This window comes from Kitasatospora sp. NPDC057738 (genome assembly GCF_042798815.1).
GTDB lineage: Bacteria > Actinomycetota > Actinomycetes > Streptomycetales > Streptomycetaceae > Kitasatospora > Kitasatospora lactacystinica.
In genome coordinates, this window is record NZ_JBHVJT010000038.1 from 1 (window position 1) to 57,671 (window position 57,671).

Consider the following 57,671-nt stretch of genomic DNA (forward strand, 5'->3'; position numbering starts at 1 on the left):
GTTCCCCGGAATCCCGGGGAACGGCAGGGCCTCACGGCGTTCCGGCCCGGTGCCCGGGCCGGCGGGGTCGTCAGCCCAGCGCGAGGTTGCGCAGCACCAGCCCGGTGGCCGGCTTCGGCCCGAAGGAGGTGGACTTGCGCGGCATGGTGACGCCCTGTTCGGCCAGCCGTCTCACCACCGACTCCCGGACCGGGTGCAGCAGGACGGCGGTGCCGCCGGTGCGCGCGGCCTCCTGCTCGGCGGCCACCGCGGTGTGCAGGTAGCCGATGTCGTCCGGGCCGTCGGGGACGTGCCAGGTGTGGTCCAGCAGGGTGGCGTGCAGGACGGTGGCGTCCAGGTGGCGCCACTCCTCGGGCCGGCCCTGCGGCACGGTGGCGTCGAGCAGGGACTCCTCGGGCTCGCCGAGCAGCCAGTAGACGCCGTCGCCGCCGGTGAGGACGAAGCCGTTGCCGCCGTGCCGCTTCTGCTCGGCGAGGGCCTGGAGCGCGGCGGACAGCGGCCCGGGGACCTCCTTGACCTTCCACTGGTCGCCGAGCCGCTCCAGTGCCTCGGCCACCGGCAGCCGGTACAGCACGCGGTGGATGGCGCGAACGCGCAGCGGGTAGCGGGCGGTGTCCACCAGGAGCACCAGGCCGCGGTCCCAGGGGCTGCGCGGCAGGTGGCGGTGCTCGCGCTGGAGGCGCAGGTACATCTCCCAGCGGTGGTGGCCGTCGGCGATCAGCGCCCGGCAGGTGGCGAGGTCGCGGCTGATCCCGGCGATCTCGGCGGGGTCGGTGACCGCCCACAGCCGGTGATGGGTGCCGTCGCTGGTGGCGGTGGAGAGCAGCGGCTCGCGCTCGACCGTCCGTTCGATCACGCCGGAGGCGCCGCCGTTGCCCCGGTAGGTGAGCAGCAGCGGTTCCAGGTTGGCCCGGGTGGTGCGCATCAGGCCGACCCGGTCGGCGACGGGCCGCGGCATCACGTCCTCGTGCGGGAGCACCACGCCGCCCTCGCGGCCGCTCACCGCGAGGGCGCCGATCAGGCCGCGCTGGAGCAGTTCGGGGGAGTCGTCGGTGGCCGGCACCCGTTGCTCGTAGACGTAGAGCGCGGGCTCGGGGTCGGCGGCCAGGACGCCCTCGCGCTGCCAGGCGGCCAGGAGCCGGGCGGCGTGCCGGTAGCGGGTGTCGCGGTCGGGGCGGTCGCCGGCGTCCTCGGGCTCGGGCCTGGGAAGGATCAGCCGGACCACGTTGTGCGGGTCGGCGGTCTCCAGGTCGAGCCGGCGGCCCGGATCCACGACGTCGTACGGCGGGGACATCACCGCGGCCAGGGCGCCGACCCGGTCGGGGACGTAGCGCAGGCCGCGGAAGGGGGACAGGGACAGGCCGGCGGTGGCGACGTGCCCGGGATCACCGGGGCCGCCCTCGGGAGTCTCGACTCCGTCTTCTGCACTGGGTGTGCTCATTCTGGGCATCGTAACCGGGTACGCGTTGTTGAGAGATCGGAATGCCCGTGCCGAGTCGTGGGCCGGGTGTGCGACCGAGGGCGAGGTACGGCATGGACGACGGGCAGGAACGGGTGGACGGCGGCGGCCCGGTCGAGTCGGGCGGACCGGTCGGGCCGGTCGGTGCCACCCGCGGGGATGCTCCGGCCGGCGGCGTGCCGGGCCGTGCACCGGGCGACGAAGCACCGGGCGGTGACGCAGGGGTCGGCGGCGCCGGGGGCGGCGGCACCGGAGCCGGAGGGGTGCCGCGGCAGAGCCGTTCCGGGGAGCCCGCCGGGGACGTGTACGACTGGTTCCGCCGGGGTGCCCAGCTGCTCGCCCAGGGGCATCCGGCGGCCGCCGAGCAGCTGCTCGCCCGGGCGGTGGCGGCCGAGCCGCACTCGCGCAGCATCCGGGAGGCGTTGGCGCGCGCCCAGTTCGACGCGGGCTCGTACGCGGCGGCCCTGGGGAACTTCCGCGCCGTGGCGCTCGCCGACCCGGCGGACGACTACGCTCAGTTCGGGTGGGGCGTCGCGGCGGCCCGGCTGGGCGATTTCGAGACCTCCGCCGAGCACCTGGCGCTGGCCGTGGCGATGCGGCCGGAGAGCGACCACTACCGGCAGGCGCTGCGGCAGACCCGCGCGACCCTGGCGGCCCGGGCCGGGGCGTACGGCCCGCTGCTGCCGGGAGCACCCGGGTACGCGGCGCCCCCGGCGGGTGCCGAGGGCCCGGCCGGAGGGTCGGCGGACGACGCAGGCGCGGGCAACGGTGCCGACAGCGGCGCCTGACCGGTCGGTGCGAGGACCGGCCGCACGCCGTGACGGAAGCCGTGGCGGACTCCGTGACGGACGAGTGACGGAAACCGTGGCGGACCAGTGACGGACGCCGTGACAGGCTCCGCCACGCACGAGTGACGGAAGCCGCGCCGCACGAGGACGTGCGGCGTGGACGACGCAGTGAACGACGACGCAGTGAATGAGGTAGCGCAGCCATGACCGAGACGGCCACCCCCGTGCGACGGACCGCCCCCGGCGGCAGCGAGCGGCCGCTGACCGACGCGTACGACACCGCGCTGCTGGACCTGGACGGCGTGGTCTACGCGGGCGCGCACGCGATCGAGCACGCGGTGGACGCGCTGGACGCCGCCCGCACGGCCGGGATGCGGCTCGCCTACGTGACCAACAACGCCTCCCGCCCGCCGCGGGTGGTGGCCGAGCACCTGACCGAGCTGGGCGTCCCGGCCGCGCCGGCCGACGTGATCAACTCGGCCCAGGCCGCCGCCCGGCTGGTCGCCGAGAAGGTGCCGGCCGGCTCGAAGGTGCTGGTCGTGGGTGGGCTCGGACTGGAGGAGGCGCTGGCCGAGCTGGGGCTGGTCGCGGTCCGCTCGTTGGCCGACGGCCCGCTCGCGGTGGTCCAGGGCTTCGACCCCTCGGTGGGGTGGACGGACCTGGCGGAGGCCTCGTACGCCGTGCAGAGCGGTCTGCCGTGGGTGGCGTCCAACCTGGACCTGACGGTGCCGAGGGCCCGTGGCATCGCGCCCGGCAACGGCACCCTGGTGGCGGCGGTGCGGGCGGCGACCGGGGTGGAGCCGGAGGTGGCTGGCAAGCCGCTGCCGCCGATGCACCGGGAGACCGTGCTGCGTACCGGTGCGGAGCGTCCGCTGGTGGTCGGGGACCGGCTGGACACCGACATCGAGGGCGCGTTCAACGGCGGGGTGGACAGCCTGCTGGTGTTCACCGGGGTGACCACGCCGGAGCTGCTGCTGGCGGCCCCGGTCGAGCACCGGCCGACCTACCTGGCCGCAGACCTGCGCGGACTGCTCGTCCCCCACCCCGCGGTGGCGGCCGTGGACGGCGGCTTCGGGTGCGGCGGCTGGGTCGCGGGCGTCGAGGCCGGTGTGCTGCGGCTGTCCGGGGCGGGGGACCGCTGGGACGGCCTGCGGGCGCTGTGCGCGGCGGCGTGGACGGTGCTGGACGCGGGCGGCGCGCCGGTGGACGGCCGCAAGGCGCTGGCCGATCTGGGGTTCTGAGAACAGGTCGGCGGTCGACCCGGGGCCGCCCTCGGCAGCGCCGGGTCCGACGGCCGGGTCCGAGGGCCGGGTCCGAGGGCCGAATCCGGGCCGAATCCGGGACGGGCCCGGCGGCCGAACCCGGGACCGGTTCGGCGGCCCGGCTCAGAGCAGGGTGCGCAGTCGCAGCAGGTCGCGGAAGCCCGCCTCCAGCCTGACCCGGCCGCTCGCCCAGGCGGAGGCGAAGCCGAGCCGCCCGCCGACCAGTGCGACCAGGTCGTCGCTGGTCATGGTGAGCCGGATCTCCGCCTTCCCGGCCGGGGCGCCGGGGGAGACCACCACGTCCTGGATCCGGCCGTCGCGCAGTCGCCCGGTGAAGGTCAGGTCGAGGTCGGTGATCCGGCAGCTGAGCGAACGGTCGAGGGCCGCGGCCTTGCGGACGTCGCCGGTGGACTTCGCCATGTTCCGGCTGAGCTGCTCCAGTGCCTCCCGGCACTCCTCGGCGTTCGCCACGGGCGGCTCCCTCCCCCGGTCGCTACGGTGCTGACTGCGGGCCACGGTACCTCAGGCGGGTTTTGGCGGTAGCGTCGTCCGTGGGGTGCCCGGACGTCGTCCGTGGGGTGCCCGGAACGGCCCGGGTAGTGAGGGCGACGGAGCGACGCACGTACGCGATTGGGAGGCACCCGGATGCTGCCGAGGACGGTTCGGGGAGTGGTGGAGACCGCCGCCGGAGTGGTCGAGGAGGTCGGCAAGCTGGTCGTCGGGACGGCGACCTCGATCCTGGAGAAGGCCGGGGTGGACGTCGCGGGGGTCGAGCGCCGGCTGGGCGGCCAGTTCCCGCCGTCGGTGGAGACCTTGCAGACCCTGGCCGGGGAGGCGGTCACCGCCGGGCGCGCCGGGGTGGACCTGGCGGTCGGTGTGGCGCGCAACGAGGCGGAGAAGGTCTTCGAGAAGGTCGGCGACCAGGTGACCAAGGTCGGCGTGGTGCTGGCGTACCTGGAGACCAAGCTGCGCGAGGTCGAGGAGGAGGCCCCGGCGGCCGGGTCCGGGCCGGGGTCGTACGAGGCCGAGGAGCCGGTGCCGGCGCCGCGGGCCGGTGACCTGTTCGGGCGCGGCTGGGAGTTCGAGGAGGAGCGCTCGGCGGTCCCGGCGACGGGGGAGCCGATAGTCGCCGAGCGGGTGGAGGTGGACGAGCCGGTCGAGGTCGATCCACCGGTTCCGCCCGTGTCCCGGGCCGCCCCGGTCCCGCCGGAGGCGCCCGCGGCCGGGGTGAGTTCCGCCGGGGAGGGCCCGGCGAAGAAGGGCCCGGCCGAGGGGAGCACGGCCGGGGAGAGCGCCGCCGGGGAGAGTCCGGCGAAGAAGAGCGCCGCCAAGAAGAGCACGCCGAGGAAGAGCACGGCCGAGAAGCCGGCGACGAAGGGGACGGCCGGGAAGGGGACGGCCGGGAAGGGGACGGCCGGGAAGGGGACGGCCGGGAAGGGGACGGCCGGGAAGGCCACCGCGAAGAAGAGGACGACGACCGTCAAGAAGACCGCCACCGCCAAGCAGACCGAGGCCCGGTCCGAGGCCGCCACCCGGTCCGGGACGCCCGCGAAGCGTGCCGCGACCAGGAAGACCACCGTCCGCAAGGCCACCAGCACGAAGAAGCCCGATGCCCGGGACGAGTGAACCGCCCGAGTCCGTCCGGGACGCCGGGGCGTCGGACATGATCGCCCCCGTGGAGCCGCTGGGCGTCGAGCCGGTCCTCACCAGCCACCCCGGAGTGGACGCCGGCCTGGCCCGGCTGGAGGCTCTGGACGGGGTCCCGGCCGAGGCACACGTCGCGGTGTACGAAGATGTTCACCAGCGGCTGGTCGACACACTGGCCGCGCTCGATCAGGAATGACCCGCAGGATCCGTAGGAGCTGAACACCAGTGGCAGTGGCACGACGCCGACTCGACGCGGAACTGGTCCGCCGCAAGCTGGCCCGATCGCGTGAGCACGCGTCCGAGCTGATCGCGGCCGGCCGGGTGACCGTCGGCGGCACCACCGCGACCAAGCCGGCCACCCAGGTGGAGACCTCGGCGGCGGTCGTGGTGGCCAAGGACGACAACGACCCCGACTACGTCTCGCGCGGCGGCCACAAGCTCGCCGGCGCGTTCGCGGCCTTCGTGCCGCAGGGCCTGGTGGTCGAGGGCCGCCGGGCGCTGGATGCGGGCGCCTCCACCGGCGGCTTCACCGACGTGCTGCTGCGGGCCGGGGCCGCGCGGGTGCTGGCGGTGGACGTCGGGTACGGGCAACTGGCCTGGTCGCTGCAGAGCGACGACCGGGTCACCGTGATGGACCGCACCAATGTGCGCGAGCTGACTCCGGACCTGATCGGCGGCACCCCGGTGGACCTGGTGGTGGGCGACCTGTCGTTCATCTCGCTGGGCCTGGTGCTCCCGGCCCTCGCCTCCTGCGCGGCCGGGGACGCCGACCTGGTGCTGATGGTCAAGCCCCAGTTCGAGATCGGCAAGGAGCGTCTGGGCAGCGGTGGTGTGGTGCGCAGCCCGCAGCTGCGCGCCGAGATGGTGCGCCAGGTCGCGGGGCAGGCGTGGGAGCTCGGGCTGGGCGTGCGCGCGGTCACCGCGAGCCCCCTGCCGGGGCCGTCCGGCAACGTCGAGTACTTCCTCTGGCTGCGCCGGGACGCCCCGCAGCTGGACCCCGCGGAGGCGGACCGGGCCGTGGCGGAGGGGCCCCGGTAGGGTGCCTTGCGAGCGTCCGGCCCGTCATGCCGTATGGCGCGGCCGCACCGGGGCCAAGGGCGACCCGACAGGCGTTAGGGAGAGGGCAGCGGCATGAGCGATGAAGAACGTACGGTCTTCCTGATCGCGCACACCGGCCGGGAGGCGGCGCTGCGCAGCGTCGAGGCCCTGGTGCACGGGCTGCTGAAGGCGGGTCTTCGGATCAGACTGCTGGAGGCCGAGGCGGTCGACCTGGACCTGCCGGAGGGCGTCGAGAAGGTGGCGGAGGGCCCCGGGGCGGCGGACGGCTGCGAGCTGATCCTGGTGGCCGGCGGGGACGGGACGCTGCTGCGCGGGGCGGAGCTGGCGCGCTCGCACGGGCTGCCGATGCTCGGGATCAACCTGGGCCGGGTGGGCTTCCTCGCCGAGGCCGAGCGGGACGACCTGGCCGTGGTGGTGGAGCGGGTGGTGGACGCCGACTACGAGGTCGAGGAGCGGATGACGATCGATGTCATCGTCCGCACCAACGGCGATGTGGTCCACGAGGACTGGGCGCTGAACGAGGCCTCGATCGAGAAGGCGGCGCGGGAGCGGATGCTGGAGGTGGTGACCGAGGTGGACGGCCGTCCGGTCTCCAACTTCGGCTGTGACGGCGTGGTGTGCGCGACGCCGACCGGCTCCACCGCGTACGCGTTCTCCGGCGGCGGGCCGGTGGTGTGGCCGGAGGTGGAGGCGCTGCTGATGGTGCCGATCTCCGCGCACGCGCTGTTCGCCCGCCCGCTGGTGACCTCGCCGGAGTCGGTGCTGGCGGTCGAGGTGCAGCCCAAGACCCCGCACGGTGTGCTCTGGTGCGACGGGCGGCGTTCGGTCGAACTGCCCGCCGGGGCGCGGGTGGAGGTCCGCCGGGGCCGGACTCCGGTGCGGCTGGCGAGGCTGCACCGGGCGCCGTTCACCGACCGGCTGGTGGCCAAGTTCGCGCTGCCGGTGACGGGTTGGCGCGGCCGGGCCGACCACTGCTAGCACCTCCCGGCAGGAGGCCGGCGGACGGGCAGGCCGGCGGGCGGCCGGCCGGCCGCGGCTCGTCCGGATGTGCCGAGGCCGGTGCGCGCCAGGGGCTTTCGCCTGTCCCGGGGCCGCGCACCGGCCGATCGCAGGCCGCTGGCGGACCGTCAGACCGCCAGCGGCTGGGCCTCGTCGGCCGGTTCGAGCCGCCCGTCGGCCGCCGCCTGGGCGGCCAGGGCGGCGAGGCGTTCGACGGCGGCGGGGACGGTCGCGGCGGGCACGGTGACCGGGAGGCGGATGTGGTGCTCGAAGGCGCCGTTCGAGCCGAAGCGATTGCCCGAGGCGATCCGGACCCCGCCGCGCTCCCCGGCCCGGGCCAGCGCGGCGCCGGACAGGCCGCCGGTGGAGACCCACAGCGAGAGACCGCCGGTCGGCACGGTGAAGCTCCAGTCGGGCAGCCGTTCGGGCAGGGCGGCGGCGAAGGCCCGCGCGGTGGCCCGCAGCCGGGTCAGCTGGTGCTCCCGGACGTCGGGCAGCAGTTCGCCCAGCAGTTCGGCGGCGATCAGCTGGTCCAGCACCGGGGTGCCGACGTCGCTGTAGACCCGCTCGGTGGCCAGGCGGCGCACCAGCGCCGGCGCGGCCCGGACCCAGCCGATCCGCAGACCGCCCCAGAGCAGCTTTCCGGCCGAGCCGACGGTGACCACCTGGGCGGAGCGGTCCAGTGCGGCCATGGGTCGCGGCAGCGGGGCGGAGGGCGGGACGCCCCAGCCGAGTTCGGCGGTGGTCTCGTCCGCCAGCACGATGCTTCCGGCGGCCCGGGCGGCGGCCAGCAGTTCGCGGCGCTGCTCCTCGTCGATCAGGGTGCCGGTCGGGTTGTGGAAGTCCGGGATCAGGTAGGCGACCTTGGGGCCGGCGCCGCGCAGCACCCGCCGCCACTCGTCGAGGTCCCAGGCGGGCCGCGGAGTCCAGGCGTACGGCACCGGGACCAGGCGCGCGCCGGCCAGCCGCAGCGCCTGCAGGGTGTTCGCGTAGCTGGGCGCCTCGACGGCGACCCGGTCGCCGCGGCCGATCAGGGCCCGCTGGAGCAGGTGCAGGGCGCCCATGGCGCCGGTGGTGATCAGGATCTGGTCGGGGGTGGTGGGCAGTCCGCGCTCGGTGAAGCGGCGGGCGACGGCCTCGCGCAGCACCGGGACGCCGGTGGGGTAGTGGCCGTGCCCGGCGGCGTAGTGCGGCAGCTGTTCGACGGCCCGGGCGGCGGCCTGGCCGACCCAGGGCTGGGGGGCGGGCGGGGCGGCGACGCCGAGGTCCAGCATGCGGCTCTGCTCGTCCGGCGGGACGGGGTGCAGGGCCTCGCTGGGTGGCGGGGCGCCCTCGGGCAGGGCGGTCCAGCTGCCCGCGCCGCGCCGGCTGCGCAGGTAGCCGTCGCCGCGCAGGGTCTCGTACGCGGTGGCGACGGTGGTGCGGCTCATCGCGAGGGCGGTGGCCAGCTCGCGTTCGGCGGGCAGCCGGGCGCCGACCGGCAGCCGGCCCTCGGTGACCAGCAGCCGGATCTGCCCGGCCAGGGTGCGGTAGGCGGGGCGGCGGGCGGCGGCCGGCTCGGGGAGCCGGGCGGTGGCGAGCAGTCGCGCCAGGGCGGGCGGGGTGACGGTGGTGTGCCAGTCGACCATGGCTGAATAAGTCCACTTGCTAGAGATTGGCCCTGGAGAAGGCCGCTTTGGACTGGCCATCATGGCAGGGCGGCCGTGCCGGCCGCCACCACCGGGTGCCCCGGTGGTGCAGCACCACCGCAGGAGCACGCCTTGGCCACCACGACCACACCGGCATCGGCCGCCACCACCACCCCCGCACCGGCCGCCGGGCGGAGCCTCGCCGTCCGGGTGTTCGGCGACACCCACGCCCTCGGCCGCCGGATACCGCAGCTGTTCGCCGGCCTCGTCCTGTACGGCGTGAGCATGGCGCTGATGCTCCGCTCCGGCCTCGGCCTCGACCCCTGGGACGTCCTGCACCAGGGCCTGCAGCGCACCGTCGGGCTGTCGGTCGGCGCCTGGGTGACGATCTGCGGGGCCCTCGTCCTGCTGCTGTGGATCCCGCTGCGCCAGCGCCCCGGCCTGGGCACCGTCGCCAACGTGCTGCTGATCGGCGCGGCCATGGACCTCACCCTGCGGGTCGTCGGCGGCCCCGGCGCCCTGCCCGTCCGGATCGCGCTGTCGGCCGGGGCGATCGTCCTCAACGGCCTGGCCACCGGCCTCTACATCGGCGCCCGGCTCGGCCCCGGCCCGCGCGACGGCCTGATGACCGGCCTGCACCGGCGCACCGGCCGTTCGCTGCGACTTCTCCGGACCGGCATCGAGGTGACGGTCCTCACCGCCGGTGTGCTGCTCGGCGGCACCGCCGGGGTCGGCACCGTCGCGTACGCGCTGGCCATCGGCCCGATGGCGCAGCTCTTCCTGCGCTGGTGCACCGTGCCGGTGGCCGCCGAGGACTCCCGGAAGGGATGAACTTCCGGGCACGGAGTTGCCGCGCGCCGTTGTCGTTCGTCGCGCGCCGGGGGCGGAACCTCGTAAGGTCGTCTCCGTGTTGGACGAGATGCGGATACGGGATCTTGGGGTCATCGACGACGCGGTGGTCGAACTCGCCCCCGGCTTCACCGCCGTGACCGGTGAGACCGGCGCCGGAAAGACCATGGTCGTGACGAGCCTGGGCCTGCTGCTCGGCGGCCGCGCCGACCCGGGCCTGGTGCGCAACGGCACCGGACGCGCCGTCGTGGAGGGCCGGCTGGAGCTGCCCGCCGACTCCCCGGCGGCGGCCCGCGCGATCGAGGCGGGGGCCGAACTGGACGACGGCGCGCTGCTGATCAGCCGGACCGTCTCCGCCGAGGGCCGCTCCCGGGCGCACGTCGGCGGCCGGTCCGTCCCGGTCGGGCTGCTCGCCGAGCTCGGCGAGGACCTGATCGCCGTGCACGGCCAGACCGACCAGCAGCGCCTGCTGCGCCCGGCCCGCCAGCGCGGCGCGCTGGACCGGTACGCGGGCGCCTCGGTGGCCGGGCCGCTGGCCCGCTACCGGGAGACCTACCGCGTCCTGCGCGAGGTCTCCGCGACCCTGGAGGAGCTGACCACCCGGGCCCGCGAGCGCGCCCAGGAGGCCGATCTGCTGCGCTTCGGCCTGGACGAGATCGCCGCCGCCGAACCGGTGGCCGGCGAGGACGCGGAGCTGGCCGCCGAGGCCGAGCGGCTCGGCCACGCCGACGCGCTGTCCTCCGCCGCGACCCTCGCCCACGCCGCCCTGGCCGGCGACCCGGTCGACCCGGAGGCGCTGGACGCGGGCACCCTGCTCGCCCAGTCCCGCCGGGCCCTGGACGCCGTGCGCCACCACGACGAGCGGCTGGCCGCCCTGGCCGACCGCCTCAACGAGGTCGGCTACCTGCTCGCCGACGTGGCCGGCGACCTGGCCGGCTACGCGGACGACCTGGACGCCGACCCGGTGCGCCTGTCCGCCGTCGAGGACCGCCGGGCCGTACTGGCCCAGCTGCTGCGCAAGTACGGCGGCGAGGAGAACTCGCTCGCCGAGGTGATCGCCTGGGCCGAGGCCGGGGCGGTGCGGCTCGCCGAACTCGACGGCGACGACGACCGGATCGACGAGCTGGGCGCCCGGGAGACCGAGCTGCGGGCCGAGCTGGCCGAGCTGGCCGCCGAGGTCTCGCGGGCCCGGCACGCCGCGGCCGGACGGTTCGCCGACGCGGTCTCCGCGGAACTCGCCGAACTGGCCATGCCGCACGCCCGGGTGACCTTCTCGATCGGCCAGGTCGACGACCTGGCCGGGATCGAGGTCGGCGGGCGCACCGTCGCCTACGGTCCGCACGGCGTGGACGAGGTGGAGGTGCTGCTGGCCCCGCACCCGGGCGCCCAGCCGCGCCCGATCGCCAAGGGCGCCTCCGGCGGTGAGCTGTCCCGCGTGATGCTCGCCGTCGAGGTGGTCTTCGCGGGCGCCGACCCCGTCCCCACCTACCTGTTCGACGAGGTGGACGCGGGCGTCGGCGGCAAGGCCGCGGTCGAGATCGGCCGCCGGCTGGCCAAGCTGGCCGAGTCCGCCCAGGTCGTGGTGGTCACCCACCTCCCGCAGGTCGCCGCGTTCGCCGACCGGCACCTGGTGGTGGTGAAGACCAACGACGGCACCGTGACCCGCAGCGGCGTCAAGGTGCTGAACGACGAGGAGCGGGTGCGCGAACTCTCCCGGATGCTGGCCGGCCTGGAGGACTCGGAGCTGGGCCGCGCCCACGCCGAGGAGCTGTTGGCCGCCGCGCGGGCCCCGCGCCGCCGGTAGCCGGCGCCGGCGGCCCCCTCGGACACCGGCGACGCGCCCCGGTGGCGCCGACTGTCCAAGAGGGCCGCCGACCTGGCATGGTGGCGCCTGGACAACTGGCTTTCCAGCCCCGAGCGCCGCCGGGCGGGCAATCCTCGCGAGGCGGCGCGCGAACCTGATCGAGTCGGATGCGAGACGACGTGGACCATTCCGCCGCCCGGGCCACCGCGGCCGTCCCCGAACCGGGGCAGCTGCACGTGGTACTCGTCCTGGCCGCCAGCACCGGCGGCATCGGTGCGCACGTGCGCTCCCTGGCCCAGGGCCTGGTCGCGCACGGAGTGAACGTCACGGTCTGCGCGCCGGCCGGCGCGGACGCGCTGTTCGGCTTCTCCCGCACGGGTGCCCGGTTCCACACCGTCGACATCACCCCCACCGCGGGTGCCCGCAGCGACGCCACCGCGATCGGCGAGCTGCGCCGGGCCTTCACCGGCGCCGACGTGGTGCACGCCCACGGGCTGCGCGCCGGGCTGCTGTCCGACCTGGCGCTGCGCACCGCCGGCCGCTTCCCGGGCCTGCGCCCGGAGACCCCGCTGGTGGTCACCTCGCACCACGCGCTGCTGGCCACCGGGATGGAGCGCCGGCTGCAGCGGCTGATGGAGCGCCGGGTGGCGCGCGCCGCCGACCTGGTTCTCGGCGCCTCCTCCGACCTGGTCGCCCGGGCCCGCGAACTGGGCGCCACCGACGCCCGGCTGGGCCCGGTGGCGGCCCCGCCGATGCCCGACGGGCAGCTCGCCCGCACCGAGGCCCGTACCGCGCTGCTCGGTGCGGACCCGGACCGCCCGCTGGTGCTGGCGGTCGGCCGGCTCGTCCCGCAGAAGGCCTTCGGAGTGCTGCTGGACGCCACCCGGGAGCTGTCCGCGCTGGACCCGGAGCCGCTGGTGCTGCTCGCCGGGGACGGCCCGGAGGCGGGCGTGCTGCGCGAGCGGACGGCCGCGGAGAAGCTGCCGGTGCGGTTGCTCGGCTACCGCACCGACGTGCCCGACCTGCTGGCCGCCGCCGACGTGGTGGTGATCTCCAGCCGCTGGGAGGCCCGCTCGCTGGTGGTGCAGGAGGCGATGCGGGCCGGCGTGCCGGTGGTCGCCACCGCCGTCGGCGGCATCCCCGAACTGGTCGGCGACGCCGCCGTACTGGTGCCCCCCGGCGACCCGGAGGCGCTCGGTCGCGCGGTGCGCGCCCTGCTGGCCGACCCGGCCCGCCGCGAGCAGCTGGTGGCGGCGGGCCGGCAGCAGGCCGAGACCTGGCCGGACGAGGCCGCCACCGTCGCCCAGGTGCTCAGCACCTACGACGAGCTGGTGCAGCGCGGCTAGACCGCTTCCGGACGGAGGCCCGCTGGACGGTGGCCCGCTAGACGGTGGCCCGCTCGACCCGGTCGGCGGCCGGGCCGTCCGGCTGGGCGGACAGGTACGCGGCGCCGCAGGCGGTCAGCCGCAGCGCGGTGTCGATCAGCGGGACGTGGCTGAAGGCCTGGGGGAAGTTGCCGACCTGGCGCTTGAGCCGGGGGTCCCACTCCTCGGCGAGCAGGCCCAGGTCGTTGCGCAGCGCCAGCAGCCGGTCGAACAGTTCGCGGGCCTCCTGCACCCGGCCGATCATGGCGAGGTCGTCGGCCAGCCAGAACGAGCAGGCCAGGAAGGCGCCCTCGTGGCCGGAGAGGCCGTCGACGTTGTTGCCGCTCTCGTCGTGGGTCGGGTAGCGCAGGACGAAGCCGTCCTCGGTGGACAGTTCGCGCTGGATCGCCTCGATGGTGCCGATGACGCGCTTGTCGTCCGGGGGCAGGAAGCCGACCTGGGGGATCAGCAGCAGCGAGGCGTCCAGCTCCTTGCCGCCGTAGTACTGGGTGAAGGTGTTGCGCTCCGGGTCGTAGCCCTTCTCGCAGACGTCCGCGTGGATCAGCGCGCGCAGCGCGCGCCAGCGCTCCAGATGGCCAGGGGTGGGCTCGTCCTCGGGGGTCTGCTCCAGCAGCTTGATGGTCCGGTCGACGGCGACCCAGGCCATCACCTTGGAGTGGACGAAGTGCCGGCGCGGGCCGCGGACCTCCCAGATGCCCTCGTCCGGCTCCTGCCAGTGCTCCTCCAGGTAGTCGATCAGGCGCAGCTGGAGGTGGTGGGCGTGGTCGTTGCGGACCAGGCCGGTCATGTGGGCCAGGTGCAGGGCCTCGACGACCTCGCCGTAGACGTCGAGCTGGAGCTGTCCGGCGGCGCCGTTGCCGACCCGGACGGGCTGGGAGCCCTCGTAGCCGGGCAGCCAGTCCAGCGAGGACTCGGTGAGCTCGCGCTCGCCGGCGATGCCGTACATGATCTGGAGGTTCTCCGGGTCGCCGGCCACCGCGCGCAGCAGCCACTCGCGCCAGGCGCGGGCCTCCTCGCGGTAGCCGGTGCGCAGCAGGGAGGAGAGGGTGATGGCGGCGTCGCGCAGCCAGGTGTAGCGGTAGTCCCAGTTGCGTTCGCCGCCGATGTCCTCGGGCAGGGAGGTGGTGGGGGCGGCGACGATGCCGCCGGTGGGGGCGTAGGTGAGGCCCTTGAGGGTGATCAGGGAGCGGATCACGGCCTCGCGGTAGGGGCCCTGGTAGGTGCACTGGTCGGCCCACTCGTGCCAGAAGTCGGCGGTGGCGTCGAGCATCCCCTCGGCGTCCGGGGGCCTGGGCGGGTCGAGGTGGGAGGCCTGCCAGGTGAGGGCGAAGGCGATCCGCTCGCCGGCGGTGACGGTGAAGTCGGCGTAGGTGGTGAGGTCGCGGCCGTAGGTCTCGGCCTCGCCGTCCAGCCAGACCGAGTCGGGGCCGGCGACGGCGACGGTGCGGTGGCCGCCGTCGGCCTGTTCGACGCGGTGCACCCAGGGCACGATGCGGCCGTAGGAGAAACGCATCCGCACGGCCGAGCGCATCCGCACGGTGCCGGTGACGCCCTCGACGATCCGGATCACCTGGGGGACGGCGTCCTTGCCGGCCAGCGGGCGCGGCGGCATGAAGTCGATCACCCGGACGGTGCCGCCTTCGGTGTCCCACTCCTGCTCCAGGACCAGCGAGTCGCCCCGGTAGCGGCGGCGGTCGGCGGGCACGGCGGGGGCGGCGGCGGTGGGCGGGGGCACCCGCAGGTCGGCGGTGTCGGCGACGCGGGCCCGGCCCGTGTCGGCGGGGGGCGTGGCGGCGGCCGGCGCGGGGACCTCGGTCAGGACGGCCTCGGCCGGGCCGATCCGCCAGAAGCCGTGTTCATCGGTGCCGAGCAGGCCGGCGAACACGGCCGGCGAGTCGAAGCGGGGAAGGCAGAGCCAGTCCACCGCCCCGTCCCTGCTGACCAGGGCAGCGGTCTGCATGTCCCCGATGAGTGCGTAGTCCTCGATACGGCCGGCCACGTGGATCTCCAGTTCGCAATGTGGTCAGGGCATCGGCGAGCGGAGGGAGCGAGCGGTCTGCGGGGCCGGAGGTCCACCCCGGGACGTCCGGCCTGCCGGGGGTGGTGGCAGGCCTTGCTGGAGTGTCCGCGGGGCTCGGTCGAGCCCCTGGAGTGGGTGGGGATGGGCTGGAATACGGGGAGGTCCGGTCGCGCATCGGGGACCGGGAGTGTCCTGACCCTCCCACGCCCTCCGCGTGCTCGTGCTGTCGGCGATGCGTCCGAGCAGCTTACGACGGACGAAAGGGGCGAAGCACGCGGGCGCAGCCCGGTGTGGCGCCGCAATTCGGCGGAAATGCCGTGCATCGCGAGGGCGCGGCGCAGGATGGTCCGGAAGGATCACCTCCGGCTGGTCCGGCCGGATGAGCCGCGATGGTCCGGACGGATACCGCGCTCTGGCCCGGTCCGGCGGGTTGTGCGACCGGTGTGAAATCTGTGGCGCGTGATGCGCCGGTGGTGCGCCCCGCGCGCGCCCCCGGAACGGCGCGCGCGGCCCGGAACGGCGTTCGGGTCCGGTCGCTGATACCCTGGTATCCCGTGGACCGGCGGGATCAAACGCCCCGGACCAGCCGAACCGACGACCCAACGAGCGCCGCGCACCGAGCCGGCCTCCGTCGCCCGGCGAACCCCGAGCCTCCCGCCCACGTCTGCTTCGACACGCGACCCACGGGAGCCCCCTCTTGGCACAGCCCCATTCCGGCAAGGCAGCGAACGGCCGCGCCGTGACGACCAAGCACCTCTTCGTCACCGGGGGTGTCGCCTCTTCTCTCGGAAAGGGGCTCACCGCCTCCAGCCTCGGCGCGTTGCTCAAGGCCCGCGGCCTGCGCGTGACGATGCAGAAGCTCGACCCGTACCTCAACGTGGACCCGGGCACCATGAACCCGTTCCAGCACGGTGAGGTGTTCGTCACCGACGACGGCGCCGAGACCGACCTGGACATCGGCCACTACGAGCGGTTCCTGGACACCAACCTGCACGGCTCGGCGAACGTCACCACCGGCCAGGTGTACTCGACCGTCATCGCCAAGGAGCGCCGCGGCGAGTACCTGGGCGACACCGTCCAGGTCATCCCGCACATCACCAACGAGATCAAGTCCCGGATCCGCCGGATGGCGACCGAGGACGTCGACGTGGTGATCACCGAGGTCGGCGGCACCGTCGGTGACATCGAGTCGCTGCCGTTCCTGGAGGCCGTCCGCCAGGTCCGCCACGAGGTCGGCCGGGACAACGTGTTCTTCGTGCACGTCTCCCTGCTGCCGTACATCGGCCCCTCGGGCGAGCTGAAGACCAAGCCCACCCAGCACTCCGTCGCCGCGCTGCGCAACATCGGCATCCAGCCCGACGCGATCGTGCTGCGCGCCGACCGCGAGGTCCCGCAGGCGATCAAGCGCAAGATCTCGCTGATGTGCGACGTGGACGAGGAGGCCGTGGTCGCGGCCATCGACGCCAAGTCGATCTACGACATCCCCAAGGTGCTGCACGGCGAGGGCCTGGACGCCTACGTGGTGCGCCGCCTGGACCTGCCGTTCCGCGACGTGGACTGGACCACCTGGGACGACCTGCTGCGCCGCGTCCACGAGCCGCAGCACATCGTCAAGGTCGCCCTGGTCGGCAAGTACATCGACCTGCCGGACGCGTACCTGTCGGTGACCGAGGCGCTGCGCGCCGGCGGTTTCGCCAACAACGCCCGGGTCGAGATCAAGTGGGTCACCTCGGACGACTGCGAGACCCCCGAGGGCGCCCGGGCGCAGCTCGGCGACGTCGACGCGATCTGCATCCCCGGCGGCTTCGGCGACCGCGGCGTCAACGGCAAGGTCGGTGCGATCACCTTCGCCCGCGAGAACAAGGTCCCGCTGCTGGGCCTGTGCCTGGGCCTGCAGTGCGTGGTCATCGAGGCGGCCCGCAACCTGGCCGGCCTGCCGGAGGCCAACTCCACCGAGTTCGACGCCGCCGCCAAGCACCCGGTCATCTCCACGATGGCCGAGCAGCTGGCCATCGTCGACGGCAAGGGCGACCTGGGCGGCACCATGCGCCTGGGCCTGTACCCGGCCAAGCTCGCCGAGGGCTCGATCGTCCGCGAGGTCTACGACGGCGAGCAGTACGTCGAGGAGCGCCACCGCCACCGCTACGAGGTCAACAACTCCTACCGCGCGGACCTGGAGAAGACCGGCCTGGTGTTCTCCGGCCTCTCGCCCAAGGGCGACCTGGTCGAGTACGTCGAGTACCCGCGCGAGGTGCACCCCTACCTGGTGGCCACCCAGGCCCACCCGGAGCTGAAGTCCCGCCCGACCCGCCCGCACCCGCTGTTCGCGGGCCTGGTCAAGGCGGCCATCGAGATCAAGACCGCGGCCTCCGAGTAGTCCCCGGTCGTTGCGGTCGGCTGTCGTCGGCCGCAGTCGTCGACAGCGCTCGTTCACCGGACGGCGGCCCCGCGATTCCCGCGGGGCCGCCGTTCGGCGTTAGATTGTGTCGTACTGACGAAAAGGGGAGAGCGATGGACGAGCAGGGCCGCCAGGGGATCTTCGACGTGGCCGAGGAGTGGGAGGTCCGGGAGAGCGGAACGCCGTTCCAGGGCAAGGTCACCGGGGTGCGCAGCGAGGAGGTCCGGATGCCCGACGGCAGCTGGGCGCGCCGCGACTACCAGACCCACCCCGGCTCGGTCTCGGTGCTCGCCCTGGACGACGAGCAGCGGGTGCTGGTGCTGCGCCAGTACCGCCATCCGGTGCGCCAGCGGCTGTGGGAGCTGCCGGCCGGCCTGCTCGACGTGCCCGGCGAGAACCCGTGGCGCGCCGCGCAGCGCGAGCTGTACGAGGAGGCGTACTGCAAGGCCGGCACCTGGCGGATCCTCGCCGACTACTACACCTCCCCGGGCGGCACCGACGAGGCGCTGCGGATGTTCCTGGCCACCGACCTGGCGCCGGCCGAGGGCGAGCGCTACGCGGCCGAGGGCGAGGAGCAGGAGATCGAGGTCGCCTGGGTGCCGGTGCCGGAGCTGATCCGGCTGATCCAGGCCGGGAAGCTGCACAACCCGACCCTGGTCACCGGCACCCTCGCGGTGCACGCCGCGCTCACCGGCCCGGACGGGCTGGACGCGCTGCGCCCGGCGGACTCGCCCTGGCCGGCCCGTCCCTTCGAGGCCTGAGGCGGTTCCGTCGGGTTCCGGGGCGGCCGGTCGGGCCCCGGGGGCGGGTTGGGCGGGGGGCGGACGGGGCGGGGTGGTCGGTCCGGGTCCGGGGTGGCAGACGGGGGACGAGAGGGCCGGTCGGGGGACGGCCGGCCGCCGTGCGTTGAGTCGTTGGGGTGATTTGCCGATTCGTACGACCGGATGTCACCTCGGCTGAGCCGGACGGTCGAACTACGCTTCGCAGACAGGGCGCCCGTCCCGGGCCGCCTCCGCTGAACTCCGGAGGCTGGGCACCGGATGCCGAGCGTCGGATGCCGAGCGCGTGATGACGTCGGGAGTGGCACGGGTGGCGAGGAAGACGGCGACGATGGACCCCGGCCCCGGCGCGCCCGCCGGGGCCGTCCCGGGCCTTGAGCGGCTGCCGGCCGGGCCCGCGCTGTTCGTCGGGCGGCGCGCCGAGCTGGCCGCGCTGCGGGCGGCCGCCGCCCGCCCGGCGAGCGGACGCTGCCCGGTGCTGGTGCTGGCCGGGCGTCCCGGCTCCGGCCGGACCGTGCTGGCGGCCCGCTTCGCCCGTACCGTCGCCGCCGACTACCCGGACGGCGTGCTGTTCGTACGGCTGTCCGCCCCGGACGGCGGCCGGGTGCCGCCGGCCCGGGCCGCCCGGCTGCTGTTGGAACAGCTCGACCCGCAGGCCGTCGTGCCGCTGCCCGGCGCCGGCGAGGACGGGCGGGACGAACCGGGCTGTGCGGCGCTGCGCGAGGCGCTCGCCGGGCTGCGGGTGCTGCTCGTGCTGGACGACGTCCGGGACGCCGGGCAGGTGTGGCCGCTGCTGACCGACGAGCCCGGCTGCCTGGTGCTCGCCACCACGGCCGGACCGCTCACCGGGATCGAGGACATCGACCCGGTGATCCTCGGCGGGCTGGACCGGCAGGCCTCCGGCGAGCTGCTGGCCGACCTGGTCGGCGGCACCCGGATCTCCTGCGACCCGGTCGGCGGTGCCGACCTGGCCGAGGCCTGCGCCGCCCGGCCGGCCGCGCTGCGGCTGATGGCGGGGTGGCTGCGCGGGAACCCGAAGATCGCGGTCACCGAGGCGGCGCGCGAGCTCAACCGGGTGGTGGGGGAGGAGACGACGATCACGGCGGCTTCGGTGGACCCTGCCGCGGGTGCGGGTGCGGGTGCGGGTGCGGGTGCGGGCGCCGGGGTCGAGGAGAAGGACAGGCAGAAGGAAAAGGAGAGGGAGAAGCAGAGGGAGAAGCAGAAGGGGCCGGGCAGGGCACCGGGGAAGAGGGAAGGGGAGCGGGAGCGGGAGCGGGCGGCGAGGTCCTCCGGGGCCGCTCCGGCCGGGGTCGCCGGGGCTGCTGGTGCCACGGGGGTGATCGGGGCAACAGGGGCGGGCGGGGCGGCGTCGGGTCCGTTGGGCAAGCAGGGGGCCGGCAAGCCCGTCCCGGGGAAGGCGCTCCCGGGGACGGGGACGGGGGCGGCGCCGCAGGGCCGGGCCGGTGAGTCCGCTCCCGGTGCCGGTGCGGCTGTCTCTCGCGGTGCCGGTGCCGGTGCCGGTGCCGCTTCCGCTGCCGCGGCGACGGAGTCGGCCGGTGATCCGGCGGCCTGGGTGAAGCCCGGCCCGGAGCCGGCCGAGCCGGTGCCCGTCCCCGACAACGACCCGCTGCTCGGCGCGTTCACCCTGCTGTACCGCGGGCTGCCGGCCGCCCAGGCGCGGATGCTGCGCACCCTCACCCTGGCCCCGGCGCAGACCGCCGACCCGCGCACCGCCTCCGCGCTGGTCGGTTGCCCGGTACCGGACGCGGCCGTGACGCTGGCCGCGCTCGCCGAGCGGGAGCTGCTCGGCGAGGAGGCGCCGGCCGCCGACGGCACCGCGCGATACCGGGTGCCCGGGCGGCTGTACCCCCGGCTGGTCCGGCTGCGCGAGCAGGAGGACCGGCCCACCGAGACCGAGCTCGCCCGGGCTCGGCTGCTGGAGCGGATGGTCCGGCTCACCGAGTCGGCCCGCGCGCTGCTCGACCCTGCGGTCGGCCCCGTCCCGGAGCCGCTGCCCGCCCCGCTGCGGCTGCGGTCGGCCGCGCACGCCCGCGAGTGGCTGCTCGGCGAGCGGGAGCTGCTGCTCGGCGCGGTGGCCGACGCGATCGGCCAGGGCGACCTGGACGGTTCGGCCGGGCGGCTGGTCACCGCGCTGCTGCGGACGCTGCCGCTGACCGGAGCCGCCGCCCCCACCGACCTCTACCGGCTGCACGAGCTGGTGCTGACCGTCGCCGAGCGCGCAGGCCGGCCCCGCCGGGCCTCGGCCGCGTTGCTCAACCTGGGCGACCTCCAGGCCTCGGCGGGCCGCTGGGAGCCGGCCGCCGTCCACTACCGGGCCGCCCTGGAGCACGCCCGCAGGGCCGACGACGAACCGCTCTGCGCCCGGGCCCTGGAGAGCGCCGCCAACTGTCACCGGGCGCTCGGCGACGCGGTGCGGGCCGCCGACTGGTACGGGCGGGCCCTCGGCCTGCGGCAGGCCCTCGGGGACCACGCCGCCGAGGCCCGGCTGCTGGCCCGGGTGGCCGAGGCGCACACCGCGCAGCGCCGTTTCGACGAGGCCGACCGGGAGTACCGGGCCGCGCTCGCGGTGCTGCGCCGGCTGGGCGACGAGCGGGGCCGGGAGGCCGTCGGCGGGGCCCTCGCGGACCTGCGGGAACGCGTGGATGCCGGGTGGTGATAGGCATTTCGGGGGTATTGTCGAAGATGCCCGGTTGGGACGTCTTTGGCGGGTAAGTCGCAGGGGAAGCCTACGAACCTGCCAATGTGTGCGGGAAAATTATTCACTTTGGAAGGCTGACACGCCGACTGGGCTTCATTACACTCGGACTCAGTCGCGCAGCGATCCCGCCCCGGGCTGCCCCGGAGGCTTCCCCACGTGCGCGTCGCCCACCGGTCTTCTCCGGTCGGGACCCCCATGGCAAGAGGACGTGTTCACCCGTGAAGGTCGGCATCCCCCGCGAGGTCAAGAACCACGAGTACCGCGTGGCCATCACGCCCGCCGGCGTGCATGAGCTGGTCCGTAACGGACACGAGGTCTACATCGAGGACAACGCCGGTGTCGGCTCCTCGATCCCGAACGAGGAGTACGTGGCCGCCGGCGCCACCATCCTCCCCACCGCCGACGAGGTGTGGGCCACCGCCGACCTGCTGCTGAAGGTCAAGGAGCCCATCGCCTCCGAGTACCACCGGCTGCGCAAGGGTCAGACCCTCTTCACGTACCTCCACCTGGCGGCCGACCGGGCCGGCACCGACGCGCTGGTCGCCTCGGGCACCACCGCCATCGCGTACGAGACCGTTCAGCTGTCGAACGGCGCGCTGCCGCTGCTCGCCCCGATGTCCGAGGTCGCGGGCCGCCTGGCCCCGCAGGTCGGCTCGTACCACCTGATGCGCCCGGCCGGCGGCCGCGGCACCCTGCCGGGCGGCGTGCCCGGCACCCACCCGGCCAAGGCCGTCGTCATCGGCGGTGGCGTCTCCGGCTGGCACGCGGCCACCATCGCCGTCGGCATGGGTTACGAGGTGACCCTGCTGGACCGCGACATCAACAAGCTGCGCGAGGCCGACCGCATCTTCGGCACCAAGGTCAAGACCATCGTGTCGAACGCCTTCGAGCTGGAGAAGGCCGTCGTGGAGGCCGACCTGGTCGTCGGTGCCGTGCTGATCCCGGGCGCCAAGGCCCCGAAGCTGGTCACCAACGAGCTGGTCTCCCGCATGAAGCCGGGCTCCGTGCTCGTCGACATCGCCATCGACCAGGGCGGCTGCTTCGAGGACTCGCACGCCACCACGCACGACGACCCGACCTTCACGGTCCACAACTCGGTCTTCTACTGCGTGGCCAACATGCCGGGCGCCGTCCCGAACACCTCCACCTACGCGCTGACCAACGCCACCATGCCGTACGTGCTGGAGCTGGCCAACCGCGGGTGGAAGGAGGCGCTGCGCCGCGACGAGGCGCTCGCCAAGGGCCTGAACGTGCACGAGGGCCAGATCACCTTCCCGGCCGTGGCCGAGGCCTTCGGCCTGGAGTCGGTCTCCCTGGAGAGCGTGCTCGCCTGAACCCCCTGACCGCCCGGCGGTCGTTCGCCCCCGACCCGATCCCTTCGGGCCGGGGGCTTCGCCGTGCCCGTGATCAGCGGGTGGACCGGGCAGGTCGCTCTGTCGTCAATATCTGTCGGTCACGTCACCCGCCCGCAGAAACGTTGGGGCCGGTGACCCTCTCATCCCTTGACAGCAGCCCGCTCGATACTCGACACATCCTGCCCACTACCGTGGATTGTGTTGCTGCGAACGCCTTGAACGGCCTAGAGTCGCAAACCGTCGGCATGCTGCCACGCTGACGAATCGACATAGAGTCCTGGATGACCCAAGGAGGTAAGACGACTTGTGAATGAGTCGACAATTGCTCCCGGGGGTGGTCAGCCAGGACTGGCGGAGCTCACCGCCGGCCAGCCGAGTGAGGAGTCCGGGGCCCGGCAGCCCTCCGTGGGCTCGGCCGAGGTCGGCTCGGTCGCACTCCGTACTTTCGAAGCACGCCAGAACACAGCACAGGTGACCACGGTGACCGATCACGACGCCGACTTGGCGGCCTACGGCCTGGCCTACGGCGAGTTCGCCTACGGCGCCTACGACGACCCGGACGCCGAGTACGAGCCGGACCCGGAGTACGCCGCCACGCTGGCCCCCGACGCCGCGCGGCAGCGCCGCGAGCGGGTCGGCCCCACCGGCCGTCCGCTGCCGTACTTCCCGATCCCCGCGCCGGTCGCCGAGCACGGCCCCGCCCAGATCATCGCCATGTGCAACCAGAAGGGCGGCGTCGGCAAGACCACGTCGACCATCAACCTGGGCGCGGCGCTGGCCGAGTACGGCCGCCGGGTGCTGCTCGTCGACTTCGACCCGCAGGGCGCGCTCTCGGTCGGCCTCGGCGTCAACCCGATGGAGCTCGACGTCACCGTCTACAACCTGCTCATGGAGCGGGGCCTGACGGCCGATGAAGTGCTGCTGAAGACGGCGGTCCCGGGAATGGACCTGCTGCCCTCCAACATCGACCTCTCCGCCGCCGAGGTGCAGCTGGTCAGCGAGGTGGCCCGGGAGTCCGCGCTGGCGCGCGCCCTGAAGCCGCTGCTGCCCGACTACGACTACGTCATCATCGACTGCCAGCCCTCGCTGGGCCTGCTGACGGTCAATGCGTTGACGGCCGCTCACAGCGTGATCGTCCCGCTGGAGTGCGAGTTCTTCGCGCTGCGCGGTGTCGCGCTGCTGACCGAGACCATCGAGAAGGTGTGCGAGCGGCTCAACCCCGAGCTGCGCCTGGACGGCATCCTGGCCACCATGTACGACTCGCGCACCGTGCACAGCCGCGAGGTGCTGGCGCGCGTCGTCGAGGCGTTCGGCGAGCACGTCTTCCACACCGTCATCGGGCGGACCGTGCGCTTCCCGGAGACCACCGTCGCCGGCGAGCCCATCACGACGTACGCGACCAACTCGGTCGGTGCCGCCGCCTACCGCCAGCTCGCCAGGGAGGTGCTCGACCGGTGCCGCCCCGCCGAGTGAGTCTCCCGGGTGCCGACGAGCTGTTCCGGACCACGGGAGGGATGGCGCTGTCGCCCTCCCTCGCGCCGCGTCCGGCCGCCGAGGCAGCCAGACCGGAGACCGCGCGGACCGTCAACGGCCAGCCGGACGGCGCCGAGGGCACCGAATCCGCCCAGGGCGTCCAGGACGACCGGCAGGTGACGCCGGGGCAGCAGGCGCCCGGCTCGGTGCCGGCGCCCGCGCAGCCGCCCGTCCAGCGCTCCGGCGCGACCGTCGGGCCCGTGGCCGCAGGCGCCGCCGGGGCCGGGAAGACCGTCCAGGGCGGCCGCGGAGCCGGTTCCGCCCCGGCGGCCCGGACGCACCAGGGCGCCGCCGAGGAGCAGCCCGGTGCCGCCGGACGCGCCCGGCCGCGCGGTCGCGCGCCGCGCCGGCCCAGCGGGCGCGAGCGGCACGACGAGAAGATCACGGTGTACGTGTCCGCCGAGGAGCTCATGGACCTGGAGCACACCCGGCTGGTGCTGCGCGGCGAGCACGGCCTGGCCGTGGACCGCGGGCGGATCGTCCGGGAGGCCATCGCGGTCGTCCTGGCGGACCTGGAGCAGCGCGGCGAGGCCTCGATCCTGGTTCGGCGCCTGCGCGGCCGGTAGGCGGCGCGGAAGGGCGGCCGGCCGTTGGCGCCGGGCGTCGAGGGGGGCGGTCCGTACCGCCGGCTTCGTGGGGGCGGTTCGTACCGCCGGGTGTCGAGGGGCCGCGGGCCCGGCGTGGGGAGGCCGCCGGGCGGGTGGCGTGGCACCGCAGGGCGCGCAGGCGCGCGGGCGTCGGAGGGGGCGCGGAGCGTCGGGAAGGCGCCCAGGGGCGCGGGGTGGGGCCGGGGCGGGGTCCCGGCGCCCGAGGACCGTGTCGGGCTCCGGAGGGGCGTTCCCGGGGATCCGGGGTCGGTCCAACGGGTCGGCTGCCGCGCCGAGGACCTCGTACGGGCCCGGGGGCGCCGGGCGGAGGCCACGTGGAAGGCAGGCGGAAGGCGGGCGGAAGGCCGGCGGAGGCTGGTCCGGGCCCGGCGGAACGGCGTGTCGGTGGCCCCGGGGCGGGGCTGGGGGTGGGACCGGGTGAAGATGGACCGTCATGCCCAGTACCGCCGAAACCGCTGAAACCGCTGAAGCCTCCGGAACCTCCGAAACACCGGGCACCACCGCCGCGAGCGCGACCGTCACTGCTTCTGCTGTGAGCGCGACCGCGACCGCCACTGCCGTGAGCGCGGCCGAGAACGAGTCGCGGGGCGGCTTCCGGGTACGGCTGGACAACTTCGAGGGCCCCTTCGACCTGCTGCTCAGCCTGATCGCCAAGCACAAGCTGGACGTCACCGAGGTGGCGCTGGCCACCGTCACGGACGAGTTCATGGCGTACATCCGGGCGATGGGCCCGGATTGGGACCTGGACGCGGCGACCGAGTTCCTGGTGGTGGCCGCCACCCTGCTCGACCTCAAGGCGGCCCGGCTGCTGCCCGTGGCGGAGGTCGAGGACGAGGCGGACCTGGCCCTGCTGGAGGCCCGGGACCTGCTGTTCGCACGGCTGCTCCAGTACCGGGCGTACAAGCGGGCGGCCGCGCTGTTCGGCGAACGCTGGGCGGCCGAGCTGCTGCGCCGGCCCCGGAGCGCCGCCCTGGAGCCCCGGCACGCGGAACTGCTGCCGGAGGTCGTCATCAGCGTCGGGCCCCAGCGGCTCGCCGAGCTGGCGGCCAAGGCGATGGCGCCCAGGCCCGCGCCGGTCGTCTACGTGGACCACATCCACACCCCGCCGGTGAGCGTGCGCGAGCAGGCCTCCCTGGTGGTGGGGCTGCTCACCGAGCTGGGCGAGGCCTCGTTCCAGCGGCTGGTCGAGGACGCGCCGGACGACCTGGTGGTGGTCGCCCGGTTCCTGGCGCTGCTGGAGCTGTACCGGGAGCGGGTGCTCGCCTTCGAGCAGCCGGAGGCGCTCGGCGAGCTGGTGGTGCGCTGGGTGGCCGAGGAGGGCCGGGTGGCGGTCGAGGTCACGGACGAGTTCGACCGGCCGGCGGGTGAGGTCGGCGGGGTCGGTGAGGGCGGCGGGGTCGGCGGGGTCGGCGAGGGCGAGGAGGGCGAGCGGCGATGAGCGGCGGGAACGAGAGAGGGCGGCCGGTGCGGCGCCCGCTGGGGTTGCCCGGGCGGCCGCGGGCCGAGGAGTGGCTGGAACCGGCCTTCGAGCTGCTGCCGGAGCCGGTGGACCCGGTCCGGCCGGTGGAACCCGCGGAGCGCGTGCAGCTCGCCGAGCGTGTCGAGCCGGTCGAGCCGGTCGAGCCTGCGGCGCCGGTCGGGCTGGTGGAGTCGGGGGAGCGCGCCGGGCCTGCGGAGCCCGCAGTACCCGAGGGACCGGCGGGGGGTGGGGCGGTGGCGGAGGCCCGTCTCGTGCGTCAGAAGTCGGCCCGGCCGACTTCCGGTGCCGAGGGGGCCGCAGACGCCGGGCTGAGGGCCGAGCTGGAGGCCGTCCTGATGGTCGTCGACGAGCCGGTGGCCGAGGAGCGGCTGGCAGGGGTGCTGGAGCGGTCCCGGGCCGAGGTGGCGGCCGCGCTGCGGGAGCTGTCCGTCGAGTACACGGCCCAGGGCCGCGGTTTCGACCTGCGGCTGGTCGCGGGCGGCTGGCGGTTCTACAGCCGGGACACCTGTTCCGCGGCCGTCGACCGCTTCCTCCTGGACGGGCAGCAGGCCCGGCTCAGCCAGGCCGCGCTGGAGACCCTGGCGGTGGTCGCCTACCGGCAGCCGGTGTCCAGATCGCGGGTTTCCGCCGTCCGCGGTGTGAACTGTGACGGCGTGATGCGTACCCTGGTACAGCGAGGACTGGTGGAAGAGGCCGGATCCGAGCCCGAAACAGGTGCGATCCTGTATCGGACGACGAACTACTTCCTGGAACGGATGGGGCTCCGCGGCCTGGACGAGCTGCCGGAGCTTGCTCCCTTCCTGCCCGAGGTCGACGACGTGGAAGCGGAGTCCCTGGAGGGCACGATGATCGCGGAGGCGGTCGCCGCCGCTGCCGCGCAGGCCGCGGACGGCAGTGGCGAGGCCGATCGGGCCGGGCCCGATCGGTAGGGGGCGGTGAGGTCGGCCGAAACGACCGCACATCCCAGACGGAACGACGTACGGACACTTTGATGCGTAGCAGTGGCAACGGCAGGAACAGCAGCGGCGGCGGGAGCGGTCGCGGCGGGCAGGGCGGGGGCCGGGGCGGCAGCTCCTACGGCGGCGGCAGCAGCAGCGGCAGCCGCGGCGGCGGCTCGGGCGCGCGCGGGGGTTCGTACGGCGGCGGTGGCCGCGGCGGCTCCGGCTCGGGGTCGGGCTCGTACGGCGGCGGCGGTGGCCGCGGCGGCTCCGCTTCGGGGTCGGGCGCGCGCGGCGGCTCGTACGGTCGTGACGACCGGCGCGAGGGCCGCCGTGACGACCGGCGTGACGACCGCCGCTACCCGGACCGCCCGCTGCGGCCCGAGGAGCGCAAGTACGACCGCCCCGAGTACGGCGGCGGCCCCAACGCCACCCCGGCCCGCGGCGGCTACACCGGCCGGCGCCCCGGCCCGGCCCCGCGCCCGCGCCGTGAGGGCCAGGGCGCCCCGGGCGACCCGCGCCGTCAGCCGCAGCGCTCGCGCGAGCTGCAGGCCAAGATCGAGGACGCCGTCCTCGCCCGGCACGACAAGCCGGCCGTCAAGCTCCCCAAGACCTTCGGCGAGCCCGAGGGCGAGCGCCTGCAGAAGGTGCTGGCCCGGGCCGGCGTCGGCAGCCGCCGCGCCTGCGAGGAGCTGATCGAGCAGGGCCGGGTCGACGTCAACGGCAAGCGCGTCACCGAGCAGGGCAAGCGGGTCGACCCCCAGAAGGACGAGATCAAGGTGGACGGCCTGACCGTCGCCACCCAGTCCTACCTGTTCTTCGCGCTGAACAAGCCGGCCGGCGTGGTCTCCACCATGGAGGACCCGGACGGCCGCCAGTGCCTGGGCGACTACGTGACCAACCGGGAGACCCGGCTGTTCCACGTCGGCCGCCTGGACACCGAGACCGAGGGCATCATCCTGCTCACCAACCACGGCGAGCTGGCCCACCGTCTCACCCACCCGCGCTACGGCGTGACCAAGACCTACCTGGCCGCGATCCAGGGCCCGATCCCGCGCGACCTGGGCAAGCAGCTGGCCCAGGGCGTGGAGCTGGAGGACGGCTACGCGCGCGCCGACAGCTTCAAGGTGATCTCCAACGTCGGCAAGAACTACCTGGTCGAGGTGACCCTGCACGAGGGCCGCAAGCACATCGTCCGCCGGATGCTGGCCGAGGCCGGCTTCCCGGTCGAGAAGCTGGTGCGCACCCACTTCGGCCCGATCGCCCTGGGCGACCAGAAGTCGGGCTGGCTGCGCCGTCTGACCAACCCGGAGGTCGGCCAGCTGATGCGCGAGGTCGGCCTGTAGGCCCGTCCCCGTCCGCTCTGCCGGAGCCCCCGGCCGCACCTGCTGCGGCCGGGGGCTCCGGCGTTCCCGGGGATGCCGGGCCGGGGCGGGCGGGTGTCGATGTGCGGGTGTTCACGTGTGGGGTGTGTGCGGGCGGGCACTGCGGGCGTCCACGTTTCGGACGAGTGGTGTGAGCCGGGACGCAACCGCTGGTCACGACCTTGTCAGCGTCATGATCCGTGGCCGAGGATGGCCACCGGAGCACCACGCCGCGGTGTGGCGGGACTGCGCCAGCACGGGGCGCGCGGGTCGGGGCGGGAACGAGCCAACGGGAACGGGCGAGCAGGGGGAGAGGGCGTCGTGTCCGATGCAGCACTGGGACGGGCCGGCGGACAGGCCCTCGGCGCGCTGGGACTGGCGGAGCCGGACGGGCAGGTCTACGCGGCACTGGTGGCCAACCCGCAGTCCACGGCGGAGGAGCTGGCGGAGAGCTGCGGGCTGACGTTCCAGCAGAGCGTGCGCGCACTGGACCGGTTGGCGCAGCAGGGCATGGCCACCCGGGCGCCGGTGGACCGGCACCGCTACCTGCCGGTCCCGCCGGACGTCGCGATCGGCACGCTGATCGGGCACCGGGAGTCGGAGCTCCGCTACGCCCGGGCCGAGATGCACCGGCTGATGGACGCCTTCCGGGAGGCCTCGCGGTACACCGACCCGGCGCACTCGGTGGAGGTGCTGACGGGCGGCGAGGCGATCGCCCAGCGGCTGGAGCACATCACCGAGACCAGCCAGTACCAGGTGCGCGGCTTCGACCGTCCGCCGTACATCCAGGACCCGGTGGCGCCGATGCCCCTGCAGCGGCGGCGGCTGCGCGAGGGCGTGAAGTTCCGGACGATCTACGACCGGGAGGCGGTGGCCTGGCCGGGGCGGCTGGAGAAGAACATCCTGGCCGGGGTCGAGGACGGCGAGGAGGCGCGGGTCCGGCCGGCGCTGCCGATGAAGATGATCATCTCGGACGACCGGATGGCCATCATCCCGATCAGCGTCGGCGACAGCGTGCTGGACGCCGCGTACGTGATCCACCCCTCGGCGCTGCTCCAGGCGCTGGACACGCTGTTCGAGGCGGAGTGGGAGCGGGCCGTGCGGTTGCAGGCGGAGGCCGGATCGGACGATGGTGCGTCGGGACCGGAGGCCGACCACCGCAAGCTGCTGGGCCTGCTGGCGGCCGGGCTCACCGACGAGTCGATCGCCCGTTCGCTCGGCTGGAGCGCCCGGACCACCCAGCGCCGCCTCCAGAGCCTGATGCGCTCGCTGGGCGCCACCACCCGCTTCCAGGCCGGGATGGCGGCCAGGGAGCGGGGGTGGCTGTAGGGAATGTTGTGACAATTCTTGGTGTCGTGACGGCGCGACGGTCCGTGGAGTCGTGGCCATCCGCATTGTTATGACATTTCGCGTGTTCCGCGTGCTCCATGTGTTCCTTGTGTTCCGCGGGAACGGCGGGGAGCGGGGGAGCTGCCGGCTCCTCGGAACCGCGTGAACCCCGGGATTCGCGTGAACTCCCAGAGCGGCGTGAACCCCGAGACTCGCGTGAACCCCGGGAATTGTCATAACTTTCCCCGGTCGTGCCCCGTCAGCTCCAGGGGCTGAGCGCGGCCCAGCGGCCGTCCGGGCCGCGCTCGACCTTCTCCAGGCCGACCACGGCGGTACGGTTCAGCCGCCCGTAGATGTGCGGGAACAGCACACCGGGGGTGGCCCCCGGTGGCGGGGCGCCGTTCGGGGCCTCCCACTTCACCATCGGCTCCACCAGCGATTCCTCGATCAGCAGCACCATCAGCGGTTCGGGGGTGTCGGCGAAGAAGGCGTTGGCCACCGCGAGCGCCGTCTGCTCGTCCGCCGAGCAGTGGATGAACCCGTCGGTGAGCAGCGACGCGGTGGCGTACGGGCGGCCGGGGTCGGCCAGCCAGTCGTCCAGGGGAGCAAGGTGGAGGATCATGCTTCCTTTTCTACCCGTTGTCTCCGGTTTGGTCCTGAGCGGCCGTCATCGGCACGGCGGTGTCCGCCGTGCCGACCGCAGCGGTCAGAGTCCGGCCACCTTGGCGGACGCGGACACCTCGTACACCAGGGTGAGGGTGCGCCGGGCGCCCGGGGCGAGCGGGACGTCCCAGCGGACGATGCCCTCGGTGTCGAAGGAATCCGGCGCGGGGGCGCACTCCTCCTTGCGCAGCCGTACCTCGACCGCCGACACCTCGCTGACCGGGACCCGCTCGCGCACCGTGACGATCCGCTCGTCGCGCTCCTCCGGGCCGGAGAAGCGGGACAGGTGCAGCCGGACCGTCCGGGTGGTGGTCTGGCGGCCGGTGAGGCCGGCGGTGGCCTGGCGCTCCTCGGTCTCCCGGACCACCCGGTAGCCGTCCGAGCTGCCGAAGGACAGGTCGGCCTCGGCTCCGGCGGCGGTGAAGCGGAGCTCGCCGCGGCCGGTGAAGCCGCTGCCGCGGACCAGCTCGACCGGGCCGGACAGCAGCGGGTGCCCGGCCGTGTTGCGGAATCGGACCACCTGGGTGACCAGCGGGGACAGTTCCGGGGCGCAGGCGTACTCGCTGCTCGCCGGCCCGGTGAAGGCGCCCAGCGGCACCCGGTGGGCGCGGCCGTCGGAGGGCACGGTCGCGGGGGCGGGGGCGGGCAGCACCCGGACCTCGCCGCCGTCGTCCACGCCCGGAACCCGGGAGTCCGCGCCCAGGGTGGCGACCGCCTCCTCGCGCAGCTCGACCTCGACCGTGCGGCGCTCCTCGTCGGTGCGCTCGCGCAGCACCAGGACGTCCTCGGCGACCGCGGGCGGGGCGGTGGCGAGGGCGGAGCGGGCGGTGGAGAAGGTGAGCCGGGCGTTCGTCCAGTCCTCGCCGGTGCGCTGCCAGACCACCGCCTCCGACTCCAGGCGCAGGTCGGTGCCGTCCAGGGTCGCCCGGTAGGAGGGCCGCCACAGCGCACAGGGCACCAGGTGGGAGACGGTCAGCGCGGCGGGGCCGGGCCGTGCCGCCTCGACGGTGAGCTCCAGGTGGGCGGTCAGCTCGGCCGGGTCCTCCTCCGCCCGGTCCAGCGCGATCAGGGCCTGTGAGCGCTCCTGCTCCAGGCGGCGCAGCCGGGAGTGGGTGGCGCGCAGGTCCTCGCCGTAGCGCTCGCGTTCGGTGTCCACCCGGCCGAGCTCCCGGGCCCAGCGGTTGGGTTCGAGCTCGCCGAGGCCGGCGCCTTCGCCGATCTCGCGCAGCAGGTCGGCGGAGAGCTGGGCGAGCAGTGCCAGGCGGGCCTCCAACCGGGCCCGGGTCTGGTCGGCCAGGCGCGTCTCCGCGTCCAGCCGGTGCAGCCGGTGGCGCAGTTCGGAGTCCTCCGGGCCGGGCGGCAGTGGGGCGCGCGGGGTCCAGTCGCGCACCAGCCGGGCGTCCAGCACCCGGACGCCGTCGGTGGCGGATTCGGCGCGCAGGGTGCGGTCGACGGCGAGGGCGGTGAGCGGGCCGAGGCGCAGCCGCTGCACGCCCGCGGCGAGCCCGACCGTCGTGGTGCGCTCGACCTGGCTGCGGTCCTCCAGGCAGGTCACGGCGGTGACGGGGAGGGGAAGGTTCTCGACGGTCATCGCTCAGTTCCTCCGGTTTCCGCCGACGATGGCCTTTCCGGCCGGGATCTTGATCAGGTAGCCGCCGTCCAGCTCGGTGCGCCCGCCCGGCGGCAGGTCGACGCGCCAGAGCCGGGTGCTGGGCGGGCAGTCCGGTGCGGAGACGGTCGGGGCGTGCCAGTCGGCCCGCTCCTCGATCCGGATCTCGGCGTCGGAGGCGACCGGCACCCGCTCGCGGACCTCCACCGTGACGGCGCGTGCGAGCCGGTTCGCCAGCCGGACGTGCACCCGGTGGTCGAGGACGGTGCTGTTGCCCTTCAGCATGCCGGTGGTGGACTCGTGCAGCTCGGTGCGGCGCGCCACCTCGATGCTCTCGGCGACGCCGATGCCCAGCCGCCGGGTGCCGCCGGGCGCCAGGGTGGGCAGGGCGGCGGTGAGCAGGAACTCGTCGTCCACGGTGACCTCGGCCGGGCCGGCCAGGACGGCCTGGTCGGTGCGGTTGGCGAGCACCAGGGTCGCGTACACCTTCTCCTCGACGGCGGGGACGGTGACGTACTCGGGTCGGACGGCGAGGGGGATCTCGCCGACGGTGACGGTGTGCCAGGTGCCGTCGGACGGGATGTCGGCGGGGGCGGCGGCGTCGAAGCGGTGGTCGAAGGAGCCGGCCGACTCGCGGGGCGGGACGGCGTGCCGGGGCAGGGCGAGGGTGCGCAGCTGCGCGGTACCGCTGCCGCCGGGCGGGGGCCAGGCCTGCTCCTCGCGCGCGATCCGTTCGGGGCGGGCGTGCAGGGTGCCGCGCCGGGTGGGGGGCTCCTCCGGGCCGGCCAGGACGAGGTCGGGGTAGTCGAGCAGAGTCGCGTCCGGGGCGAGGCCGGGCGGAGGCGGCGGTGGGGCGGCGTGGCCGACGCGGCGGCGGGCCTCCCCGGGCGGGAGGCCGCCCGGAGCCTGCGGCAGCGGTGCGTAGGCGGCGACCGGGGCCGGGGACAGGAGCGGCGGCGGGGCGCCGTAGCCCGCGAAGCCACCAGGGCCGCCCGGGGGCGGGGGCATCGGCTCGTCGGCGCTCAGCAGGCCACCGCCGTACGGGCCGGCCGCGGGGGCGATCTGCTCGTCGGCCCCGAAGGCCTCGGCCCGGGGACCGCCCGGACGTGCGCCGCCGAGACGGGCCGAGCGGGCGGCAGGGGCGGCGGAGACGGGCGTCGGGGTGGAGGCGACGATCGGGCGGGATGCGGTGCCGTGGAGGCGGTGGTGCGGGGCGGGGCGGTCGGCGTCGGCCGCGTCGTAGCCGGTGAAGAGGTCGGTCAGACCGGCCGGGGGCTCGCGCCAGCCGGAGGGCGGCGGGGCGGGCTGGCTGCGCCCGATCCGCAGCGAGGCGAGCCGGGGCAGGTCGGTGCGGCGGTCGAGGTCGGCGGTGGACAGGGCGAGGCGCACGCCCGTCCAGTCCTCGCCGGTGCGCTGCGCGACGGCGGCGCGCAGGACCAGGTGGGCGGTGTCGGAGCCGGTCCGGTAGGACAACCGGTAGGCGGGCACCCAGCGGGCGGCGGGGACGCCGTACTCCAGTTCCAGTTCCACGTCGAGGTGGTCACCGTCGGGGGCGGTGTCCTCGGTGGTGCCGGGGGTGGTGAGGGCGGCGGTGCCCGCGGTGGCGCCGGGGGTGGTGCCGGGGGTGGTGTCGGGGGTGGTGTCGGGAGCGGTGAGAGTAAGCAGGACGGTGGTGCTGGTGCCGATCGGCTCGGCTCGGTCGGCGGTGGACGCCCGTTCCAGCCGGTCGGCGGCCAAGTCGAGCTCGTGATCGGCGAGTTCCAGCTCCCGGGTGAGCTGCTCGGCGCGTTCCTGGAGCCGGGCCAGCCGCTCGTCGACGAAGTCGGCGAGCTCCAGCCACGCGTCGGCGGGCGTGCGGCGCAGCGGCTCGTCGCGTCGGCGCTGCGGCGGGACGGCGCGCAGTGCGGCGGTCTCGGCGATCGAGGACAGGACCAGCCGGTGGCGCTCGGCGAGCGTGCTGCGGCGCTCTGTGGCCTCGTCCAGCGCCCGCTTCAGGTCCGGGAGTTCATCCGGCTCTCGGAGTTCGGCGAGCAGTTCCAGCCGGGCCTCGGTGACGGCGGTGCCGGCCGGTCCGGAGAGCACCCGGGCGCGCAGCGAGCGGCCGTCCAGGGCGGCGGGCAGACCGGTCAGCCGCAGCCGTCCCCCGGGCGGGACCGCGACGGTGGCCCGTCGGCGGCACACCGCGCCTTCGGCGTACACCACGACGGAGTCCAGGACCGACGGGTGGGCCGGTACGGCCGGCGGTTTCGACTGCCCGCTCCGGCCGTTGTGCTGATCGTCCATGCGCAACCCCTTCGTTCGCGTGTTCCCCGAGGTGTTCCCCCGCCGCGTGGCGTCGGCGGTGCGGTGCTCGTCGTGCGGTGCTCGTCGTGCGGTGCTCGTCGTGCGGTGCTCGTCGTGCGGTGCTTGTTGTGCGGCGTTCGTTGTGCCGTGCGGGCCTCCGGCTCGCCCGCATGCCTGCCCTGTTCGCCTCTGCTTGCTGTTCTGACTGTCCTGAACCGTTCTGCTGCCGGTCCGTTTCTTCTGCGTTGCCCAGGTTCCGTGCAGCCCGCGCCTTCCTCCGGGCGGCCAGTCTGCCCCGCTTCGGGGCGGGCGTCGCAGGATTTCCGGGTCCGACGTGCGCACTGTGTGGGACGGGGGCGGGTCCGTGGCGGTTGCCGGTGCCGGAAGCTGCCGGGGCTGCCGTTCGGGTTGCCGGGCAGTGGGTGGGGACTTCGGCGGGGTGGATGAGGGAGGATGGGGCGCGGGTGCTCCCGAACGGTCCCGGCACCTGTCGAGATTCGTGATGAGGAGAGCGACCCGCCATGCGCACTGCCGTCGTCGTCGGCACCGGACTGATCGGCACCTCCGCCGCGCTCGCGCTGACCGCTCGCGGGCTGACCGTCCATCTGGAGGACGCCGACCCGGACGCGGCCCGTACCGCCGAGTCGCTCGGCGCGGGCATCACCGACCCGGTCGACGGCCCGGTGGACCTGGCGATCATCGCCGTCCCGCCCGCGCTCGTCGGCAAGGTGCTCGCCGACTGCCAGCGCCGCAACCTGGCGCACTGGTACACCGACGTCGCCAGCGTGAAGGCCGGCCCGAGCGGCGAGATCGCCGAGCTCGGCTGCGACACCGTCCACTACATCGGTAGTCACCCGATGGCCGGCCGTGAGAGGTCCGGCCCGCTGGCCGCCCGCGCCGACATCTTCGAGGGCCGCCCCTGGGTGCTCACCCCGACCGCGGACACCGACACCGAGACGCTCAACGCCGCGCTGGAGCTGGTCGCGCTCTGCGGCGCGGTGCCGATCGTGATGGACGCCGCCGAGCACGACCGGGCGGTCGCCCTGGTCTCGCACGCCCCGCAGCTGGTCTCCTCGCTGGTCGCGGCCCGGCTGGAGAACGCCGACGAGACCGCCATAAGGCTGTCCGGTCAGGGCGTGCGCGACGTCACCAGGATCGCCGCCTCCAACCCCGGCATGTGGGTCGACATCCTCTCCGCCAACGCGGGCGCGGTCGCCGACGTCCTGGACGGGGTCGCCCGCGACCTCGCCGAGACGGTCACCGCGCTGCGCGCCATGGAAGCCGTCGAGGAGGACGAGCGCCAGGCCGGAGCGGCCGGGATCGAGGCCGTCATGCGGCGCGGCAACACCGGTCAGGCCCGGATCCCCGGCAAGCACGGGGCACCGCCCACCCGGTACGAGACCGTGGCGGTCGTGCTGGGCGACCAGCCGGGCGAGCTGGGCCGGCTGTTCGGGGAGGTCGGCGACGCCGGGGTCAACATCGAGGACGTCGTCATCGAGCACTCGACCGGGCAGCAGGTCGGCTTCGTCCAGCTGTCGGTCGCGCCGACGGCGGTGAAGCGGCTGACCAAGGCGCTGCGGGCGAGCGGCTGGAGCGTCCGGGACTGACGTTCCCCGGCGAGCGGCCCGGCCTGTGCCCGGTGTACCGGGTGTACCGGGTGTACCTGGGGTACCAGTACACGGGGTACTGGCATACCGGCGTACCGGCATGTTGGGAGTTCGACCGGTCCGAGTCGACCGGTCGGTATCGATTAGTCTTTACCGACCAATTCGTGTCGACTGGCCGAGGTCGACCGGTTCACGCCACCCGGGCCGTCTCGACCGCCCGGTCCGTCTTGACCGGTCGGTCCGTCTCGACCGGGCGGGCCGGACAGCGGCGGAGAGTGTCACGGCGGCGGTCCATTAACCTTGAGGGAGACAATCCCCGGCCGTCCGCCTGCCCAGGCTCCGGCTCCCATGCTTCGAGAGAGGTTCGCCCCGTGGACACTGCCGACCGAGCGCACGCCCCGGTCGTCGTCGCCATCGACGGACCCTCCGGCTCCGGCAAGTCGACCGTCTCGCGGGCGGTCGCCGCCCGGCTGGGCCTGAGCTTCCTGGACACCGGCGCCATGTACCGGGCGATGACCTGGTGGATGCTGGCCAACGAGGTCGACGTCGACGACCCGGAGGCGGTGGCCGTCGCGTGCGGCAAGCCGGTGATCGTCTCGGGCACCGACGCCGACGGCCCCACCATCACGGTGGACGGCCAGGACGTGTCGGGCCCGATCCGCGGCCCCGAGGTGACCGCCAAGGTCAGCGCCGTGTCCGCGGTCCCCGCCGTACGGTCCCGGCTGGTGGAGCTGCAGCGCGGCTGCGCCGAGGTCGCCGAGCGCGGCATCGTCGCCGAGGGCCGGGACATGGGCACCGTGGTGTTCCCGGACGCCACCGTCAAGGTCTTCCTGACCGCCTCCGAGCAGGCCCGGGCCGCGCGCCGGGCGGCCGAGCTGCGCGCCAAGGGCGTGGAGGAGGCGACCATCACCGCGATGGCCGCCGACCTCGCCCGCCGCGACGCCGCCGACTCCTCCCGGAAGACGGCCCCGCTGGCCCAGGCCGCGGACGCGGTCCTGGTCGACACCAGCGACCTCACCCTGGAGCAGGTGATCGACCGGATCGCCGGGCTGGTGGAGGAGCGGGCCGGACTGTCCGCGGTCTGACCGGCGGCTGCCGGTCCGATCAGGACCGGTCCGAGCACACCCGGGCCGACCGACCAACGACCGAAGTGAACCGCGGGCCGTCGAGGTGCCGCGGAGACAACCATCGCGCTGCCCCGAGCGGGGCAGGTACGCACGGCACGCCCCTGGGAAGGGCCGGGCCGGGAAACGGAACAGACGAACATGACCGCAGAGCACGCCGCCACCGGCCACGGTGAGCTGGACGCCGCCGACTACGCCGAGTTCATGGCACTCGCCGCCGAAGAGGGCTTCGACCTCGACGGCTTCGACGCCGTGGACGGTGCCGAGCACGTCCGACTGCCGGTGCTGGCCGTCGTCGGCCGCCCGAATGTCGGCAAGTCGACCCTGGTGAACCGCATCATCGGCCGCCGCGAGGCCGTCGTCGAGGACAAGCCGGGCGTCACCCGCGACCGGGTCACCTACGAGGCCAGCTGGAACGGCCGCCGCTTCAAGGTGGTCGACACCGGCGGCTGGGAGATCGACGTCCTCGGCATCGACGCCATGGTGGCCGCCCAGGCCGAGCTGGGCATCGAGCAGGCCGACGCGGTGCTGTTCGTGGTGGACGCCACCGTCGGCGCCACCGACACCGACGAGGCCCTGATCAAGCTCATCCGCCGGGCGGGCAAGCCGACCGTCCTGTGCGCCAACAAGGTCGACGGCCCCTCCACCGAGGCCGAGGCCGCCTACCTCTGGTCGCTCGGCCTGGGCGAGCCGTTCCCGGTCTCGGCCCTGCACGGCCGCGGCTCCGGCGACCTGCTGGACGCCGTCATGGACGCGCTGCCCGAGGCCCCGCCGCAGACCTTCGGCGACGCCGCCCCCGGCGGCCCGCGCCGCATCGCGCTGATCGGCCGGCCCAACGTCGGCAAGTCCAGCCTGCTGAACAAGGTCGCCGGCGAGGAGCGCGTCGTCGTCAACGAGCTGGCCGGCACCACCCGTGACCCGGTCGACGAGATGATCGAGCTCGGCGGCAAGACCTGGAAGTTCGTGGACACCGCCGGCATCCGCCGCCGCGTCCACCTGACCGCCGGCGCCGACTTCTACGCCTCGCTGCGCACCTCCTCCGCACTGGAGAAGGCCGAGGTCGCGGTCGTCCTGATCGACGCCAGCGAGACCCTCGCCGAGCAGGACACCCGGATCATCTCGATGGCCGTCGAGGCCGGGCGCGCCGTCGTCATCGCCTACAACAAGTGGGACCAGCTGGACGAGGAGCGCCGCTACTACCTGGAGCGCGAGATCGAGCGCGACCTCGTCCAGGTGCAGTGGGCCCCGCGCGTCAACGTCTCGGCCAAGACCGGTCGGCACATGGAGAAGCTCGTCCCGGCGGTCGAGAGCGCGCTGGAGGGCTGGGAGACCCGCATCCCGACCGCGCGCCTGAACGCCTTCCTCGGCGAGCTGGTCGCCGCCCACCCGCACCCGATCCGCGGCGGCAAGCAGCCGCGCATCCTGTTCGGCACCCAGGCCGGCGTCCGTCCGCCGCGCTTCGTGCTGTTCTCCTCGGGCTTCCTGGAGGCCGGTTACCGGCGCTTCATCGAGCGCCGCCTGCGTGAGGAGTTCGGGTTCGTGGGGACGCCGATCTCGATCTCGGTGCGGGTCCGGGAGAAGCGCAAGAAGAAGTAGTAGCAGGTAGAAGGAGTGGTCGGTCCGCCGACCGACGGCCGGAGGGCCTCGCCGCAGTGGTGGCGGGGCCCTCCGGCGTTTTCGGGGGACGGGGGGAGCGGGGGCGCGTCTGGCCTGGTCAGGCCCGGCCTGGCCCGTCCCGGTCTGAGTCGATCCGGTTCGGCCTGGGGCCCCGCTCGGGTCCGCCCGGGGCCCGGCGGTCGTCAGCGGTGGTCGACCGTGGGACCAGGGGGCAGCGAGAGCATCTGGCGGTGGCGGCCGCCGGTGGACCGGGTGGGGGCGAGGCCGGAGACCGTGCCCATCACCGGGGAGGGTGCGGGCGGTGCCGGGGGCTGGGGCGCGGGGACCGGCATCGGCGTGGGGTGCGGGGACGAGCCCAGGTAGCCGGTCGCGACCCAGCCCTGGCCGTTGGTGAACTGGGCGGCGGGGAGGGCGGGTTGCTCCTGGGCCGGGGCTGCGGTGGCGTGGCCCGGGCTGTCGCCGACGGGTGTGGGGGTGGTGGCGGTGGGCTCGGGGTGGCCGCCGGGGTGGCCGCCGGGGTGGCCGTGGTGACGGCCGGTGGTGAGGCTCGCGGTGTGGGCGCCGGTGTGGCCGCCGACGTGGCTTCCGGTGGTGTGCGCGCCGTTGTGATCACCGGTGTGACTTCCGTGGTGACTGCCGGTGTGGGTGTTGGCGTGGGCGCCGGTGTGGGTGCCGCTGTGAGCGCCGCTGTGGCTGTGCTGCTGGGCACCGGCAGGGCCGTGCTGGTGGCCGCCGGTCGGCCCGGACCCGTGGTGCTGGGAGCTCGGCATGAACTGGGGGAGGCCCGGTGCCTGGCCCGCGAGGGTGTGGAAGGCCTGCTGCTGGGGCGGGTACGGGCGCTGCTCGCCGAGCACCGGGTAGCCGTCGCGGACCGCGAAGCCGGTGAACTTCAGGTCCTCCTCCCCCGAGCGGTCGCCGGGCAGGGCACGGAAGAGGCGCCGGTACTCGGAGTACAGCTCGTCGTAGATCGGCGTGGCGGAGTGCGGGTGCTCGGCGTCGTACGACGGGCGCATGCCCGGGATCGAGCGCGAGGCGGTGGCGGACCGGCCGGGGGCTGCGGAGACGTCGTAGCTGTACACGTAGGAGCCAACGAGTGAGAGGGGCGGGGGGATGCGGGGCGCCGGGGTGTGGGTGCGCCCACACGCCGGAGCGTGGAGGGGGAGGGCGCGCCGGGCGGAGTACGGGGGCGCCGGGGTACGGGCCGGGCGGTGCGCCGGGGTGTTGGGCGTATCGGGGCGCTGGGCGCGCGCCCGCCCGCCGGAAGACGGCCACGGGGGAGGAGGCCGCATTCCGGCGGGTACGGGGCGGGACCGGGCGGGACCGGGCGCCGGGACGGATCAGGTCCCGGCGAGCGGGAGGGAGGCGGCGACCACCTGACCCAGCGCCACCGCCCGCTCCAGCGCCTGGCGCAGCAGGTCCTCGCGGGGCTGGCGCCCGACCATGCCGGCCGGCACGGCGTACATCGTCACCTCGGACAGCTGGTTCGCGGCCATCCGCCAGGCGTCGGTGACCTGGAGCGGCTGGTGCGCCTGCCACCAGCCGGTGCTGCCGCCGGCCGCGGCGGGCTGGAGGACCGCGTGCAGCTTGCCCATCGCGACCAGGACGGACCAGCCGGGCAGCTGGTCCGGGGTCTCGTCCAGGTCGGTGACGGGCTGGAAGCCGGCGTCGTGGAGCAGGTCGAGGAACTCGTCCTCGCCCGAGGTGCTGCCGGGGCGGCCGACCGGCCCGGTCGGCTCGACCACCAGCGAGGCGTGCCCGACCTTGCCGTGCAGCACCAGCCCGCAGGTGATGCCGAGGATGGCGGCCTGGCCGGCCGCGGCCGGCGGGGTCAGGGCGGGTCCGCCGGGCGCGGCCGGGGCCGGGGCGGGGACTGGTGCGGGGGCGCCCGGCGCGGCGGCGGGGACGGCCAGGTCCGGGCCGCCGGGCTGGGACTGGCTGATGCTGCGGACGGCGCCGGCCAGCTGCTCCTCGGAGACCGGGACCACCTGGGAGGGGATGCAGCGGGCGTGCGCGAAGGCGAGGACGGCGGTCTCCTCGCCGACGAACAGCACGGTGCTGGTGGGCTCCACGTGCGTGTCGCCGGGAGTCCGGCAGGAGGTGCACTCGTAGCTGTCGGGGGCGCGGTCACCGCCTAGCAGCCGGTCGGCCTCGTCGTCGCCGATCTCGGACCGGACCTCGTCGCTGACGTCGAGCATGCGCGGCACAGGGTCTCCTCGGATGGGTGCGGATGGGGGTTCGGTGCGGACACAGGGAGGTCGCCATGCCCAACGGGCCCTTGTGTCAGGCGTCACGGGTGCCCGTCGAGGCTGACGGGAATTGCGTCTGATCCGACCGCGTGGCGTGTTCCCGTGGTCGCAATCTGTCGATGTCGGTGCCGGGACTGCCGGAATCAAACAGTGAGGTGGGTCACGCCGCACTGATGTTTGATCTAGGAATCAACGGCCAAAGCGGACATTTCGGTCATGATTGCATGGTCATTACCAGCGGTAACCCCCGGCTGAGCTGGGCAAATCGTTGAAGTTTTGGCTTCCTCGTCGACCGGCTCGTAGCTTCTTGGTCGGCGCAACGAGCGCCACCCGGGTTCACCCCCGACGCACAGCCCCCCGGTCCGCCGGGTGCGGCAGGTGCCCGCCGACGCGATCGCTCGAACAGGTCGTCGGCGAGCGGCTGGGTGGCCGGGGCGGCAGCGGCACGTCCGACACGTGCACGGCCGTCCGACGGACGCGGCAAGCGAACGAGGCCCCTTCCAGGGCCTGGTTCCGCATGTCCGCCCGGGGCTGTCGAGAGGAACCCCATGACCTTCCGTAACGAGACCGCCGCTGCCACCACCTCCACCGTCACCAAGCGCAACCGCGTTCGGATGGCGGTCGTGGCGGGCGCCGCTGTCGCGGCCCTGCCGGTGGCCGGCCTCGTCACGGCCACCTCGGCCTCCGCCGCCTCGGTCTCCACCTGGGACGCCGTCGCCCAGTGCGAGAGCGGCGGCAACTGGGCCATCAACACCGGCAACGGTTTCTACGGCGGTCTGCAGTTCACCTCCAGCACCTGGGCCGCCTTCGGCGGCACCGCCTACGCCCCGCAGGCCAACCAGGCCACCAAGGCGCAGCAGATCGCCGTCGCCGAGAAGGTCCTCGCCTCGCAGGGCCCGGGCGCCTGGCCCGTCTGCTCCGTCAAGGCCGGTCTGACCAAGGGCGGCGCCCCGGCCGCCGTCGACACCTCGGCGGGCTCCACCTCCGGCTCGACCGCCGCCAAGCCGGCGCAGACCCCGAAGGCCGCCGCCAAGCCGGCCGAGGCCCCGAAGGCCGCCCCCAAGGCCCAGGCCGCGCCGAAGACCGACGCCGTCGCGCCGAAGGCTGCCGCCCCGAAGGCCGATGCGTCGAAGGCCGACGCCCAGAAGTCCGCGCCGAAGGCCGACCAGGGCGCCAAGTCCTGGAACCGTTCGAACGACGCCAAGCCGGCCGCCAAGGGCGACTACACCGTCAAGGCCGGTGACACCCTGAGCTCCATCGCCGCCGCGCAGGGCCTGGACTGGCACGACCTGTACCAGAACAACGCCAAGGTCATCGGTGGCAACCCGAACCTGATCTTCCCGGGCCAGACCCTCAGCATCTGAGGTCTCACCGAGCGCTGAGGTCGGTCCCGTGCGCAGCCGGCATCGGCTGCCGGGTTCACGGCGCCGGTGCCCGACCGGGTGGCGATGCGCCGACCTGTCGAGGTGCTGACGAACCGATGTGCCGACGTGCGGACGTGCCCACGTGCCGACGTACGGACATCAGGACGTAGGGACGTGCTGACGTACCGATGTACGGATGTACCGACGTACGGATGTGCTGACGTTCCGATGTGTTCATGTGCACGGCTTCCACGGCCGCTTCTCCGTCGCGCGGGTTCTTCCCGCCGACCGGGGGAGCGGCCGTCGGCGTTCGTGGGCCGGCGCGGTGCGGGAGGATGGTGGGGTGATCCAGGGTGAGCTGTTCGGCGACCCGGGTGGGTGCCCGGACGGGCGCGAGCGCTCCGAACCGGCCCCCGGCGCCGTCCTGCTGCCCGGCTGGCTGGACCCCGGCGCTCAGCAACGCCTGGTCGCCGCCTGCCGGGAGTGGGCCCGCCCGCCGGCCGGCCTGCACGCCGTGCGGATGCCCACCGGCGGGATGATGTCCGTCCGGATGGTGAGCCTCGGCCTGCACTGGTACCCGTACGGGTACCGGCGGGTCGCCGAGGACGGTGCGCCCGTCAAGCCGTTCCCGCCGCTGCTCGGGGAGTTGGCCCGCAGGGCCGTCGCCGAGGCGTACGGGGCCGCGCTGGGGGAGATCGCGGGCGCGGCGTCGTACGAGCCGGACATCGCGATCGTCAACCACTACGCGCAGGGCGCGAAGATGGGGCTCCACCAGGACCGCGACGAGCGGGCGGACGCGCCGGTGGTCTCGTTCTCGCTGGGCGACGGCTGCGTCTTCCGGCTCGGGAACGCCGAGACCAGGACCCGTCCGTGGACCGACCTGGAACTGCGCAGCGGGGACCTGCTGGTGTTCGGCGGTCCGGCCCGGTTCGCGTACCACGGGGTGGTGCGGACGCTGCCGGGGACGGCCGATCCGGCCCTGGGACTGGTCGGGCGGCTCAACATCACGGTCCGGGAGTCGGGCCTGGGGGAGTAGCCCCGGGAGACGGGGCCGTCGCTCGTCTACTCGTTCGAGTGAACCGGGGGTTCCGGACTGCTGCGCGGGAATGACCCGGGTCGCCGGAGAATTCGAGTGAGCTGGAGAATGCATTCGGAGTCCGGAGAGGAAGCGTGCGCATGGGTACCCCCGTCGACGACCTGGTCGATCTGCTCGACCTTGAGCAGATCGAACTCAACATCTTTCGTGGGCGCAGTCCCGAGGACGCGCTGCAACGGACGTTCGGCGGCCAGGTCGCCGGGCAGGCACTGGTCGCGGCAGGACGCACGGTGGACGACGCGCGCCCGGTCCACTCGCTGCACGCCTACTTCCTGCGCCCCGGGGTCCCCGGCGTGCCGATCGTCTACCAGGTCGACCGGATCCGCGACGGCCGCTCCTTCACCACCCGCCGGGTGCTCGGCATCCAGGGCGGCCGGTCGATCTTCGCGCTCACCGCCGACTTCCACAGACCCGAGGAGGGCGGCATCGAGCACCAGTACCCGATGCCGGCCGTCGCCGCCCCCGAGGACCTGCCCAGCGCCCTGGACGAGGTCGGCTCCCGGCTCGGCGAGCTGCCCCCGTTCATCAGCCGCCGCCAGCCCTTCGACATCCGCTACGTCGACCGGCTGCGCTGGACCGAGGAGGAACTGGAGGGCGTCGAGGCGCGCAGCGGCGTCTGGCTGCGCACCAACGGCCGACTGCCGGACGACCCGCTGATCCACGTCTGCGCCCTCACCTACGCCAGCGACATGACGCTGCTGGACGCCGTCCGCGCCCCGGTCGAGCCGCTGTGGGGCGAGCGGAACTTCGACATGGCCTCGCTCGACCACGCGATGTGGTTCCACCAGCCGTTCCGGACGGACGACTGGCTGCTGTACCAGCAGGAGTCCCCGATCGCGCACGGCGCGCGCGGCCTCGCACGCGGACAGATCTTCGACCGGCACGGCCGGCTGGTGGTGTCCGTGATGCAGGAGGGACTGTTCCGTCCGCTGAAGCGCCGCGACGGGTAGGTGACCGGTAGGCGATGCGTGCGGCCGGTTCCGTGCCCCGTGTTGTGCCGCGTGTCGGCGCGTTGCCGCCGTGTTGCGGTTCCGGCGGTTCCGGGCCGACGGGAATGATCCGTCCGAGCGGACGGTGTTGTGGATGACCGAGAGGGGCGGCCCGAACGGCGGGCCGTCCGCGAACCGACCGGGAGGGTGGACCGATGACGGCGACAGCCGCGGAGGACTGGAAGCACTGGAGCGACGGCCGGGCGGCGTCGGTGAGCGCGGAGCACGGCCAGCTCGCGCTCACCGGCACGCACTGGCTGGAGCCCGAGCCGGCAGAGATCCCCGGCCTGCCCGGGCACTGGTGGGCCGACGCCGAGGGCGTGCGGGTCCGGGCCGCGGCCTCCGACGGCATCACGGTCGACGGCGCCGGCGCACCCGTGGACGGCGAGGTGCTGCTCCGCCCGGACAGCGACCCGGCCGCCGACACCGCCACCCTGGGCGCCCTGCTGCTCGTCCCGATCGAGCGCGAGGGCGAGCTGGCCCTGCGGGTCTTCGACCCGGCCGCACCCCGCCGGGTCGCGTTCGCCGGCATCTCCGCCTACCCGTACGCGCCCGAGTGGGCCGTGCCCGCCGTCTTCACCCCGTTCGAGGACGACGACGCGCGGTCGGTCGTCGTCCCGAACGCCGACGGCCGGGAACGCCCGCTGGCCGTCTCCGGGCAGATCGCCTTCACCGTGGCGGGCGAGCACCGCACCCTGACCGTCAGCGGGTCGGGCGGGCGGCTCAGCGGCGTGATCGCCGACGCGACCAGCGGCATCGACACCTACCGCTTCCGCTTCATCACCCTGCCGGCGCCCGACGCCGAGGGCCGCACCGTCCTCGACCTCAACCGGGCCTACCTGCCGCCGTGCGCCTTCTCGGACCACTTCATCTGCCCCTTCCCGCCGCCGGGCAACCGGCTGGACTTCGCGGTGGAGGCGGGGGAGAGGCAGGTGCTGAGCCGGTAGCGGCCCGGACGGGGCGAGGCCGGGCTGCGGTTCGGCTCGGGCGGGTCCGGGCCGCGGCTCGGCCCGGGCGTCTTCCGGCTCGGGCGGGCCCTGGTTCGGGCGGGCCCTGGCACGGGCCCCGGTGGGAGACCGTCCGGGGGCGGAGCGGAGCATGGGGGACTATGTCGAACAATCAACATTCCACGTCGTCCCCGTCGTCGTCCCCGTCGTCGTCCCCGTCGTCGTCCCGGTCCTCGTCGCCCGCCCCGTCCACCTCGCACGGCTCGGCCCCCTCGGCGTCCACGCCCGCCCCGGCCCCCTCCACCTCCTCGCACTCCGCCGCCGAGTCAGAACCCGATCCCGGGCCGGGAGGCGGACCCGGGCCGGGACCGGCGGCCGGCTCACCCTGGTACCGGCGGGCGTTCGCCGACCTCAGCCCGCTGCGCGACCACCCCGACTACCGCCGGGTCTGGGCCGGGCAGGCCATCTCCTCCATAGGCCAGCAGATGACGGCCGTCGCCGTCTCCGTCCAGGTCTACGAACTGACCGGCTCCGCCTTCGCGACCGGCCTGGTCGGCATCTTCTCCCTCGTCCCGCTGGTCGCCTTCGGCCTCTACGGCGGCGCGATCGCCGACACCGTCGACCGGCGCAGGCTGGGCCTGATCGGCTCGGCCGGCCTGGCCGTCGTCTCCGCCGCCCTGGCCGCGCAGGCACTGGCCGGCCTCGGGCTGGTCGCCGTCCTGTACGCCGCCGTCGCCGCCCAGGCCGGGTTCTTCGCGATCAGCTCGCCCGCCCGGTCCGCGATGATCCCCCGCCTGGTGCCCAGCCACCAACTCCCGGCGGCGAACGCCCTGAACACCGTCAGCATGAACCTCGGCCTCACCGTCGGCCCGATGCTCGGCGGCGTCCTCATCGGCACCTACGGCGCCCAGGCCGCCTACCTGATCGACACCGTCGCCTTCACCGGCACCCTCTACGCGATGTGGCGCCTGCCCGCCATGCGGCCGCTCGGCGAACGCAAGGGCCGCGCCTCCGTCCTCGACGGCCTCCGCTTCCTGCGCGACCAGCCCAACCTGCGAACCAGCTTCCTCGCCGACCTGGCCGCCATGGTCTTCGGCATGCCGCGCGCCCTCTTCCCGGCCATCGCGGTCACCTTCTACGGCGGCGACGCCGGCACCGTCGGCCTGCTGGTCTCCGCCCCGGCCGTCGGCGCCCTGATCGGCGCGCTCTTCTCCGGCTGGGTCGGCCGCGTGCACCGCCAGGGCGCCGCCATCCTCGCCGCCGTCGCCGCCTGGGGCCTGGCCATCGCGGCCTTCGGCGCCCTCCACAACCTCTGGCTCGGCCTCCTGCTGCTCGCGGTCGCCGGCTGCGCCGACACCGTCAGCATGATCTTCCGCAACACGATGATGCAGGTCGCGGCCCCGGACGAGATGCGCGGCCGCCTCCAGGGCATCTTCATCGTGGTCGTGGCCGGCGGCCCCCGCCTCGGCGACTTCGAGTCCGGCACCGTCGCCGCCCTCACCAACCCCGCCACCTCCGTGATCACCGGCGGCCTCGCCTGCGTCGCCGCCGTCCTCCTCCTCGCCGCCCGCCGCCCCGCCTTCCTCACCTACGACGCCCGCCACCCCACCCCCTGATCCACCCACCCCCAAACCTGGCAGCGAGCACCCCCCGACGTGCTGTATTGTTTTCCACGTCGCCGGGACAACCGGAGACAAGGTCGAGAAGCCCACAGCAGAGCCCCCCAGGCCCCGCTGCAGGCACCGAGACCACGGGACGTGGCGCAGCTTGGTAGCGCACTTGACTGGGGGTCAAGGGGTCGCAGGTTCAAATCCTGTCGTCCCGACAGTGAAGTCGGTTGTGAGAGCGGGCACTTGGGAAACCAAGGGCCCGCTCTTGCTGGTTTTCGGGGCCCGTTTTTTGGTCCCGGGTGGTCCCAAGATGGTCCCCAGGTTTGGCCACAGGTGCGTCGCCACCCGTTGCTCCAGTGGCTGGTGTGTGGATTGTTCTTCGATCTCAAGGTGAAGTGCGAGACCTCCTTGCCGTTTTGCTGGAGCGAGGTGTGGTGGCGCACTTGACCTTCGGTCAAGTGCGCCGGTCGCGGGCCAAGTGGGTCAAACTGGTTCATATCGGGGCATTTCTAAGGCCTTTCTGGCTCCTGCTGCTTGCCGCGGCGTGAATCGGGCAGCATAGGAGCGGCTTGTCAGCGGCCATTTCGAGGCGATGGCAGTTACGGCGTGTTACCAGCGGCGGGTGATCTGGCCGTCGCGTTGGAGCTTCTCGAGGTGATGAGTGAGGGCTTGGCCGGCTTCCAGGATCCGGAGCACGTCGGGGTGGAAGTAGCGCTGGGTGGTGGTGATGAGCCGGTGGCCTGCGATTTCCTTGAGGATGTGCGGAAGGATTCCGGCGTCGGCCATCCAGGTTAGGCCGGTGTGGCGCAGGTCGTGGCGGCGCAGGTGTTCGTAGTCGAGGTCCCGGGTGACGTCGTCCCAGTGGGTGGCGTCGCGCAGGACTGCGGTGCTGATGCGACCGCCGCGCGGGCCGGTGTAGAGGCGGGCGTCCGGGTCGCCTCGCGTCGCTTGGAGCTGCCTGATGATGAGTGGCCGCAGTGGTTCGATGATCGGGATGAAGCGGGCGACCCTGCCTTTGGTGTGCTTGTCGACCAGGCCGCCGGGAGCGGGGGTGGTCTGTCGGCGGCAGGTCAGGAGCCACTTGTCGGTATCGACGTCGCGGGCCCGGACTCCGGAGACCTCGCCGATCCTTGTGGCAGTGCAGGCGCTGTGGACGACGACATCACCCCATCCGCGATAGCGGTTGTATGAGGCCGCGACTAGGGCATCGGCGAGTTCGGTGAGGGCGTCCCAGTCGCGCAGGGCGAGGGAGCGGGGATCCCGCAGTTCGTCTTCGACTTGCTGGTATTCGCGCTGTCAGCCGGTGATGTGGGCGGGGTTGTGTTCGAGGATGCCGTCCACGATGGCCTGCTCGAAGATGCGGGAGAGCATGGCGAGGGTGTTCTTGATCGTGGAGCGGCTGCAGCCATCGGCAATCCAGCCGAGAACTGCCGCAGTGATGAGAGCGGTGGTGATCAAGCGGAGGGGGAGTTGCCCGAGCTCGGGCTCGATCCGCAGGCGCCAGCCGGCGAGGTAGGGGGCGTACGTGGTGGTTTCCAGGCCGGTCAGGATGGCCGAGAGGCGGAGGTTGACGTAGTCGCCCAATGGCATGGAGGCCAGGGACGGGAGGACGGGGCTGCCGGTGGCGTCGGCCAGGATGGTCAACCATTGGGTGACCAGTGTCGGGTCGAGCCCATTGTGGACGGCCCCTGCCAGGAAGCTGGCCCAGGCCTGCGTCTGGGTCGGGGTGGCCTGGGGGGCCGGCGGGCGGGGGCCGGTAAGCGGTGAAGTGCGGTATTGCGAGCGCAGGGCGCTCGGCGGAGCCGGAAGGTCGGCGGTGGTGATCTCGCTGAACGGATCCGGGGCGACTGATTCCCAGGGATGCATTGAAGTACTCATGCACCATGGTTGCGCCGGTTCCGCTTGCTTGTTTGATGCCGTCATGGTGTCATTGCTTCATGCTCTATGCTGTGCCATTGCTGCAGGACATCGACCAGTCCGTCCTCGCGGAGATTGACGAGATGCGCAACCGGCTGCGTCTCCATCTGCGCACTTCACGTCGCTGGGAGGGGCAGCTGCGGCGTAACCTCACGGCGCGGGCAATCGCCGGATCGAACACGATCGAGGGCTACGCCGCGAGCGTGTCGGACGTCGAGGACATCATGGTCGGCGAAGCGCCGATCGATGCGAACGACACCGTCACGGCCGAGATCGAGGGCTATCGGCAGGCGATGACCTACATCCAGCGCCTCGCTGAAGCGGGCGACGACTTCGCCTACAGCAAGGGCCTGCTCAACTCGCTGCACTTCATGATGCAAGGCCACCACCTGATCAAACGGCCCGGCTGGTGGCGCACCGGGCCGGTGTACGTCACCTCCGCCGAAGACCCGACCATCGCCGCCTACACCGCCCCTGATGCCCAGCAGCTGGCAGAACTGACTGGCGAACTGGTCGAGTGGCTGAACGAGGGCGATCTGAACGCTCCGGGACTGGTGCGGGCCTCGATGGCGCACCTGAACCTGGTGGCCATCCACCCTTGGTCGGACGGCAACGGGCGGATGTCCCGCGCCCTGCACACCCTGGTCCTGGCCCGCGAAGGGATCATGGCGCCGGAGTTCTCCAGCATCGAGGAATGGCTCGGCCGGGCCCGCAACACCTACCGCTACTACGACATCCTCGCCGACGTTGGCGGCCCCGTCTGGACTCCCGACCGCGACACCCTGCCCTGGATTCGGTTCTGCCTGCGCGCCCACCACCAGCAGGCCCAGAGCGTCGAGCGCCAGGTGAACACCACCCGCGAGGTCTGGACCGCCCTCGACGAAGCCGTCGAGCGGCGCGGCTGGCCCGACCGCATGCTCTACGCCCTCTACCCCGCCGCCATGGGCAACCGCCTGCGCCGCGCCACCTACCAGGCCGACGCCGAACTCAGCGAACAGCAGGCCCAACGCGACATCCGCGAACTCGTTCGCGCCGGCTGGCTTGCAGCCCAAGGCGAGGCGCAGGGCCGCTACTACACTGCAGGCTCGGACCTTCCCGAAGCCATCGTTCGAGGCGTACGGGAACCGCGGCCCCTTCGTGATCCTTATGCCTGAGGTTCATTTAGTGGGTGCCAGGCCGATCAGGAGCGGCACGGCTTCCAGCGGGTTGATCGGGGTGTGTCCAGTGAACGGTGTAACTCGGTTGGGTTGAGTTAGCGGCGGCCGGCGGAGAGTCGGCCGTCGAAGGCGATCTCGAAGGCGTTCAACGCGGCCTTCCAGCGGGTCATCCAGCGTTTGCGGCCGTCACCGGTCGGGTCGAGGGACATGATCGCCATGTAGACGCACTTCAGGGCCGCCTGCTCGTTCGGGAAGTGCCCGCGCGAGCGGACGGCCTTGCGAATCCGGGCGTTGACGGACTCGATGGCGTTCGTGGTGCAGATGACCCGGCGGACCTCGACGTCAAAGCTCAGGAACGGCACGAACTCGGCCCAGGCGTTCTCCCAGAGCCGCACGATCGCCGGATACTTCTTGCCCCAGGCTTCGGTGAACTCGACGAACCGCTCGAGTGCGGCGTCCTCGGTCGGCGCGGTGTAGACGGGCTTGAGGGCCTTCGAGATCTTGTCCCAGTCCTGGCGGGCCGCGTAGCGGAACGAGGCCCGGATCAGGTGGACGATGCAGGTCTGGGTGACGGCCTGCGGCCAGACCGCGGCAATGGCGTCCGGAAGGCCCTTGAGACCGTCGCAGACGACCATGCACACGTCCGCGACGCCGCGGTTCTTGATCTCGGTCAGGACGTGCAGCCAGTACTTGGCGCCCTCGCCGCCGTCGCCGGCCCACAGCCCGAGGATCTCCCTGGTGCCCTCGACGGTGACCGCCAGCGCCACGTAGATCGGGCGGTTGGCGACCTGGCCGTCTCGGAGCTTCACGTGCACGCAGTCGATAAAGACCACGGGATAGACCGGGTCCAGCGGCCGGTTCTGCCACTCGGCCATGCCCGCGATCATCTGGTCCGTGATGGTCGAGATGGTCTGCTTGGACACCTCGGCGCCGTAGACCTCGGCCAGGTGCGCGGAGATCTCCCCGTGCGTAAGACCGCGGGCGGACAGCGAGAGAACCATCTCGTCGACCCCGGACAGGCGCCGCTGGCGCTTGCGGACCAACTGCGGCTCGAACGAACCCTCGCGGTCGCGGGGGACGTCGATCTCGACCGGGCCGACCTCGGTCAGCACGGTCTTCGACCGGATGCCGTTGCGCGAGTTCCCGCTGCCGGCCCCCGCCGGGTCATGCTTCTCATAGCCGAGGTGGTCCGTCATTTCGCCTTCGAGGGCGGACTCCAGGATCTTCTTCGTCAGCTGCTGGAGCAGGCCCCCCGCACCGGTGAGCTGCAGCCCGCTCGCTCGGGCCCGGTCGACCAACTGTCCGATCAACTGCTCGTCCAGGGCGTCCGGCTGCAACTCCACCGGCTTCGCTGCCTCGACGGCCTCGGCCGAGACGGTCACGTCCTTCATCAGGTGCTACTTCCTTGATCGGGAGTTACACCGTTCTTTGTACAGACCCGACTGTCGATGTCATTGAACAAGCCGGGCGGGCGTTGGCGCGGGGCCTGTCGAGAGAGCCCCTCTGAGACCCGCCCGGTTCTGCGGCAAGGTGTTCTGCGTTCACGACCGGGGAGTGGATCGTGGCACATAAGATGGGTTGTGGGAGCACAGTGGCGCTAGTGCTCGCAGGTGTCACGGTAGCCGCACGACCCAGAGGGGGGATTGCTTCGCGATGGACGTCTTTGAGGTGCATCGAAAGCTGATCAAGGACTACGACGAGTTCACCCGAGCTCTCGTCCAGATCAGCGATCCGGGCATCCGCCAGCACCTGGAAGACGAGCGCGAGGCAAAGGCGCGCTGGCCGGAGCCGTGGGTGTCCCTCAACCCCAACTTCCGCCAAGGTGGCACGGTCGCGCAGCTGGTAGAGGACAAGGAGCTCGAGCCCCCGTGCGGGCTGTACTTCCGAGATAAGAAGCGTGAGAGCGACGAGAATGCGCGCTCTCTCACGCTCCACCAGCACCAGCGGCAGGCACTCGATGCTGCGAAGTCTGGGGACTCCTACGTTCTGACGACAGGCACTGGCTCCGGTAAGAGTCTGAGCTACATCGTGCCCATCGTCAATGAAGTCCTGCGTAACCCTAATCCGGGCAGCATCTCGGCGATCGTGGTCTACCCCATGAACGCTTTGGCCAACAGCCAGCTGCACGAGCTGGAGACATACCTGGAAAAGGGCGTCGAGCCGAGCGAGCGCAAGGTCACCTTCGCTCGCTACACCGGGCAGGAGAAGAAGGGCGACAAGCAGTCCGTCCTGGATAAGAAGCCAGACATCCTGCTGACCAACTACGTCATGCTGGAGTACCTGCTCACCAGGCCCGACGAACGGCGCGAGCTGATCGGCGCCGCGCGTGGGTTGAAGTTCCTGGTGCTCGACGAGTTGCACACGTATCGCGGTCGGCAGGGTGCGGATGTCGCTCTGCTTGTGCGCCGCCTGCGTGACGCTTGTGATGCCCCTAGCCTTCAGTGCATTGGGACCTCCGCCACCATGGCCACGGGGGCTACATTCGAGGAGGTGCAGGAGGAGGTCGCCAAGGTCGCGAGCAGCCTCTTCGGGGTTGTGGTGCGACCGGAGCGGGTCATCGGTGAAACGCTGGAGCGGGCGACGGACCCGACTGTTACTGGGCCGTCGATCGGCAAGGCCGCCCTCACGAGGGCCGTCCGGCGGGCCGTTGCCGGAAAGCTTCCGGGGGACTACTTTGCCCTGGCTGAGGACCCTCTGGCGTGCTGGATCGAGGACGCCTTCGGTCTGTACTACGACGAGGCCCAGAAGCGGCTGGTCCGACGCCTTCCCACGAGGGTCTCCGACGCGGCTGACGAGCTCGGACAGGACTGCAGCGTTTCGGTGGAAGAGTGCCAGATCGCGATCCAGACGATGCTGCGCGCCGGCGCGGCCGCTCGTCATCCGCAGACCTTGCGCCCGCTGTTCGCCTTCCGGCTGCACCAGTTCCTGTCCAAAGGCGACACCGTATATGCGAGCCTGGAACCGCGTACAGCACGCTACCTCACCAGCCAATACCAGGTATCCGTACCGCACCGCCGAGACCACCCGCTGATCCCGCTTGCGTTCTGCCGCGAGTGCGGCCTCGACTACCTCGTAGTCTCGCGTGTCACGGCCGACGAGCAGCGACTCCTGGCCCGCCAGGATCCCGAGGGGCCCGGGCGGTCGGATGACGGATACCTCTACTTGTGCGACGAGCCGGCCTGGCCAGAACACTGGGATGCGAGAGGTGACATCCCGGGCGTGGCCGATCGCCTGCCCAGCACGTGGGTCGAGACGGACGGCACGGGCAACCGTACGCTGGTGGATGCCCGAAAGCATGATCTCCCAAAGAAGGTCTGGGTCAATCCTGATGGGCGGCTGACCACGCCCGGGGAAGGCATGGCCTGCTGGTACATAGCCGCCCCTTTCCGGTTCTGCCTGCGATGCGGCGTTTCCTACGAGCAGTTGAAGGTCAATGACTTCGCCAAACTGGCCACCTTCGCGGCTGAGGGGCGCAGCTCCGCGGTGTCATTGATTAGTGCCAGCGTCATCCGTTCCCTACGTGCGGAACCGCTGAAGGATGACGCCCGCAAGCTGCTTACCTTCGTTGACAACCGCCAGGACGCCAGCCTCCAAGCCGGGCACTTCAACGATTTTGCCCAGGTCACCCAGATCCGGGGAGCGCTGTACCGGGCGCTGGACGCAGACCGGGAGTCCGGAGGGAACGGACTGCGGCACAGCGCATTGCCCCAGGCGGTCGAGCAGGCGCTGGACCTGCCGATGGTCGCCTTCGCCAGGCATCCCGAGGTGAAGTTCCATCAGCGCGACGAGGTGCTGGGCACGCTGCGCAAGGCCCTGGCGTACCGCATCTACGCAGACCTGGAACGTGGTTGGCGCCTTACCATGCCGAACCTCTCCCAGACTGGTCTGCTGCTCTTCGACTACCTCTCCCTCGGAGACATTGCCCGGGATCAGGAGTGCTGGGACGGTACCCATCCGCTGCTGTCACAGGATTCCCCTGCGCACCGCGAGCAGATCGCTCGCATCCTGTTGGACGAGCTGCGCCGGTCGCTGGCGGTCGACGAACCGCTGCTGACCAAGGACGGACACGAGCGGCTCCTCGCGGAGTCCCAGCAGAACCTCCTTGGCATCTGGTCTGTGCCCGAGCGGGAGCCACGGGTCTCCTCCAAGGCGGCGTTCGCCCGCCGCGCCCCTAAAACAACAGCCGCGTCCGGCTCCGGCGGCTTCCGAAGCGGCTTCCAGGGTAAGGACGCGCTCTATCTCAGCGGGCTCGGTGCCTACGGTCGCTTCCTGCGGCGTCCGGGGGCCTTCGGTGCCATCGCGGGACGTCAGGGCAAGCGCATCTCGGTTGCGGAGGCCGAGGCGGTGATCCGCTGCCTGTTGGAGGTCTTGGAACGGTACGGGCTGCTCCGCGCGATCGATGAGGACAAGGACGCGGTGGTCGGTTACCAGCTGAAGTCCTCGGCGCTGATCTGGCTGCCAGGCGTCGGCGAGCATGCCGAACCCGACCCGCTTCGCAAGGTGACCGACAGCACTGTTGGCGCCCAGGTGAATCCATTCTTCCGTGACCTTTACCGCGACGCGGCCCGTGATCTGCAGGGCCTGGAAGCACGCGAGCACACCGCCCAGGTGCAGGCGGACATTCGGCAGGAGCGAGAGCTGGCCTTTCGCAGCGGAGAGCTGAAGCTGCTCTACTGCTCGCCGACGATGGAACTCGGCGTTGACATCGCTACTCTCAACGCTGTGGCGATGCGCAACGTCCCACCCACGCCCGCCAACTACGCCCAGCGTTCGGGGCGGGCTGGCCGCTCCGGTCAGCCGGCCCTGGTCACCACGTACTGTTCGACCGGCAGTGCCCATGATCAGTACTACTTCCGCCGTTCCGAGCTGATGGTCTCGGGCCGGGTCCAGCCGCCCAGGCTCGACCTCTGCAATGAGGACCTGCTGCGATCGCATGTCCAGGCGATCTGGCTCGCCGAGACCGGCGTGTACCTGGGTGAGCGGATGACCCAGGTCCTCCAAGTTGATGTCCAGCCGGTCGAGTTCGCAGTCGAGCCGCCGCTGCCCGTGACCGATGAGCTGCGGGGGCTGCTCGACAGCCCTGGCGCGGCCCAGCGCGCCATTGAGCACACCCGCACGGTGCTGGAGCCGCTGCGGCCGGCCCTCCTCAAGACGGCCTGGTGGTACGAGGGGTGGATCGAGGACACGGTCCGGTCCGCCCGCGACTCGTTCGATGAGGCGTGTGAGCGTTGGCGCAGGCTCTACCGCGCGGCGACCGCCGAGCGTGAGGAGCAGCATCGGTATGCCGGTGACGTCTCCTCGACCGCCGCGGCGCGCAGGCGGGCTCAGATTCGTCGTGCCGAAGCCGAGCAGCAGCTGCGGCTGCTGCGCAACGAGGACGAGGAGACGTCGTTCAGTGACTTTTACACTTACCGCTACTTCGCCTCCGAGGGCTTCTTGCCCGGTTACTCTTTTCCTCGCTTGCCGCTTGCGGCCTATCTGCCGGGTGAGCGGCGACAGGGCTCCTACATCCAGCGGCCGCGCTTCATCGCTATCAGCGAGTTCGGCCCAGGAGCTCTGATCTACCACGAGGGATCGCGCTACAAGGTCAGCGAGATCCAGGTCCCGGTCGGAGAGAAGAGCGGCGAGGTCGCTATGACGGATGCCCGCATCTGTGGCTCCTGCGGCTACTGGCACGATCGGAGGACCGGAGCCGACCGGTGCCTGCAGTGCGGTGCGCCGCTCGCCGCGATCCTTCAGCGGCTGATGCATCTGAGCACGGTCAAGGCGACCCCGGTCCGCCGGATCTCGACCGATGAAGAGGAGCGCATCAGGGCGGGCTTCGAGCTGCGCACCTCCTACCAGTTCAACGACAGTGGCGCCAGGACGCCATTCACCGAGACGGTCTTCCTGGGCCCGGGCAACACTGGTACGGGTGCCGGAGCGCCGATCGCGCGGTTGACCTATGGAGACACCGCCACGGTCCGCATCGTCAACCTCGGCCGCAGGCGGCGGCAGCACCCGGGCGACTACGGGTTCTGGCTCGACCCCGTCCGTGGCCAGTGGCTCGGCGACGGCCAGGCCGCCAAACGAGGCGTTGAACTCGCCGCTGAGGAAGAGGGGTTGGCTCCTCTCGCGAACGCTGTCCGACCGGTCCAGGTCGTGCCCTATGTCGAGGACCGCAAGAACATCGCGGTCTTCCGCCTTGAGCAGCCGCTCAGCGGCGACGAGATTCTGCAGCGGATGACTGCGGTGACCCTGCGGTATGCCCTGGAACGCGGGATCGAGGCGCACTACCAGTTGGAGGACTCCGAACTCTCCAGTGAGGACCTGCCGGACCGTGAGGGGCGCGCCCGCATGCTCTTCGTCGAGGGAGCGGAGGGCGGAGCCGGAGTTCTACGGCACCTTCGCGACGACGACCAGGCTCTCGCTGACGTCGCACGCGCCGCTCTGGAGATCATCCACATCGATCCGGACACTGGGGAAGACCGCGGCCAGGCTGCGGGAGCCCGGGAGCGCTGTGAGCGAGGCTGCTACGACTGCCTCCTCTCTTACGCCAACCAGGCGCACCATCTACAGATCGACCGCAAGACCGTGGTCTCGCTGTTGCTGGACATGATCCACGCCGTGCGGGAGCAGTCACCGACCTCCGATGCGGGCGCGGCGGTGCTGGCCGGCCAGTCGACTGTCCAGAGCATTGGCGCGAGGGCCGAGGCCCTGGCCGAGATGTCACCGGTCCCCGAGGCCCGGCAGTTCGTCGCATGGCTACGCGAGCGCGGCTACCGGATGCCGCACTCGACCAACGCCGAAGTTCCCTCAGCCCGAGCGATGCCCGATTTCATCTACCATCTGCCAGGCGCAGATGTCGCGATCTTCGTGGGCGGCCCCCACGTGACCGCCTCCTCGCATGAGGCAGGCGGCCGTGACAAAGCGGCGGAGACCCGCCTTGCCAACCGCGGCTGGCTGGTCATAAGGGTCCCGGCCGAAGCCTCGGGCGAAGCGGGCGAGATCACAACCGAGACATGGGAGCAGATGGTGAGCGAGTACCCCGAGGTCTTCGGTACCGGCAGGGCAGCGCGATGACCACGCACGCTGACGCGGGACTGGATCGTGCCCCGGGTAGCATCGTCTCCGCCCGTGGCCGTGACTGGGTCGTCCTCCCCAAGAAGGCCGGCGGGCTCGTCGTCGCCCGGCCCCTCGACGGGGACCTGGAATTCGTCACCGCGCTGTTCCCCCATGAGATCCAGGACGCAAGCTTTCCTGACCCGGCCCTCGCCCAGGACGAGATTGGCGACTTCTCCGCCGCCGGCCTGCTGCGTACCGCGCTGAGGGTGTCCGCCCCGGCCGGCCCGGGCCCCTTCCGCAGTCTGGCGGCGCTGGCCGTGCAGCCTCGCCAGTATCAGCTGGTGCCGCTGATGATGGCGCTGAAGATGCCGGTTACCCGGCTTCTCATCGGGGACGACGTCGGAGTCGGCAAGACGGTCGAAGCAGCTCTCATCGCCAAGGAGCTCCTGGACGAGGGAGCTGCCCGGGGCCTGACCGTACTGTGCTCGCCAGCCCTGGCCGACCAGTGGCAGCGCGAGCTGTCGGAAAAGTTCGGCATCGAGGCCGAGACTGTGCTTCCCTCGACGGCGGCCCGGTTGCAGAAGGGCGTGGATACGGCGGACGAAAGCATCTTCGACCGTTATCCCGTCACCATTGTCTCCACCGACTTCATCAAGCAGCCCGAACGCTTGCAACGTTTCATCGACCGCTGCCCTGACCTGCTCATCGTCGACGAGGTCCACTCCAGTGTCGGCGTTGGGGTCGGGCACCAGCAGCGCTACAAGGTGCTGCAGGAGCTGGCAGCCGATCCGAACCGGCATCTGATCCTGGTGAGCGCCACCCCGCACAGCGGTGACGCCGGAGCCTTCGACAAACTGACCGCCCTGCTCGACCCCAGGCTCGCGCCGGTGAAGGACGGAGGCCTGCCCCGGGAGAGCAGGGAGTACACCAACCTGCTGGCCGAGCACTTCGTGCAGCGCCGACGAGCCGACATCATGCGCTTCCACGGGCAGGAG

General features: G+C 73.0%; 43 protein-coding genes and 1 tRNA gene (1 of these 44 running past the window's edge). 31 read left to right on the forward strand and 13 right to left on the reverse strand.

The genetic code is table 11. The features are described 5' to 3' along the window. Positions 1 to 70 precede the first annotated feature (70 nt). Positions 71 to 1,441: a DUF1015 domain-containing protein gene (locus ACFVGO_RS21165; protein WP_359899175.1), complete on the reverse strand. Its 1,371-nt coding sequence runs from the start codon at positions 1,439 to 1,441 to the stop codon at positions 71 to 73. 92 nt (positions 1,442 to 1,533) lie between these two features. Between ACFVGO_RS21165 and ACFVGO_RS21170 the strand changes: the two genes are divergently transcribed. Further along, complete coding sequence (locus tag ACFVGO_RS21170) at positions 1,534 to 2,247, forward strand: tetratricopeptide repeat protein (RefSeq protein WP_380633360.1); 714 nt, start codon at positions 1,534 to 1,536, stop codon at positions 2,245 to 2,247. Positions 2,248 to 2,450: 203 nt separating this feature from the next. After that, a complete protein-coding gene (locus tag ACFVGO_RS21175) occupies positions 2,451 to 3,488 on the forward strand; it encodes an HAD-IIA family hydrolase (protein ID WP_380633362.1) in 1,038 nt (345 codons plus the stop codon). A 144-nt stretch (positions 3,489 to 3,632) separates the two neighbouring features. Here the strand turns inward: ACFVGO_RS21175 and ACFVGO_RS21180 are convergent, their stop codons facing one another. Further along, complete coding sequence (locus ACFVGO_RS21180) at positions 3,633 to 3,980, reverse strand: SCP2 sterol-binding domain-containing protein (RefSeq protein ID WP_359899181.1); 348 nt, start codon at positions 3,978 to 3,980, stop codon at positions 3,633 to 3,635. 198 nt (positions 3,981 to 4,178) lie between these two features. Here ACFVGO_RS21180 and ACFVGO_RS21185 point away from each other — a divergent pair, with 198 nt between their 5' ends. The 4 genes from ACFVGO_RS21185 (at position 4,179) to ACFVGO_RS21200 (ending at position 7,193) form a co-directional block, all read left to right on the forward strand. Then, positions 4,179 to 5,135, forward strand: coding sequence for a hypothetical protein (locus ACFVGO_RS21185; RefSeq protein ID WP_380633364.1), 957 nt, complete (start codon positions 4,179 to 4,181; stop codon positions 5,133 to 5,135). Beyond that, entirely contained in the window at positions 5,119 to 5,352 is a 234-nt protein-coding gene (locus ACFVGO_RS21190; protein WP_380633366.1) for a hypothetical protein, read from the forward strand. The genes ACFVGO_RS21185 and ACFVGO_RS21190 overlap by 17 nt, the downstream gene beginning before the upstream one ends. Before the next feature lie 35 nt (positions 5,353 to 5,387). Continuing rightward, positions 5,388 to 6,194 (forward strand): TlyA family RNA methyltransferase, encoded by an 807-nt coding sequence (locus tag ACFVGO_RS21195; protein WP_359899304.1) that lies wholly within the window; start codon positions 5,388 to 5,390, stop codon positions 6,192 to 6,194. Positions 6,195 to 6,287: 93 nt separating this feature from the next. Next, positions 6,288 to 7,193, forward strand: coding sequence for an NAD kinase (locus tag ACFVGO_RS21200; protein ID WP_359899187.1), 906 nt, complete (start codon positions 6,288 to 6,290; stop codon positions 7,191 to 7,193). Positions 7,194 to 7,342: 149 nt separating this feature from the next. Here the strand turns inward: ACFVGO_RS21200 and ACFVGO_RS21205 are convergent, their stop codons facing one another. Continuing rightward, positions 7,343 to 8,842, reverse strand: coding sequence for a PLP-dependent aminotransferase family protein (locus ACFVGO_RS21205; RefSeq protein ID WP_380633369.1), 1,500 nt, complete (start codon positions 8,840 to 8,842; stop codon positions 7,343 to 7,345). 210 nt (positions 8,843 to 9,052) lie between these two features. Between ACFVGO_RS21205 and ACFVGO_RS21210 the strand changes: the two genes are divergently transcribed. From ACFVGO_RS21210 to ACFVGO_RS21220, 3 genes are all read left to right on the forward strand, one after another. Beyond that, positions 9,053 to 9,673, forward strand: a complete 621-nt coding sequence (locus ACFVGO_RS21210) for a hypothetical protein (RefSeq protein WP_359899306.1) — start codon at positions 9,053 to 9,055, stop codon at positions 9,671 to 9,673. A gap of 88 nt (positions 9,674 to 9,761) precedes the next feature. Then, the gene (gene recN, locus ACFVGO_RS21215; RefSeq protein WP_359899308.1) at positions 9,762 to 11,495 is read left to right on the forward strand and encodes a DNA repair protein RecN; all 1,734 of its coding nucleotides are present in this window, start codon (positions 9,762 to 9,764) and stop codon (positions 11,493 to 11,495) included. Positions 11,496 to 11,662: 167 nt separating this feature from the next. Then, entirely contained in the window at positions 11,663 to 12,841 is a 1,179-nt protein-coding gene (locus ACFVGO_RS21220) for a glycosyltransferase family 4 protein (protein ID WP_359899190.1), read from the forward strand. A gap of 37 nt (positions 12,842 to 12,878) precedes the next feature. On the opposite strand, the gene ACFVGO_RS21225 is transcribed toward ACFVGO_RS21220, so the two are convergent. Further along, complete coding sequence (locus ACFVGO_RS21225; protein WP_380348096.1) at positions 12,879 to 14,879, reverse strand: glycoside hydrolase family 15 protein; 2,001 nt, start codon at positions 14,877 to 14,879, stop codon at positions 12,879 to 12,881. A 760-nt stretch (positions 14,880 to 15,639) separates the two neighbouring features. Between ACFVGO_RS21225 and ACFVGO_RS21230 the strand changes: the two genes are divergently transcribed. From ACFVGO_RS21230 to ACFVGO_RS21275, 10 genes are all read left to right on the forward strand, one after another. Continuing rightward, positions 15,640 to 17,277 carry a CTP synthase gene (locus ACFVGO_RS21230; RefSeq protein WP_380633371.1) on the forward strand — a complete coding sequence of 546 codons (1,638 nt, stop codon included), beginning with the start codon at positions 15,640 to 15,642 and terminating at the stop codon, positions 17,275 to 17,277. A 134-nt stretch (positions 17,278 to 17,411) separates the two neighbouring features. Next, positions 17,412 to 18,059, forward strand: coding sequence for an NUDIX domain-containing protein (locus tag ACFVGO_RS21235; protein ID WP_380348098.1), 648 nt, complete (start codon positions 17,412 to 17,414; stop codon positions 18,057 to 18,059). 328 nt (positions 18,060 to 18,387) lie between these two features. After that, complete coding sequence (locus tag ACFVGO_RS21240; RefSeq protein WP_380633374.1) at positions 18,388 to 20,754, forward strand: AAA family ATPase; 2,367 nt, start codon at positions 18,388 to 18,390, stop codon at positions 20,752 to 20,754. Between the two features lie 260 nt (positions 20,755 to 21,014). Next, complete coding sequence (gene ald, locus ACFVGO_RS21245) at positions 21,015 to 22,130, forward strand: alanine dehydrogenase (protein ID WP_359899199.1); 1,116 nt, start codon at positions 21,015 to 21,017, stop codon at positions 22,128 to 22,130. A 426-nt stretch (positions 22,131 to 22,556) separates the two neighbouring features. Further along, on the forward strand, positions 22,557 to 23,624 hold the full coding sequence (locus ACFVGO_RS21250; RefSeq protein WP_030245868.1) for a ParA family protein: 1,068 nt from the start codon (positions 22,557 to 22,559) through the stop codon (positions 23,622 to 23,624). Positions 23,625 to 23,665: 41 nt separating this feature from the next. Then, positions 23,666 to 24,250 carry a hypothetical protein gene (locus tag ACFVGO_RS21255; RefSeq protein WP_359899201.1) on the forward strand — a complete coding sequence of 195 codons (585 nt, stop codon included), beginning with the start codon at positions 23,666 to 23,668 and terminating at the stop codon, positions 24,248 to 24,250. A gap of 574 nt (positions 24,251 to 24,824) precedes the next feature. Beyond that, on the forward strand, positions 24,825 to 25,730 hold the full coding sequence (locus ACFVGO_RS21260; protein WP_380633376.1) for a segregation and condensation protein A: 906 nt from the start codon (positions 24,825 to 24,827) through the stop codon (positions 25,728 to 25,730). A gap of 377 nt (positions 25,731 to 26,107) precedes the next feature. Continuing rightward, positions 26,108 to 26,701, forward strand: coding sequence for an SMC-Scp complex subunit ScpB (locus ACFVGO_RS21265; protein ID WP_380633423.1), 594 nt, complete (start codon positions 26,108 to 26,110; stop codon positions 26,699 to 26,701). 62 nt (positions 26,702 to 26,763) lie between these two features. Next, the gene (locus tag ACFVGO_RS21270) at positions 26,764 to 28,056 is read left to right on the forward strand and encodes a pseudouridine synthase (protein ID WP_380633378.1); all 1,293 of its coding nucleotides are present in this window, start codon (positions 26,764 to 26,766) and stop codon (positions 28,054 to 28,056) included. A gap of 339 nt (positions 28,057 to 28,395) precedes the next feature. Further along, positions 28,396 to 29,403: a helix-turn-helix domain-containing protein gene (locus tag ACFVGO_RS21275; RefSeq protein WP_359899207.1), complete on the forward strand. Its 1,008-nt coding sequence runs from the start codon at positions 28,396 to 28,398 to the stop codon at positions 29,401 to 29,403. 259 nt (positions 29,404 to 29,662) lie between these two features. Here ACFVGO_RS21275 and ACFVGO_RS21280 read toward each other — a convergent pair whose 3' ends face one another. The 3 genes from ACFVGO_RS21280 to ACFVGO_RS21290 all read right to left on the reverse strand — a co-directional run bounded on the left by ACFVGO_RS21280 (position 29,663) and on the right by ACFVGO_RS21290 (position 33,958). Then, the gene (locus tag ACFVGO_RS21280; RefSeq protein WP_359899209.1) at positions 29,663 to 30,025 is read right to left on the reverse strand and encodes a DUF952 domain-containing protein; all 363 of its coding nucleotides are present in this window, start codon (positions 30,023 to 30,025) and stop codon (positions 29,663 to 29,665) included. A gap of 84 nt (positions 30,026 to 30,109) precedes the next feature. Then, positions 30,110 to 31,657, reverse strand: coding sequence for a mucoidy inhibitor MuiA family protein (locus ACFVGO_RS21285; RefSeq protein WP_380633381.1), 1,548 nt, complete (start codon positions 31,655 to 31,657; stop codon positions 30,110 to 30,112). Positions 31,658 to 31,660: 3 nt separating this feature from the next. Beyond that, positions 31,661 to 33,958, reverse strand: a complete 2,298-nt coding sequence (locus ACFVGO_RS21290) for a DUF4139 domain-containing protein (RefSeq protein WP_380633382.1) — start codon at positions 33,956 to 33,958, stop codon at positions 31,661 to 31,663. Positions 33,959 to 34,479: 521 nt separating this feature from the next. Here ACFVGO_RS21290 and ACFVGO_RS21295 point away from each other — a divergent pair. From ACFVGO_RS21295 to der, 3 genes are all read left to right on the forward strand, one after another. Beyond that, on the forward strand, positions 34,480 to 35,565 hold the full coding sequence (locus ACFVGO_RS21295; RefSeq protein WP_359899214.1) for a prephenate dehydrogenase: 1,086 nt from the start codon (positions 34,480 to 34,482) through the stop codon (positions 35,563 to 35,565). Positions 35,566 to 35,936: 371 nt separating this feature from the next. Beyond that, positions 35,937 to 36,650: a (d)CMP kinase gene (gene cmk / locus ACFVGO_RS21300; RefSeq protein ID WP_359899216.1), complete on the forward strand. Its 714-nt coding sequence runs from the start codon at positions 35,937 to 35,939 to the stop codon at positions 36,648 to 36,650. Between the two features lie 180 nt (positions 36,651 to 36,830). Further along, positions 36,831 to 38,285: a ribosome biogenesis GTPase Der gene (gene der, locus ACFVGO_RS21305; RefSeq protein ID WP_359899217.1), complete on the forward strand. Its 1,455-nt coding sequence runs from the start codon at positions 36,831 to 36,833 to the stop codon at positions 38,283 to 38,285. A gap of 203 nt (positions 38,286 to 38,488) precedes the next feature. Here der and ACFVGO_RS21310 read toward each other — a convergent pair whose 3' ends face one another. Together ACFVGO_RS21310 and ACFVGO_RS21315 are read right to left on the reverse strand one after the other, a co-directional pair. Further along, positions 38,489 to 39,385 carry a hypothetical protein gene (locus tag ACFVGO_RS21310; protein ID WP_359899219.1) on the reverse strand — a complete coding sequence of 299 codons (897 nt, stop codon included), beginning with the start codon at positions 39,383 to 39,385 and terminating at the stop codon, positions 38,489 to 38,491. 258 nt (positions 39,386 to 39,643) lie between these two features. After that, on the reverse strand, positions 39,644 to 40,510 hold the full coding sequence (locus tag ACFVGO_RS21315) for a hypothetical protein (protein WP_380633383.1): 867 nt from the start codon (positions 40,508 to 40,510) through the stop codon (positions 39,644 to 39,646). A 590-nt stretch (positions 40,511 to 41,100) separates the two neighbouring features. Here ACFVGO_RS21315 and ACFVGO_RS21320 point away from each other — a divergent pair. The 4 genes from ACFVGO_RS21320 to ACFVGO_RS21335 all read left to right on the forward strand — a co-directional run bounded on the left by ACFVGO_RS21320 (position 41,101) and on the right by ACFVGO_RS21335 (position 44,948). Then, positions 41,101 to 41,916 (forward strand): transglycosylase family protein, encoded by an 816-nt coding sequence (locus ACFVGO_RS21320; RefSeq protein ID WP_359899223.1) that lies wholly within the window; start codon positions 41,101 to 41,103, stop codon positions 41,914 to 41,916. Positions 41,917 to 42,262: 346 nt separating this feature from the next. Then, positions 42,263 to 42,952, forward strand: coding sequence for an alpha-ketoglutarate-dependent dioxygenase AlkB family protein (locus ACFVGO_RS21325; RefSeq protein WP_380348292.1), 690 nt, complete (start codon positions 42,263 to 42,265; stop codon positions 42,950 to 42,952). Between the two features lie 140 nt (positions 42,953 to 43,092). Next, positions 43,093 to 43,962 carry an acyl-CoA thioesterase gene (locus tag ACFVGO_RS21330; protein WP_380633384.1) on the forward strand — a complete coding sequence of 290 codons (870 nt, stop codon included), beginning with the start codon at positions 43,093 to 43,095 and terminating at the stop codon, positions 43,960 to 43,962. 194 nt (positions 43,963 to 44,156) lie between these two features. Beyond that, positions 44,157 to 44,948 (forward strand): DUF1684 domain-containing protein, encoded by a 792-nt coding sequence (locus ACFVGO_RS21335; protein WP_380633386.1) that lies wholly within the window; start codon positions 44,157 to 44,159, stop codon positions 44,946 to 44,948. A 172-nt stretch (positions 44,949 to 45,120) separates the two neighbouring features. On the opposite strand, the gene ACFVGO_RS21340 is transcribed toward ACFVGO_RS21335, so the two are convergent. Then, complete coding sequence (locus ACFVGO_RS21340) at positions 45,121 to 45,252, reverse strand: hypothetical protein (protein ID WP_380633435.1); 132 nt, start codon at positions 45,250 to 45,252, stop codon at positions 45,121 to 45,123. Positions 45,253 to 45,367: 115 nt separating this feature from the next. Between ACFVGO_RS21340 and ACFVGO_RS21345 the strand changes: the two genes are divergently transcribed. Continuing rightward, positions 45,368 to 46,564 carry an MFS transporter gene (locus ACFVGO_RS21345; RefSeq protein WP_380633425.1) on the forward strand — a complete coding sequence of 399 codons (1,197 nt, stop codon included), beginning with the start codon at positions 45,368 to 45,370 and terminating at the stop codon, positions 46,562 to 46,564. Positions 46,565 to 46,699: 135 nt separating this feature from the next. Further along, a tRNA-Pro gene (locus tag ACFVGO_RS21350) sits at positions 46,700 to 46,773 on the forward strand. Positions 46,774 to 47,167: 394 nt separating this feature from the next. On the opposite strand, the gene ACFVGO_RS21355 is transcribed toward ACFVGO_RS21350, so the two are convergent. Continuing rightward, a complete protein-coding gene (locus tag ACFVGO_RS21355) occupies positions 47,168 to 47,824 on the reverse strand; it encodes a tyrosine-type recombinase/integrase (protein ID WP_380633427.1) in 657 nt (218 codons plus the stop codon). Between the two features lie 30 nt (positions 47,825 to 47,854). Beyond that, entirely contained in the window at positions 47,855 to 48,424 is a 570-nt protein-coding gene (locus tag ACFVGO_RS21360; RefSeq protein WP_380633388.1) for a hypothetical protein, read from the reverse strand. Between the two features lie 83 nt (positions 48,425 to 48,507). On the opposite strand from ACFVGO_RS21360, the gene ACFVGO_RS21365 reads away from it, so the two are divergent. Then, complete coding sequence (locus ACFVGO_RS21365; protein ID WP_380633391.1) at positions 48,508 to 49,629, forward strand: Fic family protein; 1,122 nt, start codon at positions 48,508 to 48,510, stop codon at positions 49,627 to 49,629. 98 nt (positions 49,630 to 49,727) lie between these two features. On the opposite strand, the gene ACFVGO_RS21370 is transcribed toward ACFVGO_RS21365, so the two are convergent. Next, entirely contained in the window at positions 49,728 to 51,014 is a 1,287-nt protein-coding gene (locus ACFVGO_RS21370; protein ID WP_380633429.1) for an IS256 family transposase, read from the reverse strand. 271 nt (positions 51,015 to 51,285) lie between these two features. Between ACFVGO_RS21370 and ACFVGO_RS21375 the strand changes: the two genes are divergently transcribed. Next, positions 51,286 to 56,694, forward strand: coding sequence for a DEAD/DEAH box helicase (locus ACFVGO_RS21375; RefSeq protein WP_380633393.1), 5,409 nt, complete (start codon positions 51,286 to 51,288; stop codon positions 56,692 to 56,694). Further along, positions 56,691 to 57,671: the beginning of a helicase-related protein gene (locus tag ACFVGO_RS21380; protein WP_380633395.1), read on the forward strand. It continues 2,091 nt past the right edge of the window; only the first 981 of its 3,072 coding nucleotides appear in the window; its start codon is at positions 56,691 to 56,693; its stop codon lies off the right edge, out of view. The genes ACFVGO_RS21375 and ACFVGO_RS21380 overlap by 4 nt, the downstream gene beginning before the upstream one ends.

Coding starts and splice junctions, on each gene's coding strand:
- ACFVGO_RS21165 (WP_359899175.1), bottom strand. CDS start 1,441: ATGAGCACACCCAGTGCAGAAGACGGAGTCGAGACTCCCGAGGGCGGC.
- ACFVGO_RS21170 (WP_380633360.1), top strand. CDS start 1,534: ATGGACGACGGGCAGGAACGGGTGGACGGCGGCGGCCCGGTCGAGTCG.
- ACFVGO_RS21175 (WP_380633362.1), top strand. CDS start 2,451: ATGACCGAGACGGCCACCCCCGTGCGACGGACCGCCCCCGGCGGCAGC.
- ACFVGO_RS21190 (WP_380633366.1), top strand. CDS start 5,119: ATGCCCGGGACGAGTGAACCGCCCGAGTCCGTCCGGGACGCCGGGGCG.
- ACFVGO_RS21200 (WP_359899187.1), top strand. CDS start 6,288: ATGAGCGATGAAGAACGTACGGTCTTCCTGATCGCGCACACCGGCCGG.
- ACFVGO_RS21205 (WP_380633369.1), bottom strand. CDS start 8,842: ATGGTCGACTGGCACACCACCGTCACCCCGCCCGCCCTGGCGCGACTG.
- recN (WP_359899308.1), top strand. CDS start 9,762: ATGCGGATACGGGATCTTGGGGTCATCGACGACGCGGTGGTCGAACTC.
- ACFVGO_RS21220 (WP_359899190.1), top strand. CDS start 11,663: ATGCGAGACGACGTGGACCATTCCGCCGCCCGGGCCACCGCGGCCGTC.
- ACFVGO_RS21235 (WP_380348098.1), top strand. CDS start 17,412: ATGGACGAGCAGGGCCGCCAGGGGATCTTCGACGTGGCCGAGGAGTGG.
- ACFVGO_RS21255 (WP_359899201.1), top strand. CDS start 23,666: ATGGCGCTGTCGCCCTCCCTCGCGCCGCGTCCGGCCGCCGAGGCAGCC.
- ACFVGO_RS21265 (WP_380633423.1), top strand. CDS start 26,108: ATGGTCGTCGACGAGCCGGTGGCCGAGGAGCGGCTGGCAGGGGTGCTG.
- ACFVGO_RS21270 (WP_380633378.1), top strand. CDS start 26,764: ATGCGTAGCAGTGGCAACGGCAGGAACAGCAGCGGCGGCGGGAGCGGT.
- ACFVGO_RS21280 (WP_359899209.1), bottom strand. CDS start 30,025: ATGATCCTCCACCTTGCTCCCCTGGACGACTGGCTGGCCGACCCCGGC.
- ACFVGO_RS21285 (WP_380633381.1), bottom strand. CDS start 31,657: ATGACCGTCGAGAACCTTCCCCTCCCCGTCACCGCCGTGACCTGCCTG.
- ACFVGO_RS21290 (WP_380633382.1), bottom strand. CDS start 33,958: ATGGACGATCAGCACAACGGCCGGAGCGGGCAGTCGAAACCGCCGGCC.
- ACFVGO_RS21295 (WP_359899214.1), top strand. CDS start 34,480: ATGCGCACTGCCGTCGTCGTCGGCACCGGACTGATCGGCACCTCCGCC.
- der (WP_359899217.1), top strand. CDS start 36,831: ATGACCGCAGAGCACGCCGCCACCGGCCACGGTGAGCTGGACGCCGCC.
- ACFVGO_RS21320 (WP_359899223.1), top strand. CDS start 41,101: ATGACCTTCCGTAACGAGACCGCCGCTGCCACCACCTCCACCGTCACC.
- ACFVGO_RS21330 (WP_380633384.1), top strand. CDS start 43,093: ATGGGTACCCCCGTCGACGACCTGGTCGATCTGCTCGACCTTGAGCAG.
- ACFVGO_RS21335 (WP_380633386.1), top strand. CDS start 44,157: ATGACGGCGACAGCCGCGGAGGACTGGAAGCACTGGAGCGACGGCCGG.
- ACFVGO_RS21360 (WP_380633388.1), bottom strand. CDS start 48,424: ATGCATCCCTGGGAATCAGTCGCCCCGGATCCGTTCAGCGAGATCACC.
- ACFVGO_RS21375 (WP_380633393.1), top strand. CDS start 51,286: ATGGACGTCTTTGAGGTGCATCGAAAGCTGATCAAGGACTACGACGAG.